Genomic DNA, 46,698 nt, shown 5'->3' with positions numbered 1-46,698 from the left:
TGACGCCAATGATCTGGCTGATCTGGGCCGAGGACTGTTCGATCTGACCCATGGCCGCAACCGCCTCGCCGACCACCTGGCCTGAGGCCTCGGCGTCGGTGCGCGCGGCACCGACCACGTCGCGGGCTTCCTTGGCGCCTTCGGCGGTGCGTTTCACCGTCGCGGTCAATTCATCCAAGGCCGCAGCGGTTTCTTCCAGGCTGGCGGCCTGCTGTTCGGTGCGCCGCGACAGGTCATCGGCAGCCTGGGCGATCTCCGCCGTAGCCCCGTCAATGCTGTGGGTAGACCCGATAATCGCGGTCATGGCCTCTGACAGGCTCTGGATCGCGGTGTTGAAGTCGGTCTGCAGACGGGCGTACTCGGAGGGGAAGTCCCCATCAATGCGGGCTGTAAGGTCCCCTGATGCCACAGCGGCCAGGCCGTTTCCGATCCGGACCATGGCTTCATCCTGGCGCAGCTTGGCCGCCTCCTGCTCCTGCAGGCGACGCTTGCGGTCCATCTCGACCTCGGTCACGTCGGTGGCAAACTTGATGACGCCGATAGGTTTTCCAGTCTGGTCAAGGATGGGGTTGTAGGTCGCCTGGATCCAGATTTCCCGGCCACCCTTGCCGATCCGAAGGTATTTGTTGGACATGAACTCCCCACGCCCGAGGGTCGCCCAGAACTCCCGATAGGCGTCGGTTGCCGCCTCTTCCGGGCGCACAAACATGCGGTGGTGACGCCCGACGATCTCATCAGCGCCATAGCCCACAGTGGCGAGGAAGTTATCGTTGGCCTTGAGGATTGTGCCGTTCAGATCAAACTCGATGACCGCATTGGACCTTTGGAAAGCGGCGATCATGCTCTCCATTTCAACGACGCGTTGCTGTGAAGCAGCTTTCTTATCGCGGGCGCCCTTGAACATGCTTTCCTCCGGCCTCTCGGTTGACAGTCGGCGCGCATGTCTTTTCCTCGACGCACCGCCTGAACGACCCAAGTTCTGCGGAACAAGTTAAGGAAAAGCTGAACCAGGCGCATAGCCGATACCGGGGACACCAAAGGTACTCATTATGAGCATCGACATGAGCATCTGTGCTCTCTCGAGCACTTCTGACCTCGCGCGCCTAGACTGAATGACTGGTCATGGGGACCCGATTCGACGCGCTATCATTCAGAGCTTTTAGCCTTTCGCGCGGACTTTTCTCAGGCGTCCCCGGATATCCTCGGCCGTCTCTCTGATGCACTCATGGGGATCAGTCCCGACCAGGCGGGCCTGCGCAGCCTTGGGCAAGGCTTGACGAAGCACGCCCAGGGCCCGGGGCGGGGCCATAATCACCAGGCTCTCAAAGGTATTGTGCCGGAGAGGCTCGACCAGACTTTCGGCCACCCGCTCAAGAAAGCGATCCTCGGCCTCCTGGTGAGGCGCGTGCTCCCCCGCCCCGTGTTGTCCATAGCCTGCGCGGTCATGCACGGTGGCACCGTGGGCCGCAGCCCTGGGATAGTCGCCACCCACGCGACCCATGCGATGGGCTTCGACCTCGCGGACCTCGCCAGCCCGCTGCCGTTCCTCGAAGATGCGCGCCTGATCCCCATCTGCCACGACAATCCAGGTGGTTCCGGTCAAGTCCATGTCGATACCCTCCATTGAACCTGAAGTGGGCGCGCCAGTCGGCGGCCAAGTCCCTGACCTAGATCAATCGCCGGCGCGAAAGGCGACGGGACAACCTAAGGGATTACCCTGAGTGTGAACCGGGGCTCAGGCGCCCTAGTCTCGCCGTCGCAAGGTCGCTGCCGACCCCAAAACGTCGAGGAATCCGCCATGTCTGAGATTTCCGCCAAAGTTAGCTCCCTGGGGGGCATTCTCGTCCATGTGGAGCCTGGTGAGGCCTCCCGCGCGCGGGTGGAGGTGGCTGCCGCCCTGGCCAAGGCGATGGGCACCCGGCTGATCGGCCTGGGTGCCGAGATGGCCCAGCCCCTGGTGGCCAGCCCCTACGGCGGGGTGAACAGCGCCCAGTGGGTCGTGGCCATGAACCAGCAGATCGAAGAAGACTTGGCCTCTGCCCGCGCTGCCTTCCTCCGAGACGCCGAAGGCGTCGACAGCGAATGGCGCGCCATGCGTGAGATGCCGGCCAGGGCCCTTGCTGAGCTCTCACGGACCAGCGACGTGGTAGTGGTCAGCGCCCACCCCAACACCAACTACTACCGGGCCGTCGACCCTGCTGAAGTGGTCATGCACAGCGGTCGTCCCGTGCTGGTGGTCCCCGACAAGGCGTCGCCCCTGAAAGGCCGCGCCATTGTTGTGGCATGGAAGGACACTCGGGAGTCCCGGCGCGCCCTTCAGGACGCCCTGCCCTTTCTTCACCGGGCCGAGCAGGTGCTGGTGATGGCGATCTGCGGGCAGGACGAGGCCGGCGCGGTTCAGCGACAGGTCGACGACGTCACAGCCTACCTTACGAGGCGGGGTGTGAAGGCGACTGGCAAGGTCAGCGTCGCCCCGGACTCCGGCGTGGTCGGCGAACTGAACAATGCCGCCGACGCCATCGGTGCCGACCTGATCGTCGCCGGGGCCTATGGCCAGAGCCGCCTGCGGGAATGGGTGTTCGGCGGTGTGACCCGCACGCTGATGGATCAGCCTACCCGGCATCTGCTGCTCAGCCATTAGAGCCGCATGGCGTAAGGCTCCGCCTCGTCTCAGACCTGGTTGACGATGTTGCCCTTGACCACAGCCCGACCATCGGGGGCGAGGTCCAGGCGGGTCTGCGGCAGGGCCAGCGGCCCTTTAAGCGTGGCGTTCACCGCGTCAAGGCCGGCCGGGCCTGCGCCCCGGGCCAACAGGTAGCGCAGGGAGATCCGCTCGTGGTCAGCCGCGTCGGGCTGGGTGCCATGCAAGGTGCAGGCATGCCAGATGGCGGCCGACCCTGCGGGGCCCGTGAGCAGACGCTGGGTGACCGGCGTCTCGCCGCCGCGACCGTCCCGATAGATCCAGGCCTCTGGCCCTGTCCGCGTCAGGTCGTGGGGAAAGACCGTTCCGCCAAACTGATGCGATCCGGTGAGCAGGAACAGCGGCGCGTCCAGCCGGCTGACGGGATGCAGATAGACATAAAGGGTCAGGAAATCGGCGGGGCGGTCCCGATAGTCGATCAGGTCCTGGTGGAAATCGATCCCATAGAAATAGGTCACGTCCCGATAGTCCGGGCGGACATAGGCACCGAGGTTGTTCACCGGATTGCCCAGGATGCGCGCCCGAAGCCAGGCCGGGACGGAGGTCTGAGGCACGCCACAGACCACCTTTCGGTTCAGCACCTCATAGCCCTCGCCCAGCAAGGCGCTCAGGGCACCTGTGATGTGCGGTGCCTGCTCCACAAAGCCCAGACGGTCTTCGAAGCGCTCCAGCAGATTTCGGCCAGGCCGCGGATTGACGCCCACATGCTGGGGGTCGGCGTCGAACTCGGCCTCAGTCAGAAACAAGCGATGGTCGAAGGGCCGGGTAGCGCGGATGTCGGCCAGTAGATCAGCGGCCGCGGCTGGATCGACCAGCTCGCTGAACACATGGGCGCCTGCTGCCATGAAGTCCGCAATGGCCGGATGTGCGGCTGTGGACTGACTTGGGGCAGGCGCCGGGGCGCGGACGGCGGTCATGGGGCCTCCCGAATAGCCACCGAATGCTCCCCCCCGGCTCTGAAGATCGCGTTAACCCTGATTGCGCCCGATGGGCGCAGGCATCGCGCCTATGGCTTCGGCCGCAGGGCCCGCCACCCAAACGCCAGGATGCCGAGCATCAGGGCTTCCAGGATCATGGGGGGAACCTGCGGCACGCCTCCGCCTGAAACGACGAAGCTGATGATGCGCCCCAGGAGCGCAAGGCCGAGGAGGACCATGGCCGGGACCAGCCAGCGGCGCTCAGCGCGCACGGCCGCCAGAAGGGCAAACAGACCGCCGGCCCCGAAGAAGCCCCCGAGATCGGCCCGCAGACTGGCCACGCCCAGGAGGCTGTCAGCCGACAGGCCAAGGGTGGCCGCCAGGGCCAGGGGCTGAGTCCAGACCCGCAGGGCGATGGCCAGCAGCAGCAGGCCCAATAGGCCCAAGAGGCCCCGGGCTATGGCCCGCGCCAGGCGGTCGGCGGGCTCGGGCTTTACTTGCGCAAACCGCCGCCAGCCATAGGCCACGCCGCCGGCGATCAGCACGAGCGTGCCAAGCCCCATCAGGAGGGGCCATCGAAAATCGGCCAGGATATGGGCGGCAAGATTGAGAGCGATCTGTCGATCAGCCGAAAAGCCCTCCGGGGTCTCCCCGACGCCCACGGCCTTCGCATAGGCCTCGTAGTCAGCCAGCATGGCGGCGACCCGCGCCGGCTGGGCCAGGGACAGGTCGGTGGTCTCACCCGGATCGCGGACAATATCATAGAGCCGCCAGGCCGGGTCGCCCCAGGCACCGGCGTTGCGCGTGAGCTTATAGTCGCCCTTAAACAGAGCCGCGTCTCCGGCTGCAGCGATCCCCACCGGGTCATTCGGGCCATAAATCTGCGCCACTGCACCCCGCAACAGAGGCATGAGGCTGCGTCCATCCAGCCTGGGCTGCTCGGCACCCGCCAGGTCCAGCAGGGTCGGGGTAATGTCCGAGATGATGCTGAAGGCCCGCACGGTCTGACCCTCCGGCAGACCGGGGCCCGCCATGATCAGCGGCACACGCAGGCCGCCTTCGCTGGTGTAGAACTTGTAAAGCGCCCCTGGGGCGGCTGCCGCGCTGGCGAAGCCCGGGCCAATGGCAGCATAGGTCCCCGGCCCCCCATCGATGTCAGGCCCCGTTTCATAACCCTGGCGGCCTAGCCAGAGGCGAAACAGGGGCTCGGCGACAGGATCGCCGGCTTCCGGACCGTTATCAGACAGGATGACAAACAGGGTGTTGTCATACTGACCGGTGGCGCGCAGGTGATCCACCAGACGGCCGAAATGATGATCCATGGCCTCGAGCATGCCGGCATTGATGGCCATGGACTTGGCCGCAAGCGCCTGGGCCTCGGGCGACAGGGCGTTCCAGTCTTTCACGTTGCGCGGCGGCGGCCCCATGGGGGTGTCGGCCGAAATCAGGCCGGTGCGCACCGCGCCCTGGCGGCGTCGCTCCCGCTGGGCGGCCCAGCCATCGGTATAGAGGGACTCATATTTTCGGACGAACGACGCGGGTGCCTGGACCGGGATGTGGATGGCCAGAAAGGGCAGATAGGCGAAGAACGGTGCGTCGGCCTGGGGCGTGTCGCCGATATAGGCGATCATCTGATCCACCAGGAACTCGGAGGAATAGAAGTCCTTGGGCAGGGTGGCCGGCTTGCCGTCCTCGAACCACTCGGACGTCTCATAGAGGGGGAAATAGGACCGCTGATCCCAGTTGTCCCCGCCCGTGGCGTCCAGGGCGAAGGAGCGGTCAAACCCGTGGGCATTCGGCAGGTCGCCAGGGCCGTGACCCAAGTGCCACTTGCCGGCCATGTAGGTGCGATAGCCGACCCGCTTGAGCCGGGTCGCCACCGTTTCGACCCCCTTGGCCAGACGGCCCTGATAGGCGGGCAGGTCCCGGTGTGCAGCCGGCGTGGTCTCAGGCAGGTTGGCGACGCCTGCGGTGTGACTGTCCAGGCCGGTCATCAGCATGGCCCGCGAGGGGGCGCACATGGGTGTGGCGTGGAAGTTGGAGAACCGCGCCCCGCGGGCAGCCAGGGCGTCGATGTTCGGGGTGGCGATCTCGCTCCCGTAGGCGCCGAAGTCGGTATAGCCGGCGTCGTCCACCAGGATCAGGACGATGTTGGGCCGCTCGGTCGCCGCCCAACCGACGGTCGGCACGGCGAACAGGCCAGCGGCCATGACCAGGAGGGCCGTAAAGGCTCCGAAGACCCTGGCGCACAACGACCTGTTGCCCAAGATCGGCAGCTGCACCGCGGCACCCTTGATCGACATGGATTATCCCCCTGACCTGACGCGATCTATATGCACGATGGCTGCCAATTTATGCAAGGGTGGGGCCAGGGTCGATGGTTTGAAGCTCACGCCTGCCGCCCTGTGATCCCCCCTGCCCCCAAGGGACTTGAGTCTTGGAGACAATGGCGCGTATCGTGCCAAAAGTTTCAGGGTCGGGGAGGCCGTCGATGGTACGCAAGATCTGGTTGGGGGCGGGGTTGGCCGTCCTGGCGGTGATTGGCCTGGGGCTGGCCAACTACAAGACCGTCATCCTTTTCGTGGTGGGCAATCTCGGCAAGCAGGAGATCGCTGAAAACCAGGAAATCGCCTGGGCCCAGGGGCCAGAGGTCCCCACGGCCGGGGATCGCCCTCCCAATGTGATCGTCATTCTCGCCGATGATCTGGGCATGAATGACATCAGCACCTTCGGCGGCGGGATCGCCGGGGGCCTGGTCAAGACCCCGCATATCGATGCCCTGGCCGCCCGGGGTGCCAATCTGAGCCAGGCCTATGCCGGCCAGGCGACCTGCGCCCCGTCGAGGGCGATGATCATGACCGGCCGCTATGCCACCCGGCACGGGTTCGAGTTCACCCCGACCCCTGACGGCATGGGCCGTATCCTGGAACTTTTCTACAATGATGGTTCTCGGCCCCATCCCATGCTGCGGGATGCTGAGGCGGAGAGAAACACGCCCCCCATGAGGGAGCAGGGACTGCCCGGCAGCGAGATCACTATGGCCGAGGTCCTCAAGGCCCGCGGATATCACACCGTGCACATCGGCAAGTGGCACCTGGGGGACACCGAAGAATTCAACGCCAACGCGCAAGGCTTCGATGAAAGCCTGCTGATGGCCAGCGGCCTCTACTTGCCTGAGGACCATCCCGATGTGGTCAACGCCAAGCTGCCCTTCGATCCCATCGACCGCTTCCTGTGGGCCCGGATGCAGGCCGCCGCCAAGTTCAATGGCGGACCCATGTTCGCGCCGCGGGGCTATCTGACCGACTACTACACCGAGGAATCGATCAAGGTCATCCAGGCTAACCGCAACCGGCCCTTCCTGCTCTATCTGGCTCACTGGGGAATCCACACGCCGCTGCAGGCCACCCGGGCCGATTATGACGCCCTGCCGCAGATCAAGGACCATCGCCTGCGGGTCTATGGTGCCATGATGCTGGCCCTGGATCGCAGCGTCGGAAAGATCATGGCTGCCCTGGAGGCCCAGGGCCTGGCGGACAACACCATCGTGGTGTTCACCAGCGACAATGGCGGCGCGGGCTATCTTGGCCTGCCTGAGGTCAACGCGCCCTACCGGGGTTGGAAACTGAGCTTCTTCGAGGGCGGGATCCGGGTGCCGATGTTCATTTCCTGGCCGGATCGGATCGCCCCAGGAACCGTGATGGGCGACCCCGCCCACCATATTGACCTGATGCCCACTCTGGCGGCCGCAGCGGGCGCACCAACCCCCACCGATCGGACCATCGACGGCGTCAATCTCCTGCCCTGGCTCAGCCCAGCGCGGCCGGCAGAGCCCCCCCATGAGGCCCTGTTCTGGCAAAGCGGCTATTATCGCGCTGTGCTTCACAAGGGCTGGAAACTGCAGACCTCCGACCTGCCTAAGAAGGACTGGCTGTACAATCTTGTCGCCGACCCCACCGAGCAGACCAATCTGGCGGAGGCCAACCCGCAGAAGGTGGCAGAACTGAAGGCCCTGTTGGCCGCTCACCAGGCGGCGGGTCGAGGCCCCCTGTTCCCCAATGTCGGCTCGGTCCCGGTGATGATCGACAAAACCCTCGCCGATCCCGCCACTGAGGCTGATGAGTTCGTGTATTGGCCGGGATGATGTCAGACGCCCTTGAACCCATGACCACCGCTGACGGCGTCGCCTTTCTGCGCACGCCCGAGGCGGCCTTCGCTGAGCTGGCCGATTTCCCCTTTCAGCCGAACTATTTCAGCTTCGAGGGTCTTCGGATCCACTATGTGGACGAGGGGCCAAGGGATGGACCCGTGGCCTTGCTGATGCATGGGATGCCGACCTGGTCCTATCTCAATCGGCATCTCATCCGTCGTCTGACGGAGGCGGGCTATCGGTGCATCGCTGCCGATCACATCGGTTTTGGCCGTTCCGACAAGGTGGTGGCCGATGACTGGTACTCCATCACCCGTCACGTTCAGGCGCACCGGGCGCTGATCGAGGCCCTGGACCTGCAGGCCATCACCCTGTTCTGCCAGGACTGGGGTGGGCCGATCAGTCTGGCCCAGGTGGCGGAGAGGCCAGCGCGTTTCGAGCGGCTGGTGATCATGAACACCTGGCTGCACCACGCGGCCTATGAATACACCCCGCGCCTCATCCAGTGGAATGGCCAGTGGAAGCCAGAAGGCCTGTTCGGCACCAATGTGCCTGACCGCCTGTCCCTGGGGTGGTTCATGGCCCTGGCCCTGGGGCATATGGGGCCCCCTGACCTGTTCGCCCTGATCCAGACCGGAACCAAGCCGAGCCTCAGCCCGACAGGTGAACTGGCGCGGCAGGGATATGACGCGCCGTTTGTGGGTCTGGGTCATGCCGGCCACGCCGGTCCCAGACGGTTTCCTTTAAGCCTGCCCTTCGACAATCCCGAAGGCGGCGCAGCCGAAGCCCAGAGCCATTGGCACGCTGCCCTCCAGACCTGGACCGGGCCGATCCATTTCATCTGGGGCGGTGCCGACGAGGTGTTCACCGAAGCCTGGGGCCGCGCCTGGGCGTCTGGCTTTCCCCAAGCGACCTTCGATGTGATCACCGAGGCCGGGCACTTCCTGCAGGACACCCATGGGGACGTGATCGCCGACAACTTCCTGCGGCACCTGGGGCGTATGCCCTAGGCCTGCGCCCCATCTCGGGGCCAGGCTCTGCGCCAAGCTGGGGCCCTAAAGCAGGCTGGCGATCAGGCCGACGGTGGGGGAGGTGCGGCCAGCGACAAGGTCCGTGAGGGCCGATTGCACAGCTTCAGCACCGCGAATGTGCTGGAGCGTCATGCGTCCCTTCAGCTCCTGAACCATGCGCAGGGTCTCGACCTGGGTTCGACGCTGGATGACACCGGGGCCAAGGTCGCCGTCACGCTTGGCGATGTGGGCGGGAATGAAGATGAAGTCGTGGGACGGCGCGCCCGGCACCTTGCTTCTCGACCGGGGCTGATCCCAGTGGGTGGCACCGACGGCGCAGCTGAGCTTCAGCTGCGATCCGAACTGTTGGTGGATTGCGCCGATTACTCCCCCGTCGCCGGCCATGTCGACAAAGGCGCTCGGGACAGTCCCGTCCAGCTGGCCGATGTCGCCATAGGGGATGACCCGGTCGCAGAGGCCTAGGTCCTGAACAAAATCGATATTGCCTGGGGAGGTCAGGCCAATCACCTGCGGCCTGGGGGCCGGGTGGCGGGCCAGCATGTTGAGAAGGCCGATGGCGGTCTTGGAGGAGGCGCTGCTCACCAGGATCTGTTCGGCACCGAAGAAGCCGTTGTCGAGCAGATAATCATAGAGCAGGTAGCCGGTGCCCAGCAGCGGCAGGAGCAGGCAGCGCTCATCCTCCAGGGCCTTCATCTCGGCCGGCTCGCCGGTGGTGCGCTGATAATGGTTGTAGAAGACCGGCAGCGCCGCCCGGTGCGGTGCTGCGTCCACAAACCCCCTCGCCCCGACATCCTCAGGGGACAGGACCACATGGGACGCTGTGGGGAAGAAGCCATAGATGCGCTCCCCCACCGCCACATCGGGGTGGCGTGAGTCGGTCACGTCGGCGAACCCCCACACTGGAACCAGGCCCCAGGGTTCCGCCGTCGGGAAATAGCCCCAGTAGCCGATGGTGGTGCCCGACAGGGCGTAGCTCACATTGTTGGCGGTCATGGCGAAGCGGTCGATGGCCAACAGAATCTCGCCCGCCGCGAGGTCTGGCGTCGGCAGCTCCACGAGCCGGCTGTCGGTCAGGGCATCACGGCGCAGCTGGAGTTGGGTGATCATCGGGGGCGGCCTTTCCAGAACGCAGAGACAACAGCAGGAACACCACGGCCAGGGCGGCCTGGACCACGGTGGTATAATGCTCTGGCGGGTGATGATCACCTGCCCCGCGACCAAACCAGGCGTCCAGGGCCACAAGCCCCCGCTCAAGGATGACCAGCAGCAAGAAGAGCGGGACCAGACTGCGATAGCGCACCGCCACGATCAACTGGGCAAGACCGTGGGGAATCTGGAGCGCGCCGTACCAGGCGAAGACCGCCACGATGGTCTCCCGCCGGGTAGACAGGTCGATACCTGCGATCACCCCCGCCCCGCCGTCGGGCAGACCATAGTGGATCAGGCCCGGGATCAGGGATCCCAGGGCGCATAGCCCGAGGAACCAAACAGAAATCTGGGCCCCACCATAGGCGGGGTTGGTGGAGGCCGGCAGCAACCTGGCCAGGGACATGACTAGCTGACTTCCAGGAAGGCCGTGATCGCGGCGACCAACTGCTCAGGAGCGTCTTCCTGAATGAAGTGACCAGCCTTGGGGATGATCTGGTGGTTCTGTCCCTTGGCGCCGGGGATGCTGGCCTGGGCGCGAACCTCCCAGCCCTTGGCCACCGGGTCGAGCTCACCAAACAGGGTCAGGAACGGCTTTTCGAAGCGGCAGAGCTTTTCCCAGGCGGCCTTGTTCAGCGGCACGCCGGGATTGTCCGGCTGAACGGCGATGAGCAGGGGAAAGGAGATGAGCCCCCACTCATAGTCCGATGAGGGGAAGGGGGCGAGATAGGCCGCCCGCTCGGCCTCGCTCAGCTTGTTTTCCATGCCCTGGTCGAGCATGGGCCAAGGAAAGGCCGTGGCGGCGTTCATCATGCCGACCCACATCTTCATGAAGTCGCTTTCGCCCTCCCCGATGGGCAGGCCGGTATTGGCCGCGACCACCCGGTCGAAACGCTCGGGATGCTGCGCCACCAGATAGAGGCCAATGGTGCCGCCCCAGTCCTGACAGAAAAGCGTGATGTTGTTCAGGTCCATGGCCGTGAGCCACCGGCCCATCCAGTCGTAGTGACGGGCCAGGGTATAGTCCCCCTTGGCAGCCGGCTTGTCAGAGCGGCCGCAGCCCACCAGGTCCACGGCAATCACCCGGCGCCCGGAGGCCAGCAGGCCGGGGATCATCTTGCGGTAGAGATAGGCCCAGGTGGGGTTGCCATGCATCAGCAGGATGGGCTCAGCGTCCCTTGGCCCCTCATCCACGTAATGGATGCGGATCTCGGTCCCATCCGCGTCTTGAATGGTGAGATAGTGCGGGGCCCAGGGGAAATTGGGCAGGTTTTCGAAGCGCTCGTCAGGGGTGCGCAGGACGTTCATGGGGGTCTCCAGGCGCCCGGTGGCCTTAGCCAGCCAGGAGGGGGGTCGCGTTCAATTGGGTGTGAAGAAGGGCGATGTGACCGAGCGCCGCAGCCAGGGCCAGGGTCAGGGCAACCCACACCTTGGGGCTGGCCAGGGTCATGATCTGGGGCTGGGTGGGGAAGGAATAGGTCTGCGGCATGGCCGCGAACTTGAACTCATGGGCACCGGCGAAACGGGGATCGACCACCAGGGCGGCCAGATCCCGGCGGCTGCGATAGCGCATGTAGCCGACAATCGACCAGCCGGGGTCGGCCTCTACCCCCCAGGCATCGACATAACCGCCAACCTTGCGGGCGACGACGGCGGGATGACCGCCCCGGGCGAACAGGGCTGGCAGGAACATGCGGGTATAGCCTTCCATCACCGCCCGGGCGGGGCGAAGCTGGCCGGTGACCGGATCCGGGATCTCGCCTGGGGCCATCCGCACCAGGTTGAGCATGAAGAACTCTCGCCCATCATCGGCCTCCAGGAAGGCACGCAGGGTGGCCAGCGAATTGCGGCCCTCCATCTCTACCCCTGAGGCCACCAGACCCTCGAGGGTCGACTGGGTCTCAGCCGGCGAAAGGGGGCCCCGCCAGTTGACGTACCAGGCCAGGAAAAGACCGTAGGCGATCAGGGCCAGCCCCCAGGGCACCATCCATGTCTCGACCATTACATCCCCCCGGGACTGTTTTTATTGACACTATAAATGCCACTATATGGGCTCATATCAGCTTGGCAACCGCCTTGCCCACGGACCCGCAATCAACGCTGGGCGCTCATGCGCCGGACCTGGCGCACCTCATCGGTTCCTGCGGGCAGAGAGATCATGTCCCCGTCGCGGCCCACCTTCAGCGGACCAGAGAACTGGCTCCGGGCGTCCCCCAGGAAGGGACCCTCCAGGGCGCGGATCGGGAGGGGCGGAACAATGTGATTGAGCAGCAGGAACTTTACCCCGGCCCGCTCCGCCAGCTGCGCGGCCTGTTCGGGGGTTGTGTGATAGTCGGTGATGTCAGTGAAGATCTGCGCGAAGTTCGGTCGGCCGGCCGCCTCAGCCGCCGCCCGCTGCCGCATGACGAGATCAATGGACAGGGCCTCGTGCACCAGCAGATCCACCCCCTTGGACTGATCCTCCACCACCGGTGAGGGGGTGGTGTCGCCGCTGAGCACGGCACTGCGGCCCTTGTAATCAAAGCGATAGCCCACCGAGGGCTCAACCGGATCATGGTCGACCCGGAATGCGGTGATCTTCAGGTCCGGATCATCAAGGATCACCAGGCTCACCTGGCCCTCTGGAATCGTAAACGGGCGGGCTGTGCCGCCATAGCCGGCGGGGGGCGTCACATCGGCACCGTGGTGGGCGATCCGGTAGTCCCGATCCAGGCTGTAGGCCTGGGCGAAGCCGGCCAGAACGGTATCGACGCCGGGCGGGCCATAGACTGGCGTTGGCGAGGTTGCCGAGCTGGAGGCCCAGCGCTGCATCAGCAACTCCCCCAGACCGTCCATGTGGTCAGAATGGAAATGGGTGAGCAGGATGGCTTCGATCTGGGCCGGGGGCAGCTGCATCAGGGTCAGGTTCCGGCTGGACCCCGAACCGACATCGACGATGAACATCCGCTGGCCGGCAATCACCGCCGTACAGGGCCCGCTGCGATGCACATCAGGCATGGGTGAGCCCGCCCCGCACAGGGCCACATGCAGGCCATCAGGCAAGTCGGCCAGGGGATCGGCGGCCATGTTGCGGGCCATGACCCGGTCCATGAGGGCCAGGGCCACCTGACCGCGGGCCAGCCAAAGCCCGCCTCCGATCGCCAGGATCAGGGCCAGAACAATGAGAGCGAGTTTCGCAGGCCAGCGCATGGCGAGGCTCCAGATGGGGCGATGGGAATGAAGTTCAGCCCGGTGACGGCGACGCAGGAGCGCGAAGCACTGTACGGAACCCCACATGGGACGCGCCGCTGTCAGGGGGACCCGGTGCCCGGGCGGCCGGGCGATAGCGGAAACAGAAGTTGTCAGCGCAGAGGAACGAACCGCCCTTGATCACATGCTTGGGCCGGCCAGGCTCATCGGGGTCATGGGACATGGCGCGGGAGGGGCCACCCTGTTCCAGCACCGAGGCAGGAACCAGGCCCGGTCGGTACCAGTCCGAAGTCCACTCCCAGACATTGCCGGTGATGTCGTAGAGGCCAAAGCCGTTGGCCGGGAAACAGCCCACGGGGGCGGCGGTGGCCTTGTGGCCATCATCCCCGGTGTCGGCGACGGGGAAGACGCCCTGCCAGGTGTTGGCCAGGGGCTTCCCCGGCGCAGAAGGCGCGTCCCCCCAGGCATAGCGGGCACCGGCCAGTCCCCCCCGGGCGGCATATTCCCACTCGGCCTCGGTGGGCAGATCCCGGCCAAGCCAGCGGGCATAGGCCAGGGCGTCGGCCCAGCCGATGTGCACCACCGGCCAGGCGTCCTTGCCCTTGATGGTGCTGCCAGGCCCCTCTGGCTGGCGCCAGTTGGCCCCGGGGATGATCCGCCACCAGACCGCCGGGTTACCCCCCGCCGCCCCTGCCCCGACAAAGACCAGGGACGCCGGGGCGCGGTCCTCGGCGCTCAGACCTGGATAATCGGCCTCGGGCAAGGGCTGCTCTGCCTGGGTGACATAGCCGGTGGCCTCGACGAACCGGGCGAAGGCGGCGTTGGTGACCTCGGTCTGGTCGATCCAGAAGTCCCCCACCTGCACCTGCCGCGGTGGCCCTTCCTCAGGATGCTCGCTCGCCGCCCCCATGGCGAAAACCCCGCCAGTGATGGCCACCATGCCTGTGGTCGGATTTGCAGGGTCAGGCAGGGCGAGAGCGGCGAGACAGGCCTCAGGGGCCTTAGTCTCAGGGCTGCAGGCGCCGAGCAGGCCGATGATCAGCAGGCCGGGGACCAGCGCGCCTGGAGCCAGGCGCAGTTGCGCCCCCTGCCCTGCCCGCTGCGTCCTGCCGATCCCCACCTGCGCTGCTCCCGGAGCCTTGTCGAGTTCGCCAACTATTGGCATAGTTCGTGCTGAAATCAAGCGGAGCGTCCGATGTCCGACCGCCAGTCCATCACCCTCTCCGGCTCACCCGGGTCGCCCTATACCCGCAAGATGCTGGCGCTGCTGCGCTACCGGCGCATCCCCTATCGCTTCCTGCTGGCCAACAGTCCGGCCAGCGCTGGCCTGCCCCAACCCAAGGTCCGGCTGCTGCCCACCTTCTATCTGCCCGATGAAACCGGAACCGTTCAGGCGGTGGTGGACTCCACCCCCCTGATCCGCCGGCTGGAACGGGAGGTGGCGGGCCGGAGCGTCCTGCCTGCCGATCCAGACCTAGGCTTCATCGACGAGCTGATCGAGGACTATGCCGACGAGTGGCTGACCAAGGCCATGTTCCACTATCGCTGGGCCTATGCCGACGACATTGAGCGGGCCAGCCGTATCCTGCCCGCCTGGTCAGGCCTGTCGATCCCCGACGCGGTCCTGGCCCAGAGGGGGGTGATGTTCAGCCAGCGTCAGATCGACCGGCTCTATGTGGTGGGCTCCAACCCGGTGACGGGACCGGTGATCGAGGCCAGCTATCGCCGGTTCCTGGAGATCTTTGAGGCCCATCTCACCCATCAGCCCTTTCTGCTCGGCAAGCGACCTGCGGCCAGCGACTTTGCGGTCTATGGCCAGCTGACCCAGCTGGCCCAGTTTGATCCGACGCCCATGGCCCTGACCCTGAAGGTCGCCCCACGGGTGTTCGCCTGGGTCAGCCTGATGGAAGACACCTCGGGCCTGGAGCCGCAGGCCGAGGACTGGACGCCCCTGGCCGACCAGCCTGCAACCCTGGCGGCGCTATTGGCGGAGATGGGACGGGTCTATGGGCCGGTGATGCTGGCCAATGAGGCCGCCCTGGCCAGCGGAGCGGCGGAGGTCAAGACCACCGTCGATGGCCTGGCCTGGAGCCAGTCGCCGTTCCCTTATCAAGCCAAGTGCCTGACCTGGCTGCGCGCCGCCTATGCGAAACTGGACAACAACGCCAAAAACACTGTCGATCCGCTGCTGGCGCAGGGGGGACTGGCGGGCATTTTCGCCTGACCTCTGGCGCCCTGGCCCGCTGCGTTCTAATCAGCGCAGATGATTGGTCAGAGGCATCGCGCGTGAGCTTGTCCCCCGCCGTCCAGATTGAAACCGCCAATGCGCCAGAGACGGACGGACGCCGCCGCCGGTCGCAGGACAGCCGTGCCCGTATCGTCCAGGCGATGCTCGACCTGGTGCGGGCGGGCGAAACGTCGCCAGCGGCCGAGCTGGTCGCCGACCAGGCCAAGGTCGGCCTGCGCACGGTCTTCCGGCACTTCAACGACATGGACAGCCTGTACCGTGAGATGACCGCGGTCATCGAGGCGGAGCTGCAGTCGGTGATCGACCAGCCATTCAAGAGTGCGGACTGGCGTGGGCGCATGGTGGAGCTGGTGCAGCGCCGGGCCGGTGCCTATGAGCGCATCGCCCCCTTCCGCCGGGCCAGCGAGGTCCTGCGCCAACGCTCTCAGAGCCAGGCTGCTGACCAGGCCAAGTTCGTGGCCATCGCCCGGGAGATCCTGCGCCGGGAAGCCCCGCCGGAACTGGTCGAGGACAAGGCCCGGTTTGAGGCCCTGGACCTGCTGCTGAGCTTTGAGGCCTGGAACCGCCTGCGACGGGACCAGGGCCTCTCGCCCCGCAAGACGGTCGAGGCCCTGGAGACCGCTGTCGCGGCCCTGATCAAGGGCCTCTGACCCCTAAAGCAGGTTCCGATCAGACCTAACCGCCTGATCGGAACGCGCCCTATTTCGCCGCAGCCTGGATGGCGTCGAGGAAGGCCAGCCGCGCCGCTGACAGATCCTGGCCCGTGGCCCGGGGCCAGGCCGAGTTCATGACAATCACCAGCCCGTCTTCGCGGTAGGTGGTGATCGACTGGCCGAAGATGCCCGAGGCCTGATAGGCACCGCTCGGATTCATCCACCAGAAATAGCCATAGCCCGAGGCACCGTTCTCGATCTGGGCGCTGGTGGCCTCAGCCACCCAGCCCTCGGGCAGCACCGCCTGGCCGCCGGCCATGCCCCCCTCAAGCATGAACTGCCCCATGCGCCCATAGTCGCGCAGGGTCATGGAGATGCAGCAGCCGCCGCGCTCCAGGCCTGATGGGTCGAGCATCCAGATGCCGTCCCGCTCCATGCCATAGGGCTTCCAGATCTTCTCAGAGGCATAGGCCGACAGGCTCTGGCCCGTGGCCTTGGCCACCAGCACGCCCGCCAGATCGGTCTCGCCGGTATTGTAGTTGAACACCGTGCCGGGGGGGTGGGCGCGGGGCAGCCGGCGCATATAGCTGACCATGACATTCATGCCCGGCTCGGCAGGGCCCGCCCCGGCATTGGCCACGTCGGACTTGGGATCGGTATAGTCCTCGTTCCACTTCACGCCCGAGCTCATCATCAGGAGCTGGCGCACGGTGACCCCGTCGTAGCCGGACCCCTTCAGCTCGGGGATGTAGTCGGTGACCGGGGCGTTCAGGCCGGCGATCTTGCCGTCCTTGATGGCCGCGCCGACCAGGGTCGAGGTCAGCGACTTGGCCACCGAGAAGGAGGTCCAGCGGTCGGCCGGCTGGCGGCCGAGGCCATAGCGCTCCAGGAGGATCTCCCCGTCCTTGAGTACCAGAAGGCCCGAGACGTTGAACGCCTCCATGTAGGAGGCCACCGTCCAGGTCTGGCCCCCATGCTCGAAGCTCGGATCGATCTGGCGATCGGCCATCACCAGGGGCCGCACGGTCTCGCCCCGTTCGATGGTGTTGACCTGGAAGATGTCCTCGATGGTGCGATAGCCGCGGCTCTGCAGCTCCGGCGACCACATGAGGAAACTCGGCGTGGCAGGGTCCAGGGGGACCTGGGCCCCCGCTGGCGCGGCGGTGGCGAGGCCAGCGGCGGCCACAGCGCTGGCCAGGGCGATGATGCGACTCATGGGGCGTTTCCTTGTTGTGTTTTACCGCAAGGCTAGCCCATTGCGCCGCCATCGCCAGGGGTCAGGGCGCATGACGTCGCGGCGCCCTCGGCCGCAGACTGGCGAGATGTCGCCAAGCGATGCTACTCAAGCGCCACAGGCATTCAGACCAGATTTCGGGAGATACGACATGGGCAACAAACGACTGGGCCGCAGCGCCATCGTGGTCTCCGACATTTGCATGGGCACCATGACCTTTGGCGCCCAGGCCGATGAGGCCATGGCCCACCGCATCCTCGACAAGTCCTTCGAGGCCGGGATCAACTTCTATGACACGGCCGAGAACTATCCCGTGCCCCCCAGCCCCGACTGGGCCGGCCGCACCGAGGAGATCTTTGGCCGCTGGCTGAAAACCAAGAACCGCGACGCCGTCATCATCGCTACCAAGGTCTGCGGGCCGAGCCACGGCTGGATCAAGGGCTCCATGCGGGCCGGGATGACGGCTCTGGACCGCCACAACATCACCCGCGCCATCGAAGGCAGCCTGACCCGGATGGATGTGGACTATGTGGACCTCTACCAGACCCACTGGCCCGACCATGGGACCGGCTATGAAGAGACCCTGCGCACCCTCGATGACCTGGTCCAGGCCGGCAAGGTGCGGATCATCGGCTGCTCCAACGAAACCAGCTGGGGCCTGACCAAGTCGGTCGCCGTGGCCGAGCGGGAGGGCACGGTGCGCTATGAGACCATCCAGAACAATTTCAGCCTGAACAACCGCCGCTTCGAAGACGAGCTGGCCCAGGCCTGCCGCCAGGAGGGCGTCAGCCTGATCCCCTATTCGCCGCTCGCCGGTGGGGTGCTGTCAGGCAAGTACAAGGATGGGGCGCGGCCCGAGGGCGCGCGGTTCTCCAACTATCTGAACCTGGGCGGTCGCCAGGCGGCCATGGCCAAGCGCTTTGTCAACGACAAGACCCTGGAGGCCACCGACCGCTTCGCCGCCATCGCCGCTGAGGCCGGCATCTCGCTGGTGACGCTGGCCACGGCCTGGAGCAAGCAGCACGACTTCGTCGCCTCCACCATCGTCGGTGCCACCCACGAAGACCAGCTCCCCGACATCCTGGCCGCCATGGACCTGACCCTCAGCGACGAGGTGATGAAGGCCATCGACAAGGTGTCGAAGGAGATTCTCTACCCGATGGGGTGAGAGGCGCCCTCTCCGATCCGCTCCATCATCTTGCGCCAATACTTGAACGGTGCCAGATGGCCGGAGTCGAACAGAGGTTGAACTTCAGAGACGTGGTCACCGACGAAGGCGACCATGTCCTTCATCGGGCTGAACCGGTCGTCGACGCCGTGCCAGATCACCACCGGGGCCCTGATCCCCGTCAGGTTCATGGTTTGGCCTCGCCGAAAGGCCGTCATCTCGTCGGCGATGCCGCGGCCGCCGTGGGCCAGACACTCGGTCACATAGGCGAAGACAAAATCGATCATCTCCGGGTGGGCGTCAAAGTAGGCGCGATCAGCTTCGGAAAAGCTTGCCAGACGTTTCATGAGACGCCGCGCGAGATCAGGGGACAACCGCATGCGAAGGATCGCGTAAAAGGTCTCAACGACCCAGGGATGGCTTTCAAAGCGAGCGCGCAGTTCGCTGAGCGGGCTGAGGTTTTGTTCTACGGGCCGAGGTGGACGCCCGGCGAGAAGATAAACGCCCGTCGCCCGGTCACCCATCCTTTGGGCCGTAGCGAGGGCGAACGGGGCTCCGGACACCACGCCGCACAGGGCGGGTCGGTGGAGCTCTAGCCGGTCGCAGAGTTGTTCCATATCTTCAGCGACGGTCTCGAAACGATAGTCGGCGCGCCGGTCCGACTGACCAAAGCCGGGGCGTTCGGCGCAGACGACGCGAAGGTTGAGCGCGTTGGCCAGAACACCGGTGCCGGGCGGCATGAGGCTTGAGCTCATGCCGCCGTGATAGATCAGCAGAGGTCGGCCAGATCGAGGTCCGTAGTCGCGGAAGGCGAGGCGGCGACCGTCGGCAAGCTGCACGCTGCGGATCGGCGGGTCTTCCGAGGCGGAAGACGCCGAAGGCACTACCAGGCTGCGCCCGACCGCCGCCAGTTCCGTGAGCGTGCGGATGAGGTCGGACTGCCGTTTCAGGCCCATCTTGTCGAAGATCGCGCGCAGCTGGTTGCGCACGGTGTTGACGCTGACCCCGAGCTCTTCGGCCGCTTCCGACAGCGCCAAGCCTTCTCGCAGCTTGGCGGCGAGCCGCAGCTCTGCGGCCGTCAAGCCGAAGCTCTTGCCGATGGCCCCCCAGACCTGGGCCTCGGGCTCGGGCGCTGAAAACATGAGCGCAAGGGCCGCAGGATTGCGCAGGGCCGAGCCGGCAAGCGCCGAGGAGTCGGCGACGTAGCAGAACACCGGCGCCCCGGCCGTCGGCCGTTCAAGACGCAGGATGGCGTGTTGGCCCGACCGCTTCGCCTCCACCAGGGCGCGCTGCAGCGCCTCATGGTTGTCAGGGTGGTGGAGCTGGAGCCTGGTCCCAACGGCGACGCTGGCGAGGTGCGGCTCGAGCACGCCGCGCGCCAGGGCGCAGCAGGCCAGGACCACGGCGCTCGGCGACAGCAGGACGAGGCCAACATCCTTGGCCTGCCCCTCCGGCGGCCCCTCCCCCTGTCGCCGGGCCAGGGCTGTGACCTTGTGTATGCCTTCCAGCTCGGCCGCCACCTCCTCTGGGAGCCCCGTCGCAGAGCGCGGGAGCTCAAGGGCGGAAATCAGCTGTTCCCAGGACTCCGGGTGGGCGGCCAGCGCATAGAGGGTTTCGACCAGGAGGCGCGCGTCGCCCTCCAGCCCAGCACGCTTCGCTTGCCCAACATGCGCCACGATGCCCCCCCCTTAGACACCCACCTTAGGCACCCTGCCGCCCGATGGAAATCGCGAACGCTAAGCATGCGGGCTTTCAGCGGCGGCTGACCATCGACAAGGTGTCGAAGGAGATTCTGTACCCGATGGGGTGAGGGCGGCGGGACCGGGCGGCCCCGTCAGACCCGGTTGAAAATCTGCAAGGCGAGCAGCAGGGCGATGATCGCCGCAGAGGCCACCCCCAACAGCCATGCCAGGGTTCTGGCGGGCTGGGCTTGGCCATACTGGGCGGCGCCCTGCAGGAAGCGCGCTGCCACAAAGGCCGCGAGCGCCCAGGAGAAAGTCAGGGCGTCACCGCCCAGAAGAACATAACCGGCAGCAAGGGCTAGGGTCGCTGGACTGGCCTCCATTTCGTTGCGCCAGACCTCCCCAAGGCGCGCGACACGGGGGTCCTCAAATCGCGCCGGCGCCACATTCAGCAGACGGGCATCCTCCGGCCGGACAAGGGATCGGGTCCGGATCCGAATGGCGACCTGCGCCCCGGCGATGATCATGCCCTTCATCCACAGCGCTAAGGTGGCGTAGGCAAAGGCGATGGCGGCGCTAATATCTGAGTCCAAGACGATCCTCCCTTACGCTCTGGAAGGATCGCTATGGTGGGCGCCGCGGCGAGGGGCCACACCGCCAGGTTGGAGGGCTAGGCCGCCATTCTGGAGAAGCGCCGCCGGTAAGCGCCGGGTGTACTGCCGGCCAATCTCACAAACAGCTCGCGGAACGCGCTCACGTCTTCATAGCCCACCCGGTGGGTAATCTCGTGAATGCCAAGGGCCGTGGTTTCGAGAAGGCGCTTGGCCCGCGCCACCCGGGCCTGCTGCAGGAACTCCAGCGGCGTGCGATCCCGCTCGGCGCGGTAACGCCGTAGGACCGTACGACTGCTCGCCCCCAGGGCGTCTGCCAGAGCGGACAGGGAATAGGGGGAGGCCATCTGCTCCAGCAGCCATGCCTCCACCCGATCGGCAAACGGCAGGGACCGACCGGGCAGCAGCTCAGGATCATGGAATGGCGCCTGGCTCGATCGACCGGCCTCGATCAAGGTCAGATTGCGGGTCGCCCGCGCCACCTCCTGTCCCAGCACACGCTCCGTGACGTAGAGCGCCAGATCATAGGCGGCTGTGAAGGCGCCACAGGTGAGCAGCCCATTGTCCTCCACCAACATGGATTCAGGCTCGACGGCGCAGCCGGGCCAGCGCCGCTGAAGGTCCGCTGCAAAAACCCAGGCTGTTGTCGCGCGGCGCCCGTCCAGAAGCCCGGCCGCCCCGAGCAGAAACGCGCCGACACAGATCGAGCCCACTTTGGACCTGCGGCCGCGCTCCGCCAGGTAGGACACTTCAGGTCCCAGTCGGGCCAGGTCGTCATCAATCTTCGACACTGCCGACATGTCGAAGCCGGGCACAATCAGGAGCTCCCCCTCCTGATCGGCCGTGTCGCCCGCGATCATTGCGCCGCCCGATGTCCGCACCAGACCCTGCGCTGCCGTGCGGAACGTGACGTCGATCCGTGGACCGCCCCGGGCCACAGAGAGCCGTCCCGCCATCACCAGGACGTCCCGGAACGCAAACAGCTCGGAGGCGAGACACCCGTCGTACGCCAGAACCTCAATGTGCATCTCGCCATCCATATTGGCGTGATCGCCATTTAGCTCGGCGATCTCGCCACTATCGGCCTTTCAGCGTCGTCGGCAAGGTCTGCGCCAACCCAAGGAGGCAAGACTATGAAACTCTCGATCCTGTTGTTTGACGGCTTCACGGCGCTGGATGTGGTCGGCGGCTATGAGGTTCTGTCCCGGCTGCCGGGCATGGAGACCGAATTCGTCTCGGCCGAGCCCGGGATCATCGCGGCGGACACAAGGCGGCTGGGCATGGTCACTTACTGCGACTATTCGAGCGCGGCCTCCACGGACATTCTCTATGTGCCAGGGGGTCCCGGGGTCAGCGCCGCGCTCAGCGATCCGGCGCTGCTGAACTATATTCAAAGTGCGAGCAGGACAGCGGCCTGGACCATCGGCATCTGTAACGGCGTCGCCTTGCTGGGCGCTGCTGATCTGCTCGGCGGCCGAACCGTGACGACCAATTGGTCCTGGCGCGAGCGCGTCGCGCAATATGGCGCCACCGTCTTGCCCGAGCGCTATCACCGGGACGGAAACTTGGTCACCGGCGCCGGGGTATCCGCCAGCATCGACGCGGCCCTGTTTCTGGTCGGCGAGATCGCCGGGGAGATGATGGCCAAGACCCTGCAGCTGGGCATCGAATACTATCCCGCGCCCCCCTATGGCGGCTTCAGCGTCGAAGACGCACCCGAGCCCCTGAAGGCGACCATCAGAGCCTATGAGGCCTCCGGAGCCGCAGAAGCCCTGCTAGCTCAGCCCCCACCTTTTTGAGGGGAGAGCCAGGCGCGACGTGACGTCCCGGGGCATCGAGCCTGACATGCTCCGCCGCCTGGGACTCCCAGCGGCGCCGCCTGGCCACACCCGCTCGACGCAGCGTTCATTATGGACCTGATGCTCAGCGCCTCCTGTGAGCTGTAGAGCGGTGAAGGCCAGCGTCACCGCATGCCGATCGGGACGAGCAAAAAACCAAAAGTTCTGCATTTGTTCTTCGTGAAATTGGACCAATGTGAGACCATGGGAGGCAAAGGTTGTGACCCAAAAATAGCAGTCCCTTCACAGGATGGTATCATGGCGCAATTTCATAGAAATGATTCAAGCAAATTTAACGCCCATCAAGAGCACTTGAGTAATATAGGTAAACCGAATGATCAATATAAATCGTTACTCAAGGAATATCCTAAATTATCTATAGACGGTTTTTCTCCCCGTTTTTCAACAATTATCAATGACATTGATCATAATAGGCGAAATTCAAAGCCATATATCATAATAGAAGACTCCATTTTCTATCCCTATGAAACAACCAACTCCACACGACTTGTAAGGATTCCTGAAGTCAGACCTGCGCCGCCCCCGACGCGCGGGCGCATAGCCGACCAAGAACGTTTCACCTTGATGGCGCGCTCGCCAATCGGTGCATCAGCTTATGGTGTGGCAGCCTTGCTAGGCGCAGATAGAGACACCGCAGATACGGCTCTGCACGTTGGGGCCGTTGCCGATACGATCTCTGTGGGAGGTCTTCGACTTGGCGGCAGGACGAGGCAGTTTGCGCCTGCACCTCGGCAGGGCCTCGCCCATCCGACACAGCCGCAGCCGGCTACTCGTATGGGCGGTCTCAATGAGCGCAATCAGTCTTCATACGCACAAGTAACAGCAACAAATGACGTTGTTGGGACAGGTACAAAAGCACGGCGATCTTTGAAACCGCCTGGCTGGCAGGAGGCCGGCCCAGGCACGCCACCCAACCAGGTCAGGGGTCACCTCATCGCCCGGGTTCTCGGTGGGACAGGCCGAGATTTGCGAAATTTGGCAACTATTTCAAGCCGAGTAAATCAACAAATGTGGGAATTTGAAAGAATCATCCTCGCCCGCACCCGGAAAGGTGAAGTTATTTATTATCATGTTCAATCTATCTACGGTAAACATGGCGGCGCCCCAACCGCAATAGTGATGACAGCTACAGGTTCACGGGAAGGTACTGTGACTCGAATAATCATCATAGATTAGTTGAGAATCATATGACTATATCTGCACTCGTCAATGTTATTCCCCCTCCGCGCCTGCCAGCCGCACCGTTTAGGGGGCCCTGGGAGCCGCTTGAGTATCAACTAGGAATAGCCCTACCTGAGGACTATAAATCCCTAGTCGATCTCTATGGGCATGCCACCTATCTCGACGCCATCATCGTCCACGTTCCGCGCAGCAGAGTTAGGCATGCTTGCTTTGAGACATGCATTCGAGACATCTGCGACCCCATTCGTGAACTTGCTGAACTTCCCTACCCCCTGTGGCCGGAGGCTGGTGGGCTGTTGCCAGTTGCGCACACTGAATTTGGCGATCTGATCTTCTGGATCGTAGATGGCCCCCCATCGACGTGGCGGATTTTCCTGTGCGACCGGGATATCGTAGATTTTCAGATCTTTGACGGTGATCTGACGGGATTCCTGGCCGGCATGGCGAGTGGCGAATTTCAGCCCAAGGCATTCGCGCATCTGGCCCCCGAGGGCACGCTGTTCAATTCTTGGGGACGCTATGAGGGCGGACCTCCAACTGCGACAGAGGACTGGACTCGGTCGAGCGGCTATGGACAGACGACGGTCCAGTCGGTCACGCTGAGCGCGCAACTTAAGCCGCAAAAATCATGACGGCGGGGTCGCCAGCCAGAACGACATCAAGACGGGGAAACACATGTTCAATCACATCATGATCGGGACCAACGACATCGAGCGGTCCAAGGCGTTTTATGACGCCGTGCTGGCGACGCTGGGGGCTGGTGGGGCGATGGCCAATGCCGCGCCCACCGGGCACAAGCGGCTGTTCTATATCCATAACGGCGGGGTGTTCGCCATCAGCGAGCCCATCGATGACCAGCCGGCCACCGTGGCCAATGGTGCCACCATCGGCTTCAAGTGCACCTCGGCCGAACAGGTGAAGACCTTCCACGACGTGGCCGTGGCCAATGGCGGGGTCTCCATCGAAGATCCGCCGGGCCTGCGCGAGGGGGGCATGGGCTCCCTGCACCTGTCCTATGTGCGCGATCCGGACGGCAACAAGCTGTGCGCCATCTACCGCCCGTAAGATCCTAAGGTCTTAAGATCGTAAGGTCCTGGCCGCGGCGCGCCTCAGCGCGCGGCCAGGATAGCGGCGGCGAGGTCGTGGCCCGAGCGCCAGGCGGCCTCGATCCGCGCGCCCCCCAGCCAATCCCCACAGGCGCCGATCTGATCAGCCTGTGACCACAGGGGCGGCCCGCCCGTGGCCGGGGTGCGGGCATAGCGCCAGCGGTGGGCCTGGAGCGACAGGACGGGCGGGAGCGCTCCTCCATTGGCGGCCTGCAGGTGCGCCAAGAGGGCGTTAGCCACGGCGTCGGCGGCATCCTCCAGATGGGTCCGCGACCAGTCGGGCGAGGCCTGCAGCACGAAGGCTTCGGGGCCGTCCCGGCCGGGCTTGGCGCTGTTGCGGGCCACCCAGGAGAGCGGGCCGGCCTCGCGCAGCACATCGTCGGAAAGGCCCAAGGGCTCAGCAAAGGCCGCCATCACCGTCCAGCAGGGGTCTGAGATCACGGCGGCGGCCTTTGCCGCCATGTCCGGCGCGACCGTGGCCAGCAGGATGGCGGCCTGTTCGCTGGGCGTGGCCACCACCAAGATATCGGCGCTCAGGGCTTCAAACCCCTCCCCGCTGAGGTGCCAGCCGGCCCCCTCCCGCACGACCTCATCCACGCGCGCCTGCCAGGTGACGTCCAGGGCCTGGGCCATGGCGCGGATCGGCGCGTTCATGCCCGGAACCCCCACCAGGGCCTCAGGGCCGGCGTCGGGCCAGGGCGCAGCCACGCCGTCGGCCACCCAGGCCTGAGTGCGAGCAGCAAAGGCGGGGTCGCGGACGGTGAAGAACTGTGCCCCATGGTCGAAGCTGACCTCGCCGGCCTCGGTGGTCGTGCGGCGGGTGGACATGCGCCCGCCGGGCCCCCGGCCCTTGTCGAGCACCTGGACCCTGTGGCCAGCCGCGCTCAGCGCCTCGGCGCAGGCGAGACCCGCCATGCCGGCCCCGATGATGGCGATCTTCATCTCAGTCTCTCTCTATGGGTCCTGGGCCTTACCCGGCTTCACGCAGGACGGCGGCGGGACGGCGCGACAGGGCGGCAAAGGCCGCGAGGGCCCCGCCGATGACGCCGAGCCCCGTGGTGCCACCAAGGATGCCGAGGATCACCGGCCAGTCGACGCTCCAGGTGGCGTTGAACACCTGGGTCACCACCGGCCAGGCGCCGGCTGCGCCCAGGGTTGCGCCGGCCAGGCCTGCGATCACGCCCACCAGGCCATACTCCACCAGATAGGCCGTCACGATCTGGCCCCGCGTGCCCCCCAGGACTTTCAGCGTCGCCGCCTCCCGGGCGCGGAACCGGGCGCCGGCTGCAATGGCCCCGACCAGGACCAGAACCCCAGCCAGACCCGCCACCGCCGCAGCGCCCCGGATGGCCAGCGCCAGGCGGTCGAACAGGGTCGCGGCCTGTTCCAGCTGGTCGCGGATGCTGATGACATTGACGCCGGCAAAGTCGGCGGCCAGCGCCTGGGTGATGGCGGCTTCCTCTTCGCGGCTGGCCATGGCGATGGCCACATGCCGGGGGCTCGCGCCGGCGATGGTGCCTGAGTTCAGAATGACGCCGAAATTGGCCCCAAAGCCCCCCCAGTCTACCTCCCGCAGCACAGCGATCTCCGCCTCGATCTCCCGGCCCAGGACCTGCAGGGTGATGGTGTCGCCCACCTTCAGGCCAGCCCCCTTGGCGGCGTCCTGCTCGAAGGCCACCAGGGGCGGACCGACATAGTCCGGGGTCCACCAGGTGCCGGCGGTGACTTTTGAATTGTCAGGCGCGCTGTCCAAAGCCGACAGGGTCAGGTCCTCGTCAAAGGCCCAGCGCTCCCCCCGGTCGATGGCCTCGATGTCCACCGGCTGGCCCTTGAGGCGAGTGATCCGGCCGGTCAGCAGGGGCAGACGGCTATAACGATCTGTCTGCGGATTATTCAGCGCCTGATCGATCAAGGTATCGAAGGCTGCGACCCGGTCCCCAGGGATCTCGGTGAAGACGAGGGACGGCGCGGTGCGGGGTGCCACCACGCTGACCTGGGCCAACAGGCTCGACTGGATCAGCACGATCGCTGAGAGCAGGGCGACGCCGAGGCCGATGGCTGGCGTGGCCGTGCGGGCCGCCGACCGGGGACCAGCCAGATTGGCGAGGCCTAAGCGGACCGCGCCCCGGGCGAGGCCGCGCACCTTGCCAGAGCCCCAGGCCGCCGCCAGGCCCAGCAGGCTGAGTGCCAGAAACGCGCCGGCTGCCCCACCGATCAGACCTGCGGCGGCCCAGCGGCTGGGCGCAGTCAGGATGGCCAGGCCCGCAAGCCCCAGCGCGGCGGTCCCCGCCAGGGCCGTCTCCAAGCCAAGGGTCGGGGCGCCCGACATCTCCTTACGGAACAGGGATGAGGGCGGCGTGGTCCGGGCCCTCGCCAGGGGCCAGAGGGAGAAGGCCGTCGCCGCCATCAGGCCAAAGGCCCCGGCCCGGATCAGGGGCTCAGGATAGACGGCAAACAGGGCCGGAACCGGCAACTGCTCGGCCGCCAGGGCACCGATGATCAGCGGCGTCACCGCCCCGATGGCCAGGCCAATGGCCACGCCAATCAGGGCCAGCACGGCAATCTGGATCAGATAGATGTTGCGGATCAGCACCCCTTCGGCGCCGAGGGCCTTGAGCGTAGCGATGGAGGCCTTGCGCCCCTCCAGATAGGCTGAGACCGCGCCGCCCACCCCCAGGCCGCCGGCCACCAGGGAGGCCAGGCCAATAAACCCTAGGAAGTATTCCAGCTGGTCGATCAGCCGACCGGCCCCAGCGGCGGCTTCTGAGCGGTCCCGGGCCTCAAACACAGCGTCAGGGAAGGTTTCGCGGACCTCCTCGATCACCGCCTTGGGGTCAGCCTCAGTGGGCAGCACCACCCGCACCGCTTCGCCAAACAGGCCGCCCGTCCCCAGCAGGCCTGCGGCCTCCACCGTAGTCACATCGGTGAGCACCCGGGGCCCCAGCGCAAAACCCCGGCCGATCCGGTCAGGCTCGGAAATCAGAACGGCGCCGACCCGCAAGGTCGCGCCCCCGACGGTGAAGGTGTCGCCCAGCGACAGGTTCAGGCGGTCCAGTAGGGCCTGCTCCACCGCCGCGCCCGGGACGCCCCCCGAAGGTGCCAGGGCCTGGGCGAGACTGTCGGCCCCCTCCAGCTGGACCACGCCCACCAGGGGATAGGTCTGCGCCACCCCGCGCACGTCCACCAGCCGGCGGGCCCCGGACGGGGTCTCCGCCATGGCGTTGGCGCGGACGGAATAGGCGCTGGGGCCCAGGGCCCCGAACACGGCGCGCTCGGCTTCGGTGAAGCGACGCTGGTCGATGCTGAACACCAGATCGCCACCGAGAATCTCCCGGGCCTGGCTGGCCAGCCCCTGACGGAAGGCCTCGGCGGTGGAGCCCGCGGCCGCGATCGCCGCCACCCCCAGCGCCAAACAGGCCAGGAAGATGCGGAAGCCCGCGACCCCGCTCCTCAGCTCACGCCCGGCAAACCGCAGGGCGAGCCTCATGTGGACACCTCGGTCCTGGCGGGCACGATCAGGCCATCGGCCATGCGCACGATGCGGTCAGCCCGGGCGGCCAGGGCCTCATCATGGGTCACCAGGACCAGCGCCGCACCGGCTTCAGCCAGCAGGTCAAACATCAGGTCGGCGACCATGGCCCCATTGGCGGCGTCCAGATTGCCGGTGGGCTCATCAGCGAACAGGAGCTCCGGCCGCACGGTGAGCGCGCGGGCCAGCGCCACCCGCTGCTGCTCGCCCCCTGACAGCTGATGCGGATAGTGGGTGTGCCGCGCCCCAAGGCCGACCTTGTCCAGCCAGGCCTCGGCCTCGGCCATAGCGTCGGCCCGACCGGCCAGCTCCAGAGGGGCGGCGACATTTTCCCGGGCGGTCATGTTGGGCAGCAGGTGGAAGCTCTGGAAAACCAGCCCCACCCGGCCCCTGCGCAGGCGGGCGCGGCCGTCCTCGTCCAGGGCACCCAGGTCCTGACCAAACAGACGCACCGTTCCGCTGGTGGGGGTCTCCAGACCCGCCGCCACCGAGATCAGTGAGGACTTGCCTGACCCCGATGGGCCGATCACCGCCACGGTCTCCCCAGCCGCGACGGTCAGGTCGACGCCGCGCAGGATGTTCACCGGTCCCGCCACAGAGGGCAGGCTGAGGGTCAGGGCCTCAAGGGCCAGGGGCGGGTTTGTGGTCATGGGGCTCCCGATCGCGGGCTTAAGCGTTTCATACCCGCCCGGCTGCCCTATATGGGGGACGACAGCCATGATCGCACCCCGAACCTCACCTTCCCGTCGCACCCTTTTGCTGGGCGCCCTGGCCCTGGGCCTTTCGGCCTGCGGCCAAGCGCCCAGCGAGACCGTGGAGACCACGTCAGACCCCAATGCTGGCCCGCCGCCAGCACCCAACCGGCAGGAGGAGGTCGACCTTCCCGTGGTGGCGCTTCTGGGGGATTCCATCACCGCCGGCCTTGGCCTGCCGGCCAGGGACGCCCTGCCTGCTCAGTTGGAAGCAGCGCTTGTGGCGGCGGGGTCCCCCGTGCGGGTGCGCGCAGCTGGGGTGTCGGGCGACACCACCGCCGGTGCCCTGGCCCGGGTGAACTTCAGCATTCAGGATGACACCGACCTCTGCATCGTGGCGCTTGGGGGCAACGACCTGCTGCAAGGGATTGAGCCTGCCCGGATGCGGGACAATCTGCAGGCGATCATCGAGGGCCTGCAGGCCCGCAATATCGCCGTCCTGCTGGCCGGCATGCAGGCCCCCCCCAGCTATGGCCGTTATGCTGCAGACTTCGACGCTGTGTTCGCCGACCTGGCCAGGACCTATGACGTGCCCCTCTATCCCTTCCTGCTGGACGGGGTCGCCCTGGACCCGGCCCTCAACCAGCCCGACGGCATCCACCCCAATGCCGAGGGCGTAAAGGTCATCGCCCAACGTCTGGCCCCCGCGGTCACGGCCGCCCTGGGGAGGGCCTAGGGCGGAGGCTTCGACGCGGCGTCGGCCCGACCCCTGTTGCCATCGGGCCGATCGAGCGGCCTATTGTCCCCATGACCGAAGACAGCATCAGAGACCGTTCCCGCCGCACCCTCGAGGCCGCCCAGGCGCGATATGAGGCCGACCCCTCCCTGTCAAACACCGTCTGGTATGGCCGGGTGCTGGGGTTCCGCTACCGGATCGAGGAGGCCATCTCGGTGTTCAGCCAGGGGCTTGAGCGGTTACCGGGGTCCTATGAGCTGCTGCGCCAGCGGGGGCACCGCTATCTCTCCACACGGCGGTTTACCGAGGGCCAGGCCGATCTGGCGCGGGCGGCGGAGCTGATCGCCGGCATGGCCGAATGGATCGAGCCCGACGGCCAGGACAATGAACTGCCCGTGCCCGCGACCAGCATCCAGTTCAACACATGGTACCATCTGGCGCTGTCGCACTATCTCCTGCGGGAGTGGGACGCCGCTGAGGCGGCTTATCGCCAATGCCTCAATTGGGTGCGGGCCGATGACTATGACGGCCAAACCGCCTGTAGCGACTGGCTCTACATGACCTTGCGCCGCAAGGGCGACGAGGCCGGAGCTGCGGCGGTGCTGGCCAAGGTTCCTGAGGGTCTGGCGGACGAGGCCTTCGTGGAGGGTCCTTCCTATTATCGCCGCCTGCGGATGTATCGCGGCGAGCTGACGCCGGAGGACCTGCTGTCGCCGGACAAGGGGTCACAGGTGATCCACGACCTGGAGACCATCTACGCCACCCAGGGCTACGGGGTCGGCAACTGGCATCTCTATTGCGGGGAGACCGACCGAGCCCGGGCGGTGTTCGAACAGATCCTGCAGGGGCGCAGCCGCTTCGCCTTCGGCTTTATCGCCGCCGAACTCGACCTCCGCGAGATGACCTCCCGGTAAAGGGCGGAGGTGGGCGGTCAGGCCCTAGGTACCCCTTCAGGATTCGCCCAATACGAACCGCCGCAGGACCTCGTCATAGGCGTCGGGAACGTCCACATCCAGTTGATGGCCGGCCTTGGCGAACCTCACCCGGGTCTTGGGCGCGGCGATCAGGGCCGCCTCGATCTCGTCCTGGAACGCCGGCGGGAGGATGGGATCTTCATCACCCCCCACGATCAGCACCGGCGCAGTCACGGCCGCAAGACCCGGGCGGAAGTCGAAGGGCGTCTGGTAGGACTGCCGGAAAAACTCAAGAATCAGCGGCACATTGGCCAGGGTGCGCTGTGCCGCAGCGGCGTCGACGGTCCGCTGAACATTGTACGCGGCTCTACAGGTCTGCAGATACACCGGCAGCGTTTCCAGGGTCGGGTCTTCGCCAAAGGCCCTGAACGCCGCCGCCGCCTCATCTCCGCCCTGCTTGCGGAACCCCTCCACAGACCAGTCCAGGTTCTGCCGGGCGCCCGTGACCAGGAAGCCGAGCCTTGCCGCGTGCCCCGGATGGCGGATGGCGTAGGACTGGGCCACGAAGCCGCCGAACGACGTGCCGAGCACGATCGGTGAGGTGATCCCCAGGACCTCGCACAAGCCGCGCACGTCATCGCCCCACTGATCCAGGGTCCAGAGCGCCGGGTCACCATGCTCGCTACGTCCACAGCCGCGATGATCATAGACGACCACCTGAGCGACCTCAGCCAGGCGATGGGCTGACCGGCGGACGTGGTCATGATCGGTAGGCCCTCCGTGCAGCAATATGACGGTCGGACGCTCGATCACCTGGGGTCCGTCGGGCGCGAGCTTGTGGCCGAAAACCTCCACAAACAGGCTGACCCCGTTGACGGTCACTCGCATCTCGTTTCCCCTCTCCGCGCCCCATGGTCCGCCGATGGACCATCCGAGCTGACTTCAGCCCAGATCAAGGCCTTCCCGGAAGAAAAATCACCCGATTTGGCGAAGAACCTTCTTTCTTCCGCGGACACGACATTCGACAAACGACATCCGGTCCACGGCGCAACCTTCAGCAGCTGGCAAAGCGTAGTCCCATGAACAGTGCAGACAGCTTCAGTTCGGATTACCAGGAGGCTCGGGGCAAGTTCCTGAGTGCGGCGATCGAGGCTGGAGGAGCGCTTGACGCCGTTGCTCATCCCGAGCCGGGGCCCGATGGAGGCATTCTGGCAACGGATGTGGCGTGGTTCGGGCCACGGGACGCCGAATCTGTCCTTGTACTGATCTCCGGCACCCATGGGATCGAAGGCTTCTGTGGCTCTGGGGCCCAGGTCGACTGGCTGCGGCGCGGGGGCATGCGCGAGCGCCCCAAGGACGTGGCAGTCATGATGGTGCACGCGATCAACCCCTATGGGTTCGCCTGGCTGCGGCGGGTGACCCAGGAGAATGTCGACCTCAATCGAAACTGGGTCGATTTTTCACAGCCTCTCCCCTCAAACCCCCACTATGGCGAACTGGCCGACGCCCTCTGCCCGTCCGACTGGTCCCCAAAAACGCAGGCGGCCAGTGCACAGACCATGCGCGCCTTCGTAGAAGCCAAAGGCGAAAAAGCCCTTCAGCAGGCGGTGTCAGGGGGGCAGCACACCCATCCTCAGGGCATATTCTACGGCGGCGTCGCCCCCACCTGGTCGCGTCAGACCCAGACCGCACTGTTTGCGCACTACCTTGGAAACGCAGGCCGCATCGGGATCATCGACTACCACACAGGCCTCGGGCCGTGGGGATATGCCGAGCGCATCGTCCTGGACCCTGTAGGAAGCCCTGGGTTTGATCGGGCTCGCCAGTGGTACGGGGCAGCGATCACCTCCCCCTCAGGTGGCTCCTCGACCTCAGCCGACATTGTCGGCGACGGCCTGTCGGCCGCGCGGACTCTGCTGGCCCATGCCGAGGTGACCGGAATGGCCCTGGAGGTGGGCACTCTGGACTCAAGGACCGTGATCAACACGCTCAGGGCCGATGCTTGGCTTCATGCCTATGGGGATCTCCAGAGCGAACTCGGCCGCGCCATCAAGGCCGAGATCCGCAATGCCTTCTACGGCGACCAGGACGACTGGAAGGGTATGGTCGCCGGACAATCCCTGACCGTCATCAAACAGGCGCTGGCTGAACTGGCCATCTAGACATCCAATTAGCCGTTGCCTTGACTGACATACTCTAACGCTCCTCAACGCGCTCGGCTTCTTAGACGAAAATCTTGCTAATCAGCAGCTTGCGGATGTCAGAGCCGGGGCGTTTGCTGAAGTTTGACTTGAACAATTCAAATTGTTGAGGTCGCAGCAGCACCGCAAACGCACTCGCCCCCCGGAAGATTGCAAACCAGCATTCCTCTATCAGTAGAATATTCGGATCACCGACTGCAGTGTGAGTTTGTAAACCTCGGCTAGCCGCTCGCTTTGGTAGTGTTTCAAGGAAATCGTGTCTAATTTTCGCATTTTAATAGCTCAGTCAGGCCCGAGCTATTGATTTTCTGATACACTCGATTACTCTCACTTTCGCCCACGGGGCTAGGATTTCTCTTTGCCAGAATGTTGGCAAACTTCAGGAATCTACGTTCCTGCACCGCAAATTGCTGCAGCGCAGCAGGCATTGGTTCGCCGGATCACTGTGCAAACCAGGTGCATCCCTCAGACTTAGGGTTCACCTCAAAAATGGACCTTAGGGAGGGTAAAATATGGAATCCATGTCATTAGGCCAATATGAGCTTGTTTACAACGCGCTCTCATTTGGCATCGCCGCCATGGGGGCAGCCACGCTATTCTTCTGGCTAAGCCGCGACACTGTCGCTCCACAATATCGTGCTGCGCTGGTTATTAGCGGACTCGTGACCTTTATTGCCGCTTATCACTACTGGCGCATTTTTGGCAGCTGGAGCGGCTCTTTTGTCGTCGACGCTGGTGCCGGAACGATCGCGCTCTCTGGTGAGAAGTTCAATGACGCCTATCGCTACGTCGACTGGCTGCTGACGGTGCCGCTGCTTCTGGTCGAACTGATCTTGGTGATGGGTTTGGCCCGCGCCGCCACCATCTCCAAAAGCCTGCGGCTTGGCGTGCTCGCCGCGCTGATGGTGGGCCTGGGTTATCCAGGTGAAATCGCGACTGACGCCGGGACGCGACTGCTCTGGGGTGGTCTGTCCATGATCCCCTTCCTGATCATTCTTTATGAGCTGTTCTTTGGTCTTCGCGAGTCGATCAAGAACCAGCCCGAGAATGCCCGCGGCCTTGTCAATCTGGCCATCTGGGTCACGGTTCTATCGTGGAGCTTCTACCCGGTCGTCTATTTTGCACCGCTTCTGTTCGGTGCAGAGAACGCCAACATCACCACGATGAGCGGTGAGGCCGCAGTGATCGTCCAGGTGGGCTACACCATCGCCGACATCGTTGCGAAAGCAGGGTTCGGGGTCCTGATCTTCATGATCGCCTCGGCCAAGAGCGCCGAATGGCGCGCCCGAAACGCCACGTTGAGCGACGCTCAGCCTGCCTGATAGGCTCATCTAAATCGGGAACGGGCGGCTTCATGCCGCCCGTTTTCAGTTTCCGGCGGCGTTCTGGCCGTTGGTTGCCCCTGTCGCCTGCGTGAAACTGGAAACCACGACATGATGCTGGCTCTCATTCTGCAGATCGCCCCGGTCGAAGCGGCTCAGGTCGTCCAGGCCAACCCAGCGCCCTTGCTCGAAGAAGTGATCGTAACCGCCCGCCGCTCCGAGACGCCCGTCGAGCAAATCCCGGGATCAGTGGAAGCCTTCGACGAGGCCAGCCTCAACCCACCTGGTGTCTTCCAGGCCTCCGACCTTGCAGACCTGTCTGCCAGCCTCACCGTGCGCTCGATCTTCGGCTCATCGGCACCGCAGTTCTTCATCCGTGGGATTGGCTCAAACGACGTCAACCCAAGCGCCAATCCGGGCATCGCCGTCTATCTGGACCAAGGCTACATCGCGTCTCCCCTGGCCCAGAATGTCGCCATGTTCGACCTGGCCGGCGCTGAGATCCTGAAGGGTCCGCAGGGCACCCTGTTTGGCCGCAACGCCACAGGGGGCGCTCTGATTTTCAAAACTACAGCGCCAGGCCCGACACCAGGCCTGGAAGTCAGCCTCGGCGCAGGTTCATTTGGTCTACAAACCTACGAACTCGCCGCCGATAGCGGCAAAGTCGGACCGGCGCTCGCCAGACTCTCCACCATCTACCGCAAATCGGATGGCTACACCGCCAACACCCTGACCGGGCAAGATGAGAACGGCATCGAGACCTTTGCAATCCGCCTTCGAACCGAGATCGACCACGAGGGGCCGTGGAGCGCGGGCTTCCTCTTAGACTATGCAAATGACCGCTCTGGAATGACCGCCCACGAGGGGCTGGGACTCTTTGCGCCGGAGGGGTTTGCCGTGCCGCCGCCGGCAGGTCCTGCTTTTATCCCCTGCTCCCCCGAGCGGGTCCTGACCGGCGGTTGCCTCAATCTGCTGGGCTATCGCTACACCTCAGACCCCTTCTCGGAAGGCTTTGACCGCGACAGCCGTGAGTATCTGGACACCGGCGGAGTTGTCCTGACCCTGAAACGTAAGGGGTCGATCGAAGCGACATCCATCACCTCCCTGCGGTTGGCCGATCGGGAGGTCCGCGAAGATACCGACGCAAGTCCATTGGACCTGGTCGCGCTCGACTTCGACAACAAGAGCCGCGTTTTCACCCAGGAATTCCTGTTGGGTGGCCGTCATGGCCGCTTCGACTGGCGGGCTGGGGTGTTTGGCATCGATGAGACCCTCAAGACAACCAACCGGTTCTCAACCCTCGGCACCCTGCGCGCCGCCGGCGTTGGGTTTATCGATGATCCGTTCCTGTTCGCTTTTGGGCCGTTCCGGCTGAGCCAAGCCTACACCCTTGAAACTCAGTCCATCGCGGTATTCGGCGAGACGGAGTTCAGCGCCACCGACCGCCTGTTCCTCACTGCCGGCGCACGCGCGACGCGGGAGCGCACATCGTTCAAGACCGAGACCCGTTTTCACGAGATCACGGCCAACCCGGTCCTGTCGCCCAATCGGAGCGGGAAGCAGACCGAGGACGCCGTCTCCTGGCGCCTTGCCGCGCGCTATGAGCTTGCGCCCCAGCAGGTGGCCTATGTCAGCCTGAACCGTGGTTTCAAGTCCGGAAGTTTCAATGGGGGTGCTCTCTTCCTGACGGACACCATCGGCCCTGTGGCCCCGGAGTTCGTGACCGCCTGGGAGGCCGGTTCAACTTGGCGACTTACGCCAGGCGTTTCGCTGAACGCTGCGGCTTTCCTGTACGACTACACCGACCTGCAGGACTTCACGCTGCGGTCGGACCCGCCCCCGGCCCGCCAGGTGCTTGATAGCGCCGACGCCGAGATGAAGGGTATCGACCTGACCTTGCGCGCTGCCCTACCCGGGAACACCAAACTGCGGCTGAGCACGTCTTGGCTAGACGCCCAGTTCACCTATTTCGTGGACGCCAATGGGGCGAACAGGTCAGGCAATCGACTGACCGCGTCACCGGAGTTTTCAGCCGTCGCAGCCCTCTCCTGGCAAGGGGCCATTTCCAGAGATTGGACCCTCGGAGCCGACCTTGGCGTGAACTACCGCAGCGAGATCTTTTTCAACAATGCCAATGACCCGCTGCTGCAATCAGACGCCAGAACCCTGGTCGACGCCGCGCTAACGCTTGGCCACACTCAGTCTCGCATGTCGGCGACCCTCGCGGTGCGCAACATGACAGATGAGACCGTGGTCTCAGACGCCCTTGCGATCACAAACTACGGGTTCATTCAGCGTACCCACGCGCCACCACGATCTATTCTCATAACTGTGAAAGCTGCTTTCCAATAACGATGAGGGACTCACTAAGTTTAGGCGGTAACGCCCTCGTAGCCTGATCGGGCGACGGGGCTGGAGAGTGCCGCGGACCGAAGACCTGAACCTGACAGGTCCCTTCGGCAAGATGCAGGGCGGCTGAGCCACACGCCATGGCATCCTTACCAACGAAATCCCCTTGCGGGCGCGGCCCGGCTCGCGCCTAACTCCCAGCATGAAGCGTCTGATCAAAAGACGCGATTGCCAGGGGAGAATAGTTCAGGTGTCGCAATCCCAGTCCGGCCCTTCGGGCGGTCAAATCTCCCTGCCAAGAGCCCTGGTCTTCGCCAGTGCGGCCGTCCCCATCGGCGCGCTCGGCATCGCCGCCACAGTTCACCTGCCGCGCTATTTCGCAGCTGAACTCGGCCTGTCGTTGGCCCTGGTGGGCACCGTGTTCGCGCTGGTCCGGTTCATTGATATTCCCATCGACACCGCCATGGGCCTGGCGATGGACCGGACCAAGACCCGCTTTGGCCGCTACCGGGTCTGGATGGCGCTCGGCGCGCCCGTGCTGATGCTGGGCTTCTTCATGCTGCTGATGACGGGCACAGGGGATGGGCCGCTCTACCTGGGCTTCTGGCTGCTGGTAATGTACCTCGGCTATTCCGGCGTCCTGCTCTCTCATCTGGCCTGGGCTGGACGACTTGCCCCCACCTATAAGGAACGCTCCCGGATCTTCGGAGCCATCACGGGGCTAGGCGTCATCGGGGCCATGGCCGTCCTGCTGATCCCAATCGTCATGAGTCAGCAGGGCTTTACCGACGCCGAGGGCGTCCAGGCGATGATCTGGTTCATCATCGCCAGTACGGCGTTCACATGCGTGCTGGTGGTCTTCACATCGTCCGAACGTGTCACCCAGGATAGGCCCGCCAAGTTCACGCTCAAGGACTACGCTCAGCTCCTCACCCGCGGCAACGTGATCCGGCTGCTGGCCGCTGACCTGATGGTCACCCTCGGGCCTGGCTGGATGGCCGCGCTCTATCTGTTCTACTTCAAGGACAGCCGGGGCTTTGACACGGCGGCTGCCAACCTGCTGCTGCTGATCTATGTCGTGGCCGGGTTCGCCGGCGCGCCCATTGCCGCCTGGCTCGCCAACAAGATCAGCAAACACATCGCCTTCCTGGTAACGACCACCGTCTATTCCGTCGGCTTGATGTGTCTGCCATTCCTGCCCAAGGGCGACTTCCCGATCTTCTCTGTGCTCATGTTCGTGGTGGGTGCCATGGCCGCTGGATTCACGGTCATGATGCGGGCCATCGCAGCTGACATCGCCGATGAACTCCGGCTCGACAGCGGCCGGGAGTGGATGGGTCTGATCTATGCCGGCCTGACCGCCACGGCGAAACTGGCTACGGCCGGCGCGATCTTCCTCACCTTCAACGTCTTGGCGCTGGTCGGATACCAGGTGGGGGCCGGGGTCACCAACACGCCTGAGGCGATCCGGGGCCTGGAGCTGGCCTATATTGTCGGACCGATCATCTTCGTGATGGCCGCCGGTGCCTGCTTCATCGGCTACAAGCTGACCGCCGAGCGCCACGCCGAGATCCGCCACAAGCTCGATCTCCTCGATGTCAGCGAGACCGACCCCGGCGCAGCCGCCGAGGCCCTCACCGGCGTTGACCTCGGCCCGGCAGGGCAGCGGTGAGGGCCGTCGCGCCATCTTGACCTCAAGGGTGCCGGCGGCACGGTCCGGCACCCTCCGCTATCGCATGTGGTGCCGAGACTGCTTATCGCCACGGCTCTGCGTCAGGCGGCGAACTGGGGGAATGATTGGCTTGCGTCCGCCAAGCCCCCAGCAGGCCAGGCGGTCATGCTCAATGGTAGGGGGCCGTTGGGATCGCCATAGGCTCAGAGCTGGACGGCTCCTGCCTTCGACCCTCAGACATTCAGACTGTCTCTGAGTTCGTGGCGGTGAGAGAGGGATTCGAACCCTCGATAGAGTTTCCCCTATACACGCGTTCCAGGCGTGCGCCTTCAACCACTCGGCCACCTCACCACACCGTTCGGGGGCGGGCCCCCGGCGGAAGGGGGTCTATATAGCGAGGTGAGCGCCGGGGGCAAGCGGCCCTGTTCGTCTGGCCTGCGGCGTCCTATCTCTTAGGTCACAATCGTTCCCATCCGTCTGAGGTCGCCATGTTGTTCCGCAAGCCCGCCGAGATGCCCACGGCGCAGACCGCCCTGCCCGGCCGTACCCAGTCGATGCCTACCGCCGAGGTCCATTTCGTCAACGGCCAGCCCCTCAAGGGACCCTACCCCGAAGGGGCAGAGACCGCCGTTTTCGCCATGGGCTGCTTCTGGGGGGTCGAGCGCCTGTTCTGGCAGATCCCCGGCGTGCACGTCACGGCGGTGGGCTATGTGAACGGCTTCACCCCCAATCCCACCTATGAGGAGGTCTGCAGCGGCCGCACCGGCCACACTGAGGCAGTGCTGGTGGTCTATGACCCCAAGGTGGTGACCTATGAGCAATTGCTGAAAGTGTTCTGGGAGGGCCACGACCCGACCCAGGGCATGCGCCAAGGCGGCGACATCGGCACCCAGTACCGGTCTGGCGTCTATGTGGCCGACGCGGGGCAAGGCGCCGCTGCGCAGGCCACCAAGGCCCTCTATCAGCAGGCCCTGTCGGCCAGGGGCCTGGGACCGATCACCAGCGAGATCGTCGAGGCCGGCCCCTTCTTTTTCGCCGAGGACTATCACCAGCAGTACCTGGCCAAGAATCCCGGCGGCTATTGCGGCATCGGCGGCACCGGCGTGACCTGCCCCATCGGGACCGGCGTCGAGGCGTGAGCCCTCAGGACGCCCTGGTGCAGGCCCTCGCCCTGCCGGCGGCGACGCTGAGCGTCCAATGGGGCGACGCCCAGGTGGCTAAGGTGGGCGGCAAGATTTTCGCTATCGTCACCACCGACGGGGGCCTGTCTTTCAAGGCCTCAGAGATCGCCTATGCGGCCCTGATCGAGAGCGGGCGCGCGCGGCCCGCCCCCTATCTGGCCCGGGCCAGTTGGGTCAGGTTCGATGATCTTGCGGATCTCGACCCGGACGAGGTGGCCCACTGGCTGTCCCAGGCTCACGCCCTGGTCTGCGCCAAGCTGACCCGCGCCCAGCGGCAAGGCCTCAACCTCACGCAGGCTTGACCACAAGACCCTCGTCACCGGCGGTGGAAAATGCGTACCTTCGCGTGTGGAACCTCAACCGGCAATCATGAGACGCAGGCCCGGTCGTGGTTAGGCCACGAAGGCTTGCTCGCCCGCCGTCTGCCCCCTGGACGCCGCCCTGGCCCCGGTGGCTGAACCTGTCCTGGCTGGGATGGATCGACCCCTGGGTGCGGTTGCTGACCCGTCTGGTGGTGGGGACGTTTCTGCTGTGGGGTGTCTGGGGTATGGTCACCTTGCCCGCCGCCATGGCGGCCCTGACCGAGGGGCTGGCGAGCCGTGACGCCCCATGGCCAGGCCTGGCGGCCCCCATCGCTGTCTATGCGCAGATGGCCTGCGGCCTGGCGTTCATCGCAGGGCTTTTGACCAGGTGGGCGGGACTGGTCTGCGCGGTGATGTTCTCCATCACGGCCAGCACCATGTATCCCTTAGAGGGCCTGGAGGGGGCTCTGCCGGCCATCCTGCTGGTTCTGATCGGCCTCGACATGCTGGCCAGGGGGCCTGGCCCCTTCAATCTTAGGGCCCTGCTCGTCGGCCGCTGAGCCCGGTCCGGACCCGGCAACAGAACCAGCCATCAAGCCGAAGGAATCTCGTCAGGGGACTTGGCCGAGGTCGGGGTTTCTACCGGCGGTGTGCGCTCCAGCACCTCGCGGATCTCGGCAATGGCCAAGGCAGCGGCCGAGGCCCGTTGGCGCCAGACCAGCACCGCCACAGCGCCCAGGGTGGCGATGATGAACGCCGTGGCGCCGAACACCCAGCTGGCGGCGGCCAAGGCGAAATAATAGCCCCGGACGCCGGCATTGAAGGCCGAGAGCGCCGGATTGAGCAGCCGTCCAGCCGCCGCCCCATAGGCCTGATGCACTCCTGCGGCCTCGTCCGGCGCCGCGCCCACCACGGCGATGGTGTAGTTGAGCTGGCGGATCGACCAGATGAAATCCAGAAGCCCCCGAGCCAGGGTGATCAGCACCAGAGCCACCTGCACCTCAAACAGCAGTCGGGTCGAGGTCTCGATCACAATGAGACTGGAGGCGCTGCGAAAGGCTGACTCCCCGCCAAACAGCACCCCTGACGCCCCTGCGATCAGGATCAGGTTGGACGAGGCGAAGAAGGACGCTGAGTTGATGGTATGGCCCAGCAACTGGCTGTCCATCAGGCGGCTGTCACGCCGGGCCATGGCCGCCATCCACCCAGACCGGATCACGGCCATGTCGAGATTGATCATGTGCCGACGGCCGAGGGCCGCCTTGACCAGGGGTTCATAGGCCAGCCAGGCCACGGCGAAGATGACCAGGGCGACGGTGTCCAGGGGCGAGAGCGGCAAGCCGAGCATAGCCAGGGACCCTAGAGCATTTCCCGCCCATTGCGAAGCCGACATCGGGTCGGGAAGCGCTCTAAGCTCATGAATTAAAGGCTGTTTTAGGAGGCCACCGATCCCCTCCAGCTCGGCGGGGCCGCTAAATCCGACCCATCAGGACCAGAATCAACACGATCAGCAGAATCAGGCCCAGGCCACCGGAGGGGAAGTAGCCCCAGCTACGGGAATGGCCCCAGGTGGGCAGGGTGCCCACAAGGGCGATGATCAGGATGATCAAAAGGATTGTGCCAAGGGACATGTGAGTCTTCCCGCCTCAGGAACGCACCCCAACGGGCGCTCAGGGCAAAGGAAACGAGATTGTGCGGTCAAGGTTCCAGACAAGGCCCTTTGACGGCCTCAGGGCTGAGGTGACCGGTCGGCGGGATCGGCGGTGTGCAGCGCCCCATCCTGCGCCTTGATCCGGAGCGCATAAAGGGCGCCGATAAACGCCCCCTTGATCAGGGGCAGCAGAACGAGGGTCGCTACGGTCAGGGGCAGCAGGGTGGAGACCAGGACCAGCACCACCGGTGCCTGCCAGATGAAGGGAAAGAGCAGCAGCGGAGCGACGATCAGGTGGCCGACGATCAGGATGGTGAAATAGGCCGGGCCATCATCGGCGGGATACTGAGCCAGATCGTGGCCGCAGGCGCCGCACGCAGGCTCAACTTTCAGATAGCGCCAGTACAGCTTGCCCTCGCCGCAAGCCGGGCAGTGCCCTTTGAAGCCCCGGGTGAGGGCGGCGAGAAATCCAGGGCGGGGGGACGTGTTCATGCTCTGCATATGCGACCGTCCCGCCACCTGCGAAAGGGCCACTGACCAATGAGGGGGTGATTTCCTTGCCAAACCCGCGATGACGCTCAATTGGCGGTTATCTGGGCCAAATCGGACGCGGCCCCCTCATGCTCCAGAGGTCTGTCCACAGCCAAGGCGTCAGTTCGCCCTGACCATGGACAGCAAACCCCTGAATTCGTCCTGTCTTACCGCTGAACGGACTTCACAGGGTGTAGGCAGGATCTAGCCGGCGCTCTCGTCCACCACGTCGGCGTCGGGGGCGTTCTTCTTGATCGACTCGATCATGTTCTTGGCGCTGGCCTTGGCTGAGTAGCCTTCCGAGGAAAACATGACCTCGCCGTTGGAGGCGCGGAACCGGACCCGGAACTCGCCGGCCTTGTCTTTGAAGATTTCAAACTTGTACGCCATGTCGCCCTCCCGGAGCGGTTTGTGATCTGGAAGATCAAGGTTGCCGCGCCTTGCGAAGGTGATCAACCACCCTGGACGCGAGCTCTGCCTTGGGCATTGTTAGACTCCAGTGGAAATCGCTAGGGGCGAGGATTTCCGCAGCGCTTCAACAGGCCCCTGGGAGACGCCCATGCCCGAGCTTGTTCACCTGCCCGCCGATGGACCTGCCGAGGAAATGGCCGCCGTCCTCGAGCGCGATGGGGCGCTGATTCTCGATGACGCCCTCAGCCCTCAGGCGGTGGCGGACATGGTCGCCGAGCTCTCGCCCTATGTGGCGGCCACCCCGGCTGGCCGGGACGGCTTCACCGGGGTCAAGACCACCCGCACGGGCGCCCTGGTGGCGCGCTCGCCCGCGGTGCGTCAGGCCCTTTGTGATCCCCGCATTGCGGCCCTGTGTGAACACCTGCTCAAGCCCAACTGTGAGCGGTGGCAGGTGCATCTGACCCAGCTGATCCGAATCATGCCCGGCCAGGCCGCCCAACCCATCCATCGGGACCGCTGGGCGTGGGGCGCTCACCTGAAGGGCATCGAGCCGCAGCTCAACACCATATGGGCGCTGACCGACTTCACCGCGGAGAACGGTGCCACCCAGGTGGTTCCGGGCTCCACCGCCTGGCCCGACGACCGCAAGGCAGAGCCCCATGAGATCACCCAGGCGGTGATGAAGGCTGGATCGGTGCTGGTCTATACCGGCAGCGTCTTCCATGGGGGTGGGGCCAACCGCAGCGAGACAGACCGCTGGGGGCTGAACCTGACCTATGCCCTGGGCTGGCTGCGGCAGGAGGAAAACCAGTACCTCGCCTGTCCGCCGGAGATCGCGCGCACCCTGTCGCCACAGCTTCAGGATCTGCTGGGCTACGCCCTGGGGGGCTATGCCCTGGGCTATTACTCCCCGCCCCTTGGGGCCGGCGAAGGTCCAGAACTGGTCCCGCCCAGTTTCGCCCTTCGCGGGGACGCCGAGGGTGCCCGTTTCGGGTCGACCCAGGATCTGGCAGCCATCGGCGCCCAGATCCGGGGCAGCTGATCCCAAGCCCTCAAGACGACGCCCTTTGCACCGTGAGTCCCTGGCCATAGGTCAGGGGTGCCCACCCATCTTCCGCCCAAGGCCCGAGGCCAGGGCCCGTCACACCCGGAGACCCCCATGCCGCGCAAGCCCAACTTCATCGTCATCATGGCCGACGACCTCGGCTATGGGGACATCGGCTGCGATGGCGGGACCCTGATCCGGACACCGCAGCTTGACCGGATGGCAGCCGAAGGCGCGCGGCTCACCGACTTTTACGCCTCGGCCAATGTCTGCACCCCGTCCCGGGCCGGCCTGCTCACCGGCGGCTACGCCATCCGCCACGGCCTGGCCCGCGAAGTGATCCAGCCGGCCGACACCAATGGCCTGCCGCCCGAGGCCCCGACCATTCCGCGCCTGCTGAAGCCCGACTACGCCACCGCCCTGATCGGCAAGTGGCACCTAGGGCATGTCTCGCCGCACTGGCCGCCGCAGCGGTTCGGCTTCGACCGCTTCATGGGCCTGGCCTATAGCCATGACATGCGCCCGCTCACCCTGTTTGACGGTGTGGGTGAGGCCGAGATGAGCGAGTCCAAGGCTGACTTTGCCAAGCTCACAGAGCACTTCTTCGATGAGACCACCGCCTTCGTCGAAGCCCACAAGGACGAGCCCTTCTTCATCCTGCTGGCCTTGACCGCCCCGCACGTCCCCCTGCGCCCCAATCCCGATGATCCTATGGGCTCGCCGGCCGGCGACTATGGCGAGGTCGTAGAGGAGGTGGACGCCCAGGTGGGCCGCCTGCTGCGCAAGCTGGAGGCCCTGGGTCTGGCGGAAGACACCCTGGTGGTCTTTACCTCCGACAATGGCCCGTGGTTCGAGGGCTCGTCGGGCCCCTACCGGGACCGCAAGGGCGGCGCGGCGTGGGAGGGGGGCTACCGGGTGCCGTTCATCGCCTGGAAGCCGGGAACGATTCCCGCAGGGACAGTCTCTGACGCCCTGGCCAGCAACCTTGATCTGCTGCCGACCATCGCGGCCATGGCCGGGGTCGAGGCGCCAGCCGAAGGGATCGACGGGGCGGACCTCTCAGGTGTGCTGACCCGCGGCGAGTCCTCGCCCCACGACCAGGTGATCCTGTTCGACAACCTGCACGTGGCCGCCGTGCGCACACCGCGCTGGAAATATGTCGCCAGGTCCTACTACCGGACCATGGACATCCCACTAGACCAGCACCGCTACCCGCTGCTGTTCGACATGACCACCGATCCTGGCGAGACCTATTCCCTGGTGTCCCGCCACCCCGAGGTGGCCGAGGACATGGCCCGTCGCGTCGCCGAGGCCCGCGCCAAGTACGCGCCCTTTGCGGAGGCTAAGCCGCCGGCCAAAGCGCCGGAAAGCGCAGAGACGTGGAAGGACTGATCGGCGGTTCGCCTAATCGGCGTCCATCTTCAGGGCGGCGATGAAGGCTTCCTGCGGGATCTCCACCTTGCCGAACTGGCGCATGCGCTTCTTGCCGGCCTTCTGCTTGTCCAGCAGCTTGCGCTTACGGCTGGCGTCGCCGCCATAGCACTTGGCGGTCACGTCCTTGCGCAGGGCGCGGATGGTCTCGCGAGCGATGATCCGGCCGCCGATGGCCGCCTGGATCGGGATCTGGAACTGGTGGGGCGGGATCAGGTCCTTCATCCGCTCCACCATGGCCCTGCCGCGCATCTCGGCGCGGTTGCGGTGGACCAGCATGGACAGCGCGTCCACCGGCTCGGCATTGACCAGGATCGACATCTTCACGAGGTCGCCGACCCGGTATTCCTCGATCTGGTAGTCGAAGGAGGCATAGCCCTTGGAGATGGATTTCAGCCGATCGTAGAAGTCGAACACCACCTCGTTGAGGGGCAGATCGTAAACCACGAGCGCGCGGGAGCCCACATAGGACAGTTCCCGTTGCTCGCCGCGGCGATCCTGACAGAGCTTGATGATCGAACCCAAGTGCTCGTCAGGGGTCAGGATAGTCGCCTTGATCCAGGGCTCGGCGATGGTGTCGATCCGCACCGGATCAGGCAGGTCGGCGGGATTGTGGAGCTCGATCTCCTCGCCGTTGGTCAGCTGCACGCGATAGACCACGCTGGGTGCCGTCGCGATCAGATCCAGGTCGAACTCGCGGGACAGCCGCTCCTGGATGATCTCCAGGTGCAGCAGACCTAAGAACCCACAGCGGAAACCAAAACCCAGCGCAGCACTGGTCTCCATCTCGTAAGAGAAGCTGGCGTCGTTCAGGCGCAGGCGGCCGATGGCCGCGCGCAGGTCTTCGAAGTCGTTGGCGTCCACCGGGAACAGGCCGCAGAACACCACCGGCTGGGCCTCGCGGAAGCCGGTCAGGGCCTGGGCGGTGGGGCGCTTTTCGTCGGTGATGGTGTCGCCGACGGCGGCGTCGGCCACTTCCTTGATCTGGGCGGTGATGAAGCCGATCTCGCCGGGGCCAAGCTCTTCGGTCTCGGTCTGTTTCGGCAGGAAGACGCCCAGCCGGTCCACCTGATAGGTGGCGCCGTTCTGCATCATCTTGACCTTCTGGCCGGCCTTCAGCGTGCCGTCGATGACCCGCACCAGCACGATGACACCGAGATAGGCGTCGTACCAGGCATCGACCAGCAGGGCCTTGAGCGGCGCCTCGCGGTCACCCTTGGGGGCCGGCAGGCGCGTAACGATAGCCTCCAGCAGATCGGCAATGCCCACCCCCGTCTTGGCCGAACAGAGGATCGCCTCACTGGCGTCGATGCCGATGACGTCCTCGATCTGCTCGCGCACCCGCTCGGGCTCGGCGGCCGGCAGGTCGATCTTGTTCAGGACCGGCACGATCTCGTGGTTGTTGTCGATGGCCTGATAGACATTGGCCAGGGTCTGCGCCTCCACGCCCTGGCTGGAGTCCACCACCAGGATGGAGCCCTCGCAGGCGGCCAGGGAACGGCTGACCTCATAGGCGAAGTCCACATGGCCAGGGGTGTCCATCAGGTTCAGGACATAGGTCTCCCCGTCCTTGGCCTTGTAGTTCAGACGCACCGTCTGAGCCTTGATGGTGATGCCGCGCTCGCGCTCGATCTCCATGGAGTCGAGCACCTGCTCCTTCATCTCACGCTGGGTGAGGCCGCCGGTCTCCTGGATGAGCCGGTCGGACAGGGTGGATTTGCCGTGGTCGATGTGAGCCACGATGGAGAAGTTGCGGATGCGCGAGAGCGGGGTCGACATGGCCCCGCCTCTAGCACACCTGAGAAATTCTGCGAGGGGTCGAAGGGCCTCAGTCGCCCATACCGACGCTCTGGG

44 protein-coding genes and 1 tRNA gene are annotated in these 46,698 nt (G+C 65.2%); 21 read left to right on the top strand and 24 right to left on the bottom strand.

Annotation, left to right across the window (positions count from 1 at the left end; all coding sequences use genetic code 11):
* Both MH112_RS12045 and MH112_RS12040 read right to left on the bottom strand, forming a co-directional pair.
* The coding region (locus MH112_RS12045) for a PAS domain-containing methyl-accepting chemotaxis protein (RefSeq protein ID WP_296568080.1) at window positions 1-841 on the bottom strand (841 nt) is incomplete at its 3' end.
* 318 nt (window positions 842-1,159) lie between these two features.
* Entirely contained in the window at window positions 1,160-1,609 is a 450-nt protein-coding gene (locus MH112_RS12040) for a host attachment protein (protein ID WP_296568078.1), read from the bottom strand.
* 189 nt (window positions 1,610-1,798) lie between these two features.
* Between MH112_RS12040 and MH112_RS12035 the strand changes: the two genes are divergently transcribed.
* Window positions 1,799-2,641 carry a universal stress protein gene (locus MH112_RS12035; protein WP_296568076.1) on the top strand — a complete coding sequence of 281 codons (843 nt, stop codon included), beginning with the start codon at window positions 1,799-1,801 and terminating at the stop codon, window positions 2,639-2,641.
* A gap of 29 nt (window positions 2,642-2,670) precedes the next feature.
* Here MH112_RS12035 and MH112_RS12030 read toward each other — a convergent pair whose 3' ends face one another.
* A complete protein-coding gene (locus tag MH112_RS12030; RefSeq protein WP_296568074.1) occupies window positions 2,671-3,618 on the bottom strand; it encodes a phytanoyl-CoA dioxygenase family protein in 948 nt (315 codons plus the stop codon).
* 89 nt (window positions 3,619-3,707) lie between these two features.
* Window positions 3,708-5,921 carry an arylsulfatase gene (locus tag MH112_RS12025; protein ID WP_296568072.1) on the bottom strand — a complete coding sequence of 738 codons (2,214 nt, stop codon included), beginning with the start codon at window positions 5,919-5,921 and terminating at the stop codon, window positions 3,708-3,710.
* Window positions 5,922-6,109: 188 nt separating this feature from the next.
* Between MH112_RS12025 and MH112_RS12020 the strand changes: the two genes are divergently transcribed.
* Window positions 6,110-7,762, top strand: a complete 1,653-nt coding sequence (locus MH112_RS12020; RefSeq protein ID WP_296568070.1) for a sulfatase-like hydrolase/transferase — start codon at window positions 6,110-6,112, stop codon at window positions 7,760-7,762.
* A 20-nt stretch (window positions 7,763-7,782) separates the two neighbouring features.
* On the top strand, window positions 7,783-8,778 hold the full coding sequence (locus tag MH112_RS12015) for an alpha/beta fold hydrolase (protein ID WP_296568068.1): 996 nt from the start codon (window positions 7,783-7,785) through the stop codon (window positions 8,776-8,778).
* 45 nt (window positions 8,779-8,823) lie between these two features.
* On the opposite strand, the gene MH112_RS12010 is transcribed toward MH112_RS12015, so the two are convergent.
* From MH112_RS12010 to MH112_RS11985, 6 genes are all read right to left on the bottom strand, one after another.
* On the bottom strand, window positions 8,824-9,906 hold the full coding sequence (locus MH112_RS12010; RefSeq protein WP_296568066.1) for a DUF2855 family protein: 1,083 nt from the start codon (window positions 9,904-9,906) through the stop codon (window positions 8,824-8,826).
* Window positions 9,878-10,351 (bottom strand): hypothetical protein, encoded by a 474-nt coding sequence (locus MH112_RS12005; RefSeq protein ID WP_296568065.1) that lies wholly within the window; start codon window positions 10,349-10,351, stop codon window positions 9,878-9,880. The genes MH112_RS12010 and MH112_RS12005 overlap by 29 nt, the downstream gene beginning before the upstream one ends.
* 2 nt (window positions 10,352-10,353) lie before the next feature.
* On the bottom strand, window positions 10,354-11,253 hold the full coding sequence (locus tag MH112_RS12000) for a haloalkane dehalogenase (RefSeq protein WP_296568062.1): 900 nt from the start codon (window positions 11,251-11,253) through the stop codon (window positions 10,354-10,356).
* A gap of 25 nt (window positions 11,254-11,278) precedes the next feature.
* Window positions 11,279-11,947, bottom strand: coding sequence for a hypothetical protein (locus MH112_RS11995; RefSeq protein ID WP_296568061.1), 669 nt, complete (start codon window positions 11,945-11,947; stop codon window positions 11,279-11,281).
* A 92-nt stretch (window positions 11,948-12,039) separates the two neighbouring features.
* Complete coding sequence (locus MH112_RS11990) at window positions 12,040-13,134, bottom strand: MBL fold metallo-hydrolase (protein WP_296568060.1); 1,095 nt, start codon at window positions 13,132-13,134, stop codon at window positions 12,040-12,042.
* A 34-nt stretch (window positions 13,135-13,168) separates the two neighbouring features.
* Window positions 13,169-14,254, bottom strand: a complete 1,086-nt coding sequence (locus tag MH112_RS11985; RefSeq protein ID WP_296568058.1) for a formylglycine-generating enzyme family protein — start codon at window positions 14,252-14,254, stop codon at window positions 13,169-13,171.
* 75 nt (window positions 14,255-14,329) lie between these two features.
* On the opposite strand from MH112_RS11985, the gene MH112_RS11980 reads away from it, so the two are divergent.
* A complete protein-coding gene (locus MH112_RS11980) occupies window positions 14,330-15,358 on the top strand; it encodes a glutathione S-transferase N-terminal domain-containing protein (RefSeq protein WP_296568056.1) in 1,029 nt (342 codons plus the stop codon).
* Window positions 15,359-15,420: 62 nt separating this feature from the next.
* Entirely contained in the window at window positions 15,421-16,032 is a 612-nt protein-coding gene (locus MH112_RS11975) for a TetR/AcrR family transcriptional regulator (protein WP_296568055.1), read from the top strand.
* Between the two features lie 49 nt (window positions 16,033-16,081).
* On the opposite strand, the gene MH112_RS11970 is transcribed toward MH112_RS11975, so the two are convergent.
* The gene (locus MH112_RS11970) at window positions 16,082-17,251 is read right to left on the bottom strand and encodes a serine hydrolase (RefSeq protein ID WP_296568053.1); all 1,170 of its coding nucleotides are present in this window, start codon (window positions 17,249-17,251) and stop codon (window positions 16,082-16,084) included.
* Window positions 17,252-17,420: 169 nt separating this feature from the next.
* On the opposite strand from MH112_RS11970, the gene MH112_RS11965 reads away from it, so the two are divergent.
* Window positions 17,421-18,437, top strand: a complete 1,017-nt coding sequence (locus tag MH112_RS11965; protein WP_296568051.1) for an aldo/keto reductase — start codon at window positions 17,421-17,423, stop codon at window positions 18,435-18,437.
* Here MH112_RS11965 and MH112_RS11960 read toward each other — a convergent pair.
* The 3 genes from MH112_RS11960 to MH112_RS11950 form a co-directional block, all read right to left on the bottom strand.
* The gene (locus MH112_RS11960) at window positions 18,422-20,113 is read right to left on the bottom strand and encodes an alpha/beta fold hydrolase (protein WP_296568049.1); all 1,692 of its coding nucleotides are present in this window, start codon (window positions 20,111-20,113) and stop codon (window positions 18,422-18,424) included. The genes MH112_RS11965 and MH112_RS11960 overlap by 16 nt on opposite strands.
* A gap of 158 nt (window positions 20,114-20,271) precedes the next feature.
* Window positions 20,272-20,712 (bottom strand): MAPEG family protein, encoded by a 441-nt coding sequence (locus MH112_RS11955; RefSeq protein WP_296568047.1) that lies wholly within the window; start codon window positions 20,710-20,712, stop codon window positions 20,272-20,274.
* Between the two features lie 77 nt (window positions 20,713-20,789).
* On the bottom strand, window positions 20,790-21,758 hold the full coding sequence (locus MH112_RS11950; RefSeq protein WP_296568045.1) for a helix-turn-helix domain-containing protein: 969 nt from the start codon (window positions 21,756-21,758) through the stop codon (window positions 20,790-20,792).
* 105 nt (window positions 21,759-21,863) lie between these two features.
* Between MH112_RS11950 and MH112_RS11945 the strand changes: the two genes are divergently transcribed.
* The 4 genes from MH112_RS11945 to MH112_RS11930 all read left to right on the top strand — a co-directional run bounded on the left by MH112_RS11945 (window position 21,864) and on the right by MH112_RS11930 (window position 24,836).
* Window positions 21,864-22,529 carry a DJ-1/PfpI family protein gene (locus MH112_RS11945; RefSeq protein WP_296568043.1) on the top strand — a complete coding sequence of 222 codons (666 nt, stop codon included), beginning with the start codon at window positions 21,864-21,866 and terminating at the stop codon, window positions 22,527-22,529.
* Between the two features lie 171 nt (window positions 22,530-22,700).
* The gene (locus MH112_RS11940; protein ID WP_296568041.1) at window positions 22,701-23,765 is read left to right on the top strand and encodes a DNA/RNA non-specific endonuclease; all 1,065 of its coding nucleotides are present in this window, start codon (window positions 22,701-22,703) and stop codon (window positions 23,763-23,765) included.
* 11 nt (window positions 23,766-23,776) lie between these two features.
* Window positions 23,777-24,403: an SMI1/KNR4 family protein gene (locus tag MH112_RS14980; protein WP_365787121.1), complete on the top strand. Its 627-nt coding sequence runs from the start codon at window positions 23,777-23,779 to the stop codon at window positions 24,401-24,403.
* A 43-nt stretch (window positions 24,404-24,446) separates the two neighbouring features.
* Window positions 24,447-24,836, top strand: coding sequence for a VOC family protein (locus MH112_RS11930; protein ID WP_296568037.1), 390 nt, complete (start codon window positions 24,447-24,449; stop codon window positions 24,834-24,836).
* A 44-nt stretch (window positions 24,837-24,880) separates the two neighbouring features.
* On the opposite strand, the gene MH112_RS11925 is transcribed toward MH112_RS11930, so the two are convergent.
* From MH112_RS11925 to MH112_RS11915, 3 genes are read right to left on the bottom strand one after another with little or no spacing between them, the layout of a single operon-like run.
* On the bottom strand, window positions 24,881-25,819 hold the full coding sequence (locus tag MH112_RS11925) for an FAD-dependent oxidoreductase (protein ID WP_296568035.1): 939 nt from the start codon (window positions 25,817-25,819) through the stop codon (window positions 24,881-24,883).
* A 28-nt stretch (window positions 25,820-25,847) separates the two neighbouring features.
* Window positions 25,848-28,364, bottom strand: a complete 2,517-nt coding sequence (locus tag MH112_RS11920) for an FtsX-like permease family protein (protein WP_296568033.1) — start codon at window positions 28,362-28,364, stop codon at window positions 25,848-25,850.
* Window positions 28,361-29,056 carry an ABC transporter ATP-binding protein gene (locus MH112_RS11915; protein ID WP_296568031.1) on the bottom strand — a complete coding sequence of 232 codons (696 nt, stop codon included), beginning with the start codon at window positions 29,054-29,056 and terminating at the stop codon, window positions 28,361-28,363. The genes MH112_RS11920 and MH112_RS11915 overlap by 4 nt, the downstream gene beginning before the upstream one ends.
* A gap of 67 nt (window positions 29,057-29,123) precedes the next feature.
* Here MH112_RS11915 and MH112_RS11910 point away from each other — a divergent pair, with 67 nt between their 5' ends.
* A complete protein-coding gene (locus tag MH112_RS11910) occupies window positions 29,124-29,834 on the top strand; it encodes an arylesterase (protein WP_296568029.1) in 711 nt (236 codons plus the stop codon).
* 71 nt (window positions 29,835-29,905) lie between these two features.
* Window positions 29,906-30,748 carry a hypothetical protein gene (locus MH112_RS11905; RefSeq protein ID WP_296568027.1) on the top strand — a complete coding sequence of 281 codons (843 nt, stop codon included), beginning with the start codon at window positions 29,906-29,908 and terminating at the stop codon, window positions 30,746-30,748.
* A 36-nt stretch (window positions 30,749-30,784) separates the two neighbouring features.
* Here MH112_RS11905 and MH112_RS11900 read toward each other — a convergent pair whose 3' ends face one another.
* On the bottom strand, window positions 30,785-31,636 hold the full coding sequence (locus MH112_RS11900; RefSeq protein ID WP_296568025.1) for an alpha/beta hydrolase: 852 nt from the start codon (window positions 31,634-31,636) through the stop codon (window positions 30,785-30,787).
* Between the two features lie 191 nt (window positions 31,637-31,827).
* Here MH112_RS11900 and MH112_RS11895 point away from each other — a divergent pair, with 191 nt between their 5' ends.
* From MH112_RS11895 to MH112_RS11880, 4 genes are all read left to right on the top strand, one after another.
* Entirely contained in the window at window positions 31,828-32,910 is a 1,083-nt protein-coding gene (locus MH112_RS11895; protein ID WP_296568023.1) for a M14 family metallopeptidase, read from the top strand.
* A 551-nt stretch (window positions 32,911-33,461) separates the two neighbouring features.
* Complete coding sequence (locus tag MH112_RS11890; RefSeq protein ID WP_296568021.1) at window positions 33,462-34,271, top strand: bacteriorhodopsin-like; 810 nt, start codon at window positions 33,462-33,464, stop codon at window positions 34,269-34,271.
* 111 nt (window positions 34,272-34,382) lie between these two features.
* Window positions 34,383-36,623 (top strand): TonB-dependent receptor, encoded by a 2,241-nt coding sequence (locus tag MH112_RS11885; protein WP_296568019.1) that lies wholly within the window; start codon window positions 34,383-34,385, stop codon window positions 36,621-36,623.
* A gap of 247 nt (window positions 36,624-36,870) precedes the next feature.
* The gene (locus MH112_RS11880; RefSeq protein WP_296568017.1) at window positions 36,871-38,292 is read left to right on the top strand and encodes an MFS transporter; all 1,422 of its coding nucleotides are present in this window, start codon (window positions 36,871-36,873) and stop codon (window positions 38,290-38,292) included.
* Between the two features lie 261 nt (window positions 38,293-38,553).
* Here the strand turns inward: MH112_RS11880 and MH112_RS11875 are convergent.
* A tRNA-Ser gene (locus tag MH112_RS11875) sits at window positions 38,554-38,643 on the bottom strand.
* Between the two features lie 137 nt (window positions 38,644-38,780).
* On the opposite strand from MH112_RS11875, the gene msrA reads away from it, so the two are divergent.
* The 3 genes from msrA to MH112_RS11860 all read left to right on the top strand — a co-directional run bounded on the left by msrA (window position 38,781) and on the right by MH112_RS11860 (window position 40,335).
* Window positions 38,781-39,431 (top strand): peptide-methionine (S)-S-oxide reductase MsrA, encoded by a 651-nt coding sequence (gene msrA / locus MH112_RS11870; protein WP_296568015.1) that lies wholly within the window; start codon window positions 38,781-38,783, stop codon window positions 39,429-39,431.
* Window positions 39,428-39,775 carry an MmcQ/YjbR family DNA-binding protein gene (locus MH112_RS11865; RefSeq protein ID WP_296568013.1) on the top strand — a complete coding sequence of 116 codons (348 nt, stop codon included), beginning with the start codon at window positions 39,428-39,430 and terminating at the stop codon, window positions 39,773-39,775. The genes msrA and MH112_RS11865 overlap by 4 nt, the downstream gene beginning before the upstream one ends.
* Window positions 39,776-39,963: 188 nt before the next feature.
* On the top strand, window positions 39,964-40,335 hold the full coding sequence (locus tag MH112_RS11860; protein WP_296568012.1) for a DoxX family membrane protein: 372 nt from the start codon (window positions 39,964-39,966) through the stop codon (window positions 40,333-40,335).
* Window positions 40,336-40,367: 32 nt separating this feature from the next.
* Here MH112_RS11860 and MH112_RS11855 read toward each other — a convergent pair whose 3' ends face one another.
* The 4 genes from MH112_RS11855 to MH112_RS11840 all read right to left on the bottom strand — a co-directional run bounded on the left by MH112_RS11855 (window position 40,368) and on the right by MH112_RS11840 (window position 42,347).
* On the bottom strand, window positions 40,368-41,123 hold the full coding sequence (locus MH112_RS11855; protein WP_296568010.1) for a DUF599 family protein: 756 nt from the start codon (window positions 41,121-41,123) through the stop codon (window positions 40,368-40,370).
* Window positions 41,124-41,247: 124 nt separating this feature from the next.
* The gene (locus MH112_RS11850; protein WP_296568008.1) at window positions 41,248-41,406 is read right to left on the bottom strand and encodes a DUF3309 family protein; all 159 of its coding nucleotides are present in this window, start codon (window positions 41,404-41,406) and stop codon (window positions 41,248-41,250) included.
* A gap of 98 nt (window positions 41,407-41,504) precedes the next feature.
* Complete coding sequence (locus tag MH112_RS11845) at window positions 41,505-41,918, bottom strand: DUF983 domain-containing protein (RefSeq protein ID WP_296568006.1); 414 nt, start codon at window positions 41,916-41,918, stop codon at window positions 41,505-41,507.
* 243 nt (window positions 41,919-42,161) lie between these two features.
* Window positions 42,162-42,347: a YegP family protein gene (locus MH112_RS11840; RefSeq protein ID WP_296568004.1), complete on the bottom strand. Its 186-nt coding sequence runs from the start codon at window positions 42,345-42,347 to the stop codon at window positions 42,162-42,164.
* A 169-nt stretch (window positions 42,348-42,516) separates the two neighbouring features.
* On the opposite strand from MH112_RS11840, the gene MH112_RS11835 reads away from it, so the two are divergent.
* The gene (locus tag MH112_RS11835; protein ID WP_296568002.1) at window positions 42,517-43,410 is read left to right on the top strand and encodes a phytanoyl-CoA dioxygenase family protein; all 894 of its coding nucleotides are present in this window, start codon (window positions 42,517-42,519) and stop codon (window positions 43,408-43,410) included.
* A gap of 117 nt (window positions 43,411-43,527) precedes the next feature.
* Window positions 43,528-44,805 (top strand): sulfatase, encoded by a 1,278-nt coding sequence (locus tag MH112_RS11830; protein WP_296568001.1) that lies wholly within the window; start codon window positions 43,528-43,530, stop codon window positions 44,803-44,805.
* A gap of 12 nt (window positions 44,806-44,817) precedes the next feature.
* Here the strand turns inward: MH112_RS11830 and lepA are convergent, their stop codons facing one another.
* Window positions 44,818-46,623: a translation elongation factor 4 gene (gene lepA, locus MH112_RS11825; RefSeq protein WP_296567999.1), complete on the bottom strand. Its 1,806-nt coding sequence runs from the start codon at window positions 46,621-46,623 to the stop codon at window positions 44,818-44,820.
* Window positions 46,624-46,698: the final 75 nt, after the last annotated feature.

Origin of the sequence: Phenylobacterium sp., from assembly GCF_022402485.1 — a bacterium.
GTDB lineage: Bacteria > Pseudomonadota > Alphaproteobacteria > Caulobacterales > Caulobacteraceae > Phenylobacterium.
The sequence above is the reverse complement of the archived record's forward strand: the minus strand, read 5'-3'. Positions and strand labels throughout refer to the sequence as shown.

What these genes read in the sequence shown, in the direction of transcription:
- lepA (WP_296567999.1), bottom strand. Translation starts at nt 46,623, where the DNA reads ATGTCGACCCCGCTCTCGCGCATCCGCAACTTCTCCATCGTGGCTCAC.
- MH112_RS12035 (WP_296568076.1), top strand. Translation starts at nt 1,799, where the DNA reads ATGTCTGAGATTTCCGCCAAAGTTAGCTCCCTGGGGGGCATTCTCGTC.
- MH112_RS11940 (WP_296568041.1), top strand. Translation starts at nt 22,701, where the DNA reads ATGCCGATCGGGACGAGCAAAAAACCAAAAGTTCTGCATTTGTTCTTC.
- MH112_RS11930 (WP_296568037.1), top strand. Translation starts at nt 24,447, where the DNA reads ATGTTCAATCACATCATGATCGGGACCAACGACATCGAGCGGTCCAAG.
- MH112_RS11850 (WP_296568008.1), bottom strand. Translation starts at nt 41,406, where the DNA reads ATGTCCCTTGGCACAATCCTTTTGATCATCCTGATCATCGCCCTTGTG.
- MH112_RS12020 (WP_296568070.1), top strand. Translation starts at nt 6,110, where the DNA reads ATGGTACGCAAGATCTGGTTGGGGGCGGGGTTGGCCGTCCTGGCGGTG.
- MH112_RS11840 (WP_296568004.1), bottom strand. Translation starts at nt 42,347, where the DNA reads ATGGCGTACAAGTTTGAAATCTTCAAAGACAAGGCCGGCGAGTTCCGG.
- MH112_RS11910 (WP_296568029.1), top strand. Translation starts at nt 29,124, where the DNA reads ATGATCGCACCCCGAACCTCACCTTCCCGTCGCACCCTTTTGCTGGGC.
- MH112_RS14980 (WP_365787121.1), top strand. Translation starts at nt 23,777, where the DNA reads ATGACTATATCTGCACTCGTCAATGTTATTCCCCCTCCGCGCCTGCCA.
- MH112_RS11890 (WP_296568021.1), top strand. Translation starts at nt 33,462, where the DNA reads ATGGAATCCATGTCATTAGGCCAATATGAGCTTGTTTACAACGCGCTC.
- MH112_RS12000 (WP_296568062.1), bottom strand. Translation starts at nt 11,253, where the DNA reads ATGAACGTCCTGCGCACCCCTGACGAGCGCTTCGAAAACCTGCCCAAT.
- MH112_RS11965 (WP_296568051.1), top strand. Translation starts at nt 17,421, where the DNA reads ATGGGCAACAAACGACTGGGCCGCAGCGCCATCGTGGTCTCCGACATT.
- MH112_RS11835 (WP_296568002.1), top strand. Translation starts at nt 42,517, where the DNA reads ATGCCCGAGCTTGTTCACCTGCCCGCCGATGGACCTGCCGAGGAAATG.
- MH112_RS11895 (WP_296568023.1), top strand. Translation starts at nt 31,828, where the DNA reads ATGAACAGTGCAGACAGCTTCAGTTCGGATTACCAGGAGGCTCGGGGC.
- MH112_RS11830 (WP_296568001.1), top strand. Translation starts at nt 43,528, where the DNA reads ATGCCGCGCAAGCCCAACTTCATCGTCATCATGGCCGACGACCTCGGC.
- MH112_RS11995 (WP_296568061.1), bottom strand. Translation starts at nt 11,947, where the DNA reads ATGGTCGAGACATGGATGGTGCCCTGGGGGCTGGCCCTGATCGCCTAC.
- MH112_RS12015 (WP_296568068.1), top strand. Translation starts at nt 7,783, where the DNA reads ATGACCACCGCTGACGGCGTCGCCTTTCTGCGCACGCCCGAGGCGGCC.
- MH112_RS11980 (WP_296568056.1), top strand. Translation starts at nt 14,330, where the DNA reads ATGTCCGACCGCCAGTCCATCACCCTCTCCGGCTCACCCGGGTCGCCC.
- MH112_RS11920 (WP_296568033.1), bottom strand. Translation starts at nt 28,364, where the DNA reads ATGAGGCTCGCCCTGCGGTTTGCCGGGCGTGAGCTGAGGAGCGGGGTC.
- MH112_RS11945 (WP_296568043.1), top strand. Translation starts at nt 21,864, where the DNA reads ATGAAACTCTCGATCCTGTTGTTTGACGGCTTCACGGCGCTGGATGTG.
- MH112_RS11925 (WP_296568035.1), bottom strand. Translation starts at nt 25,819, where the DNA reads ATGAAGATCGCCATCATCGGGGCCGGCATGGCGGGTCTCGCCTGCGCC.
- MH112_RS11915 (WP_296568031.1), bottom strand. Translation starts at nt 29,056, where the DNA reads ATGACCACAAACCCGCCCCTGGCCCTTGAGGCCCTGACCCTCAGCCTG.
- MH112_RS12010 (WP_296568066.1), bottom strand. Translation starts at nt 9,906, where the DNA reads ATGATCACCCAACTCCAGCTGCGCCGTGATGCCCTGACCGACAGCCGG.
- msrA (WP_296568015.1), top strand. Translation starts at nt 38,781, where the DNA reads ATGTTGTTCCGCAAGCCCGCCGAGATGCCCACGGCGCAGACCGCCCTG.
- MH112_RS12025 (WP_296568072.1), bottom strand. Translation starts at nt 5,921, where the DNA reads ATGTCGATCAAGGGTGCCGCGGTGCAGCTGCCGATCTTGGGCAACAGG.
- MH112_RS11900 (WP_296568025.1), bottom strand. Translation starts at nt 31,636, where the DNA reads ATGCGAGTGACCGTCAACGGGGTCAGCCTGTTTGTGGAGGTTTTCGGC.
- MH112_RS12040 (WP_296568078.1), bottom strand. Translation starts at nt 1,609, where the DNA reads ATGGACTTGACCGGAACCACCTGGATTGTCGTGGCAGATGGGGATCAG.
- MH112_RS11855 (WP_296568010.1), bottom strand. Translation starts at nt 41,123, where the DNA reads ATGCTCGGCTTGCCGCTCTCGCCCCTGGACACCGTCGCCCTGGTCATC.
- MH112_RS12005 (WP_296568065.1), bottom strand. Translation starts at nt 10,351, where the DNA reads ATGTCCCTGGCCAGGTTGCTGCCGGCCTCCACCAACCCCGCCTATGGT.
- MH112_RS11905 (WP_296568027.1), top strand. Translation starts at nt 29,906, where the DNA reads ATGACCGAAGACAGCATCAGAGACCGTTCCCGCCGCACCCTCGAGGCC.
- MH112_RS11950 (WP_296568045.1), bottom strand. Translation starts at nt 21,758, where the DNA reads ATGCACATTGAGGTTCTGGCGTACGACGGGTGTCTCGCCTCCGAGCTG.
- MH112_RS12030 (WP_296568074.1), bottom strand. Translation starts at nt 3,618, where the DNA reads ATGACCGCCGTCCGCGCCCCGGCGCCTGCCCCAAGTCAGTCCACAGCC.
- MH112_RS11970 (WP_296568053.1), bottom strand. Translation starts at nt 17,251, where the DNA reads ATGAGTCGCATCATCGCCCTGGCCAGCGCTGTGGCCGCCGCTGGCCTC.
- MH112_RS11990 (WP_296568060.1), bottom strand. Translation starts at nt 13,134, where the DNA reads ATGCGCTGGCCTGCGAAACTCGCTCTCATTGTTCTGGCCCTGATCCTG.
- MH112_RS11885 (WP_296568019.1), top strand. Translation starts at nt 34,383, where the DNA reads ATGATGCTGGCTCTCATTCTGCAGATCGCCCCGGTCGAAGCGGCTCAG.
- MH112_RS11845 (WP_296568006.1), bottom strand. Translation starts at nt 41,918, where the DNA reads ATGAACACGTCCCCCCGCCCTGGATTTCTCGCCGCCCTCACCCGGGGC.